Source organism: Achromobacter sp. B7, from assembly GCF_003600685.1.
Lineage (GTDB): Bacteria > Pseudomonadota > Gammaproteobacteria > Burkholderiales > Burkholderiaceae_B > Achromobacter > Achromobacter spanius_B.
In genome coordinates this window covers 4959394-5016118 of record NZ_CP032084.1, presented here as the reverse complement: position 1 = coordinate 5016118, position 56725 = coordinate 4959394, and the positions used below count along the sequence as shown (strand labels likewise).

Here is a 56725-nt window from a genome sequence, read left to right as displayed (position 1 = left end):
TACCGAAATCATCAGCGTGATCGACAGCATTGCGTTCCAGACGAACATCCTGGCGCTGAACGCGGCGGTGGAAGCGGCGCGCGCGGGCGAGCAGGGGCGCGGCTTTGCGGTGGTGGCGGGCGAAGTGCGCACGCTGGCGCAACGCAGCGCGGCGTCGGCACAGGAAATCCGCACGCTGATCCAGGCGTCGGTTGAAAACGTCAAGAGCGGCACCGAGCGTGTGCAGGCGGCGGGCTCGACCATGAGCGAAATCGTGGACGGCATTGCCCGCGTGCAGCGCCTGGTCAACGAGATCCACGGCGCGATGACCGAGCAAGCCGTCGGCATCAGCCAGATTGACCGCAGCGTGGCCGACATGGATCAAGCCACCCAGCAGAACGCGGCCCTGGTGGAAGAATCCGCCGCGGCCTCGGCGATGCTGAGCGACCAGGCGCGCGCGCTGGCCGACACGGTGGGACTGTTCAAGCTGCGCGGTGACGCGCACGGCGGCCAGCCCGGCACAATGCTGGCGCTGCCGCGCGCGGCGTAGGACGGGCGGGGCTGGGCAACGCCGGCACGCCCGCGGCGGCTGGCGCTTGGCAGGCATCCCGGCAAGCGTCCCGGCGAGCGCCCGGGCAGGGATTCCGGCGGGCAACCCGGCAGGCAACCCGGCAGGTTCGGGCCGGGTAAGCCCGGTTCGAATTGCGCTGGGGAGTTGCCCGGCGGCGCGGTTGGCAGCAGAATCCGTCATACCGTGATCGAACAAGGGATGGATGAATGATGGCCGCCGCCACCGCCGTAACGCCGCAGGATGTGATGATTCCCACCGCCCATGGCCGCATCCACGCCAGGGTTTGGTCGGGCGCCGCTGTGTCCGACCGCGCCACGCCAATCGTCCTGTTGCATGATTCCCTGGGCAGCGTCGGCCTGTGGCGCGACTTCCCCGCGAACCTTGCCGCCGCCACCGGCCGCACCGTCATCGCCTACGACCGCCTGGGCTTTGGCGAGTCGGACCCGCACCCCGGCAAGTTGAACGCCGACTTCGTTTTCGACGAAGCGCATGACGCCTTTGCCGCGCTGGCCCGGCACTTTGAACTGTCGCGCTTCATCGCGTTCGGCCATAGCGTGGGCGGGGGCATGGCGGTTGCCATCGCCGCCGCGTATCCGCAGGCCTGCGCGGGCGTCATCACCGAATCCGCCCAGCAATTCGTCGAAGACCGCACGCTGGCCGGCATCCGCGAGGCCGGCGAACAATTTCGCGACCCCGCCCAGCTGGAACGCCTCAAGCGCTACCACGGCGACAAGGCGCAATGGGTGCTGGACGCGTGGGTGCATACGTGGCAATCGGCCGAATTCGCCGATTGGAATCTGGACGACACCCTGCCGCGCGTGCAGGCGCCGTTCTTGGCCATCCACGGCGAAAACGACGAGTACGGGTCGATGCGCCATCCGGACAAATTCGTAGCCTTGGCCGGCGGACCCTCGCGGATGCTGGCGCTGGCCGGCTGCGGCCACGTGCCGCATCGTGAAAACGAAGCGGTGGTGCTGGAAGCCGTGCAGTCCTTCCTGGCCCGGCACAAGCTCTGACCGGCTGAAGCGGCGCGGGTCGCCGCGCGGATAGTTCCAGGCGTTCGGCCGGATTTGTCGCGGCCCGTTCGCCCGTCTTGCCGGACTTGCGCCGGCCTTGCGCCGCCCCTTCAGCCCCCGGCGCGGTTAATTTCTCTAGGCGCCTGCCGTTAACGCGTTAGCAGTTCCAACAAGAATTCAGACAAAAACCCGGGCAGGCACTGCCCACTGCGGACGCCCCATGACCCTAATCAGCTCGTTGGCAGGCGCGACCGGCGTCGCCCCGCTCAGTACCCCCGTTACGGTGATCCGCGCGGGGCAGACCATTGCCCCGGTCGCGACGTCGGCTGACGCCACGGCGTCCTCCCGATCGTCTGTCGTGATGCTGGGCCAGGGCGTCTCCACCGCCGCCGGTTCGGTCTACGACGAGACCGGCACCGTGCCGGACGCGCTGGCCGTTGCCATGTCCAAGTCCGTGGACGCGCGCACCCGTATCAACCCGTTCGCCGAGGTGGGCGCGGCGGTGCTGAACCGCTTGCGCACCGACGGCGCCAACCATACCCAGTGGATGCCGTCCACGCGCATCGCGGCGTCGGCCTCGGCCGCTGCCGACGCCGGCCCCTTGTCCGAAGCCGATCTGCGGGCCGACAACGCGGTGTCCTTGCGCATCGACACCGCCAGCGGCGTCAAGGTGCAGGTCACCTTGCAAAGCGGCAAGGAAGGCATGTCGGTGCAGATCGACGTGGCCGAAGGCGAATTGAACGAAGACGAACGCCGCGCCATCGCCGCGCTGTCCGGTGCGTTCCAGGATGCGCTGGACGGCCTGGCCGAGGTGCCGCCGCGCTGGTCGCTGACCAAGCTGGCCAACGGCAGCTCGCCATTGCTGTCCTCGATCAGCCTGCGCGAGACGCGCCTGGTCGACGGCGCCGAGCAGACCGTGGATTTCCAGGCGGACGCCAAGCAAAAGAGTCTGACCGTGTCCAGCGTGATGGGCGTGGTCAAGGTGGATGTGGACCTGACCCAGCCCGTTGCCCTGGGTTCGGCCCAGCAACAGTCGGCCGCCGTCGCCAAGTACTTGCAGCAGTTCGACCGCGCCCAGCGCCGGGGCTCGGGCGACGAGGCGCTGATGAGCACGTTCAAGGATGTGTTCTCGTCCATGCACGGCAGCTATGGCGCCGCGCAGGTTCCGGCGGCCGACACCACCACGCGCCGCTTGCCGGCCGTCGACGCGCATCGCAGCCTGTTGTCGGGCCTGGCGGATTTCTCGGCGTCTATCGAGCAGGTGCGCAACGCCATCAACCCGGCCAAGCCAAAGGAAATCGACGGCTTTTCGTTCCAGGCCTCGCAAAGCAGCCAGGTGTCGGGCAAGGCCGGTTGGGACCTGGCGGTGTCGCAAACGCAGCAGTCCACGTTGACCGCCAGTTATCACCGGTCGTTCTCGCCGGACGTGCAACTGGCGCTGACCGACGACGAGAAGACGCAGAACTATCTGTACTTCCAGATTCATGACACGACCAGCAGCAAGACGGACGTGGCCTACCAGGAAGGCGTGCTGGCGACCGCAACGTTGAACGAAGCGCGCACGCAAAGCACGCAGGTGTCCAAGTACATCAAGGGCAAGCTGCTGGACCAATCGTTCATGCCGTCGTCTGAGTCGAATTCGCGCAACCTGATGTCGCTGGTGCAGGCCGCGAAGCTGGACGAAACCGAGAACGATCCGATGATGCCGCGTGACCAGGCCGAAGAAATTCTGCGCCGCAAGTACCTGGACCTGGCGCATCAGGCGGCGGACCTGCGCCTGGGGTGATCGATTCCGCGTCTGGATCGGCGCGCAAGGTGTCCTTTACTATGGCTGCATGAGCCCACGAAAGACACCCGCCAAACCCCGCGCCGACGCCTGCATCCGCGTTCGCGGCGCGCGTGAACACAATCTGAAGAACGTCGATGTGGATATCCCGAGAGACGCGCTGGTCGTGTTTTCCGGGGTGTCCGGATCGGGCAAATCGTCGCTGGCCTTCGGCACGCTGTACGCCGAAGCGCAGCGGCGTTATCTGGAATCGTTGTCGCCCTATGCGCGCCGCCTGATCGATCAGGTGGGCGTGCCGGACGTGGACGCCATCGAGGGGCTGCCGCCGGCGGTGGCGCTGCAACAGCAGCGCGGCACGCCCAATGTGCGTTCCACGGTGGGCAGCGTGACAACGCTTTCCAGCATGTTGCGCATGCTGTATTCGCGCGCCGGCACCTACCCGGCCAACCAGCCCATGCTGTACGCCGAGGACTTCTCGCCGAACACGCCGCAGGGTGCCTGCCCCAATTGCCATGGCCTGGGCTACGTGTACGACGTGACCGAAGCGTCCATGGTGCCCGACCCGTCGTTGACCATCCGAGAGCGCGCCATTGCATCCTGGCCCCCGGCCTGGCACGGCCAGAACCTGCGCGACATCCTGGTCACGCTGGGTTACGACGTCGACATCCCGTGGCGCGAGTTGAAAAAGAAAGACCGCGACTGGATCCTGTACACCGATGAGCAACCCACGGTGCCGGTCTACGCGGGCTTCACGCCGGCCGAGACCCGCGCCGCCTTGCGCGCCAAGCAGGAACCCAGCTACATGGGCACCTACACCGGCGCGCGCCGCTACGTGATGCACACGTTCGCCACCACGCAAAGCGCGATGATGAAAAAACGCGTGGCCCGCTTCATGACGGGTGCGGCGTGCCCGGCCTGCGATGGCCGCCGCCTGAAGCCCGAGGCGCTGTCCGTGACGTTTGCGGGCATGGATATCGGCAGCTTGTCGCGCCTGCCGCTGGCGCGCATCGCCGAGGTGCTTACGCCCGCCGCACGCGGCCAGTTCGACGCGCCCGCCACCGCCGGCGCGCGCAGCCGCGCCACCACCCGCAAGGACAACGCGCGCCGCGTCGCGGCCGGAGGCCTGGCGCACGCGGGCAGCACCGATGTACGTCGCACGCCAGACCTGTCTCCGGAAAAGCGCATTGCCGCGCAGCGCATCGCGCATGACCTGGTCGAGCGCATCGGCACCTTGCAGGCGCTGGGCCTGGGCTACCTGGCGATGGACCGCGCCACGCCCACGCTGTCGCCGGGCGAGCTGCAACGGCTGCGCCTGGCCACGCAGATCCGCTCCAATCTGTTCGGCGTGGTGTATGTGCTGGACGAACCGTCGGCCGGCCTGCATCCCGCCGACGGCCAGGCGCTGCATCGCGCGCTGGACCAACTCAAAGACGCGGGCAATACCCTATTCGTGGTCGAGCATGACCTGGACACCCTGCGCCGCGCCGACTGGCTGGTGGACGTAGGCCCGGGCGCGGGCCAGCATGGCGGGCAGGTGCTGTACAGCGGCCCGCCGGCAGGCTTGAAGAAGGTGCCTGATTCGTTGACGGCGCGCTACCTGTTCAACGCCGCGCCGGCCGCCAGGGTCGCCGTGCGCGAGCCCGCCGGCTGGCTGTCCTTGCGCGGCGTCCATCGCAACAACCTGCACGGCATCGACGCGCGTTTTCCGCTGGGCGCGTTCACGGCGGTGACGGGGGTGTCGGGCTCGGGCAAGTCCAGCCTGGTCAGCCAGGCGCTGGTCGAATTGATCGGCGAGCACCTGGGCCAGGAACCGGTCGCTGAAGATCCCGATGGCGATCTGCCGCGGGCCGATGGCCCGCCGCGCACGACCGGCCGCATCGACGCAGGGGCCGACGCCATCAAGCGGCTGGTCAACGTGGACCAGAAGCCCATCGGCCGCACGCCCCGATCCAACCTGGCGACCTACACCGGGCTGTTCGACCACGTGCGAAAACTATTCGCGGACACCCGCGCCGCCAAGTCGCGGCGTTATGGGGCAGGCCGATTTTCGTTCAACGTGGCGCAAGGCCGCTGCGACACCTGCGAAGGCGAAGGCTTCGTGCACGTTGAACTGCTGTTCATGCCCAGCGTGTACGCGCCATGTCCCGTCTGCCACGGCAGCCGCTACAACGCCAAGACGCTGGAAATCGAATGGAACGGCCGCAACATCGCCCAGGTGTTGGCGATGACGGTGGACGAAGCGCTGGCGTTCTTCAAGGACGAACCCGCGGTCCAACGTCCGCTGTCCCTGCTGCACGAGATCGGCCTGGGCTATCTGCGCCTGGGGCAACCCGCCACCGAGCTGTCCGGCGGCGAAGCGCAACGCATCAAGCTGGCCACCGAACTGCAACGCAGCCAGCGCGGCAACACGCTCTACGTGCTGGACGAACCCACCACCGGCCTGCACGCGGCCGATGTGGACAAGCTGATGGCGCAACTGCACGGCCTGGTGGATGCCGGCAACACGGTCGTGGTGGTGGAACACGACCTGCGCGTGGTCGCCAACAGCGACTGGATGATCGACGTGGGCCCCGGCGCGGGCGACGAAGGCGGCCGCATCGTGGCCGAAGGCGCCCCGGCGCAGGTCAGCCGGGCAGGCAAGGGCGCCACGGCGCCGTTCCTGAAACGGGTGCTGGCGGGCGGTTGACTTGGGGGAACCCCGGTGAGCCTGTGCGCTACAACTCGCTTTCCAGCGTCTTCTGCATGCGTTCCATGCTTTCCTGGCTGACCTGGATCACGCCGGTGCCGGGTTGGTCGATGTCGACGATGAAGGTCAGCACCAGTGAGATCAGCGCGGCGAACAGGCCAGTGGATACCAGCCGCCTGCGGTTGTGCAGGCCGGTGCCGTAGGCAATGAAACCGACGGCGCCGATGCTGACGATGAACAGCAGGTAGAACACCGGTTCGGGCACGTGGTTTTCCAGGGCGACGCGGCGCTTTTCGTTCACCTGGGCCATCTCGTTGATGGCCTGGATGAACATGATGGTGGCGATGGCGGGCGGGTTGTCGGCGCTGGCGGCGGTGATGGCGCGGATCTCGCGTTCGATCCGGCGGGTGGTGACGTTGGCGGCGTCAAAGCGCTGCGCGTCGTTCTCGGCATCGTGCAGTTCCAGCGCGGCGCGTATGTATTCCAACAGCAGCGGTGGGACCTTTTCGCGCGCGGCCGGCGCGATCAACTGAGACCGCCAGTACGCGTTGCCGATGGCGTTGGCCTCTTCCAGCACCAGGTTCTTGCGCGCCTCGAAGCGCGTCACCGACATCGCGAACGTAAAGCCCAGCAGCAGGGCCAGCAAGCCCAGCAGGGCGGTTTGCAGTGCGCTGATGTGCGTCTTGTGCGCCTCGTCCGCCGGCTTGCGTTGCTTGCGGCCCAGCCGGAAGCAAAGTTCGATCACGCCCAGGAATACGATGACGCCGATGAAGAAGAGATAGGACTCGTTGAAATTCCGCAGCATGGCGCTCCCCGTCGGACAGTCGCCAGCGTATGCGGATTGCCTGGCCGCGGCAAGATCTGACATGCCCGGGTGCCTGTCAGCGAAACGCCAACATCTTGGGGTAAGGTGTCGACTTTCCCCTATCAAGACCCGCACGGAGCAGAACTTGAAAACCCGCAAACTCGGCCGTACCGACCTGGATGTCAGCCTGATTGGATTGGGCACCATGACCTGGGGCGAACAAAATTCCGAGGCCGACGCCCATCAACAACTGGACTACGCGCTGTCGCGCGGCGTGAACCTGGTGGACGTGGCCGAAATGTACCCGGTGCCGCCCAAGCCCGAAACGCAAGGCCTGACCGAAACCTATATCGGCACCTGGCTGGCGCGCACCAAGCGCCGGCAGGACATCGTGCTGGCCAGCAAGGTGGCGGGCCCGGTGCGTGACCCCAAGCGCCCCGGTCACATCCGCGACGGCAAGACCTTTCTGGACCGCAAGAACTTGACCGAAGCGCTGGACGCCAGCCTGAAGCGCTTGCAGACGGACTACCTGGATCTGTACCAGCTGCATTGGCCCGACCGCACGACGGCCACCTTCGGCCAGCTGAACTACCCGTGGGTTCAGGACGAGCACACCGTGCCGATCGAGGAAACCCTGTCCGTGCTTCAGGACTTCGTGCGCGCCGGCAAGGTGCGCCACGTGGGCGTGTCCAATGAAACGCCCTGGGGCCTGTCGCAGTTCCTGCGTCATGCGGACACGCAGAACCTGCCGCGTGTCGTGTCGATCCAGAACGCGTACAGCCTCTTGAACCGCGTGTTTGAAATCGGCCTGTCGGAATTCACGCACCACGAAGGCGTGGGCCTGCTGGCGTACTCGCCCTTGGCGATGGGCATGCTTTGCGGGAAGTACCTGAATGGCGCCCGGCCCGAAGGCGCGCGCCTGACGCGCTACACGCGTTTCACGCGCTACAGCAATCCGCAGGCCGAAGCGGCCACCGCCGAATACGTGGCGTTGGCGCGCGAGCACGGCGTGTCGCCCACGCACCTGGCCCTGGCCTGGGTGAACCAGCGCCCGTTCGTCACCAGCAACCTGATCGGCGCGACCTCGCTTGAACAGCTCAAGGAAAACATCGACAGCGCGGATGTGACGCTGTCGCCGGAACTGTTGAAGGCGATCGACGCCATCCACGTGCGCTACCCGAACCCGGCGCCTTGATTGTGACGGCCGCCGCCACCCCGCGTGACCGCGAGCAGGCGCTGGCCATGCACTTTGGCACCACCAAAGACGGGCTGGTCTATTTCACGCATCACCAGAAGGGCAAGCGCTACGTGGCGCGGCCGGGCACCCCTGGCGTGGCGCAGGCCGGCGCGGCCACTTCCACTGCACTGGACCAGACCTATCGCGTGACCGTGCAGGATTCGCAAGCCAGCGCCGACGCAATGCGGCTGCTGTCACCCGTTGCGTTCGTGGCGGGCACGGGCTTCGTATTGGCGAACCCGGCCGTGGTGTTGTTCGCGTTGCCGGTGGCAGGGCTGGAGCCATAGGGGGCGACGGCTGATGGGGGACGAACTGCCCCCACGTTGCGCCGACTTACGGGTTCACAGGCTGCCCGCCGGCTCAGGCATCCACCTGGCGACATCTGCATCGAACAGGACCCGTAGTTGCCGCCAGCTTCAAGTTCCAGCGGGCACTTGCCACAGGCGATCGGGCTGGAAGTCGGCTTGTTCGCCTTTCTTGGCGTAGCCCAGCGGGTTGGCCACGACGCGGCAGCCGTCTTTGATGTAGTCGTGCGCGCAGTGCAGGTGGCCGTGCATCCAGCAATCGGCCAGTGGCAGCAGCGCGTCCAGCGCGTTGCAGAACCCGGCGGTGCCGGGCGTGACGCCATAGCGCGGGTCGGCGCTGGCCAGCGTGGGGGCGAAGTGCGTGATGGCCAGGGTGGGGCCGTCGAACGGCGTGCGCAGCGCGTCGGTCAGCCATTGCTGGCAGGCCAGGCCCTGTTCACGCATTTGCTCGGCCATGAAGGGGGCGCCGTTGCGGCGCATTTGCGCCTTTTCCAGATAGAAGTCGGCGGCGCGAAATGCCTTGGCGCGCTTGGCCAGGGCCACGCCCAGCGTGTCGGTGTCGGCGGCCAGCGCGTCAAAGTCCGTCCATAACGTAGTGCCCACCAGGCGCACGCCGTCAATCACGCAGGTTTCGCGTTCCAGCCACTGGATGTCCAGCGCGTGGCAGAGCTCGCGCAGCCGTTCATGGGCCTCGTCGAAATCCAGGTTGTCGTATTCATGGTTGCCGGGCACGAATACCACGGGCGTGGGCCAGCCGTTGCGCGGGGCGTAGCTGCCCAGGCCGAAATCGTTGCTGGCCAGCTTGGACCCCTGGCGGTACGAACCGATGTCGCCGGCCAGAACCAGCAGGTCGGCCCCGGGTATGGGACTTGCCACGAAAGTCGGGTCGGTTTCCAGGTGCAGGTCGGAGAGCAATTGAATTTTCATGAGCAATATCTTAGGCCACCTGGCCGGGGGCTGACATGCGCGCAAGGGCCCATCCATGCGACACTTTCCCATTGACTCGCCACAGACAAACAGGAGAACGCCCATGCGTATCGCGATCGCCACGGCCGCCGCGCTGCTGCTGGCCGCCAGCGCCCACGCGCAGCCGCAGCCGCAACCCATGCCGCTCAAATGCGGCAAAGGCTCCACGCAGACCGACATGAACTTGTGTGCCGACCAGGCCTATCGCCAGTCCGACAAAGATCTGAACGCGGCCTACCGCAGCGTCATCGACCGCCTGAAAGACGACAGCACCAAGACGACCCAATTGCAGGCCGCGCAAAAGGCATGGCTGTTTTTTCGCGATGCGGAATGCGCGTTCTCGTCGGGTGGCGCCACCGGTGGCAGCATCTACCCCATGGTCTTGAGCCAGTGCCTGGACAAGCTGACGCAGGCACGCACCAAAGAACTGCGCGCCTACCTCAAGTGCAAGGAAGGCGACACCAGTTGCCCGGTGCCCGGCGCACAATGACGGCTACCGCCGCCCAACGGAGTGCCGCCCAGCGGGATGCCGCCCAACGGGATGCCGCCCAGCGTAGCGCCGCCGAGCAAGATGCCGCCGGCCTGATTGTGGACGCCCATGGCGCACCGCGCTGTTTCTGGCAGCCGTCCATGCCTGACTACCACGACCACGAATGGGGCCGCCCCGTGGGCAGCGACCGCCGGCTGTACGAAAAGATCTGCCTGGAAGGCTTTCAAGCGGGCATGGCCTGGATCACGATCTTGCGCAAGCGCGAGGCCTTTCGCGAGGCGTTCGACGATTTCGACTTCGAACGCGTGGCGCGCTACACCGACCAGGACGTAGACCGGCTGATGGCCAACCCGGGCATCGTGCGCAACCGCGCCAAGATCGTATCCACCATCAACAACGCCCGCCGCGCCGTGGACCTGGCGCTTGAAACCGGGTCCCTGGCGGGCTGGCTGTGGCGGCATGAGCCGGCAGCCACCGAGCGGCCGAAGACGGTGGACCTGGCGTACTGGAACGGCAACCCGACCTCGGCCGCATCGGTCACGCTATCGAAGGCGCTGAAAAAGCGTGGCTGGACGTTCGTGGGGCCGACCACGATGTACGCCTTCATGCAAGCCGTGGGCATGGTCAACGACCACATGAGCGGCTGCGTATGCCACGCCGCCGTCCAGGCCGCGCGCGCACAATTCCAAAGGCCGTAGCCTGGGCCTGGCGTGGGCCTGGCCAGGGGGCCGGTTTTTCCTTTGCGGACATCATCCCAATCGGTCGTCTTGATGGTTTAATCGGGCCTCAACGGATCCCAACGAGGCGGCGCCATGGTGACCCTTACGTCGACGGCCGCGGATGCCCAGCCGGCGCCGCGCACCATTGCTCCGCTTGCCCCGGGCAGCCGCATCGCCGTCATCGGCGGCGGCGTGGCGGGCCTGAGCGCGGCATGGTTGCTGTCCGAGAAATTCTCGGTGACCTTGTTCGAAGCGCAGGAACGCGTCGGCGGCCACACCAATACCGTCAACGCCCGGGTGGGCGACATCACCCATCCGGTGGACACCGGATTTCTGGTGCACAACGATCTGACATACCCGCACCTGATCCGATTGTTCAAGCACCTGTCCATTCCGGTGCATGCCAGCGACATGACGTTCAGTGTGTCGCTGTCGCAGCCCGACGTGGAATGGGCCGGCACCAATCTCAACACCGTCTTCGCACAGCGCCGCAACCTGCTGCGTCCGGCCTTTCTGGGCATGCTGCGAGACATTCTGCGTTTCAACCGCCACGCCGCCGCTTACCTGGCGCGCAGCGGGCCGCATGCGCTCTTGGGCGACCTGCTGGATGCCGAGGGCTATGGCCAGGCGATGCGCGACTGGTATCTGCTGCCCATGGCGGGCGCCATCTGGTCCACGCCGCCCAGCATGGTGCTGGCGCAGCCGGCCCGCACGTTCCTGTCGTTCTGCCTGAACCACCGCTTGTTGCAGGTGGCGGGGCGGCCGCAATGGAAAACGGTTGACGGCGGCGCGCAGCGTTACGTGCAAGCGATGCTGCCACGCATCGAGCAGGTGCGCGTGGCCAGCCCGGTGCACACCGTCAAGCGCGTGGGAGGCGGCGTGCAGGTGCGCACGGCGGGCCACGTTGACGACTTTGATGCCGTGGTGCTGGCGTGCCACGCGCCCACGTCCTTGGCGATGCTGGATGCCACCGAGGCCGAGCGCGATGTGCTGTCGCGCGTGCGCTATCAGCCCAATCTGGCGGTGCTGCACACCGACACCGCGCTGCTGCCGCGCCGCCGGGCGGTGTGGTCGGCCTGGAATTATCTGGCCGGCCCGTCGCCGGATGCGCCCATGTCGGTCAGCTATCTGCTTAACCATTTGCAGCCGCTGCCGTTCAAGCAACCCGTCATCGTCACGCTGAACCCGCAGCAGGAACCGGCGCCCGACACGGTGCTGGGTCGCTACGATTACGAACATCCCATTCTGGACGCCGACGCGGTGCTGGCGCAGGCGCGCCTGCCCGAGATCCAGGGCCGTGCGCGCGTGTGGTTCTGCGGCGCCTGGACGGGCTACGGCTTTCACGAAGACGGGCTGGCGTCCGCCATCCGCGTGGCGGCGGACTTTGGCGTGACGCCGCCGTGGGGCGCCGCGCCATGAACGCGGACGGCCTGATCGAACTGATGCGCGCGCGCGTGTTGCACGCGCGCACGCGGCCGGTGGCGCACCGCTTCACGTACCCGGTGTTCTGCCTGCGCCTGCGCATCGATCAGGCGCCGCGTGTTGACGGCCGCGCGTCGTGGTTGTTCGGCGTGAACCGTCGGCGCCCGGTGGCATTTCACTTTGCCGACCATGGCGCGCGCGACGGCGGCGACCCGATGGCATGGTTGCAATCGCGGCTGACCATTGCAGGCGCGGATATTGATGTAGGCGCGGTGTGGTTGCAGTGTTTTCCGCGCCTGTTCGGTCACGTCTTCAACCCCGTCAGCTTCTGGCACGTGCACGACACACGGGGGAATTTGCGGGTGCTGGTGGCCGAGGTCAACAACACCTTTGGCGAGCGCCACCAGTACGTGCTGCGCGCGCCCGACGGCGGCGTCATCCAGGATGGCCAAGTGCTGCAAAGCGACAAGGCGTTTCACGTGTCGCCGTTCTGCGAAGTAAGCGGCATCTACCGGTTTCGGGTTGAACGTCGCAATGGCGTGCACGCTGCCATCATTGACTACCACGACGACCCCGCCCAGCCGCAGCCGCTGCTGCACACCGCCATTCGGGGCCAGAGCGTGCCATTGACCACGGCGGCGTTGCTGCAAGCGGTGGCGGCGATGCCGTTCATGACGCTGGGCGTGGTGTGGCGGATCCATTGGCAGGCGTTGCGGCTGTTCCTGTTGAAGGTGCCGTTTCATCGCAAGCCGCCCGCGCCGGCCGGCGAGGTGACGGCGCCGCCGCCGCGCAAGCACCCCTGAAATTCCCCATTGATTTGGTTGCGATCCGCAATTATATTGGTTGCGAACCGCAACTTTTAAGTGGGCACGCCATGGATCTGATCGACTTTCCCCATCAATCCCGCGAGCAGACCATCCGCGACCTGCGCGAGTTTTCCCGCAAGCTGGTGCGCGAACTCGGCTTCATGCGCACGTCGCTGGCGGGCAGCGAGCTGGCCCCGTCCGCCGTGCACGCCATCATCGAAATCGGCTTGCAGCCGGGTATTCAGGCGCGCGATCTTGCGGTCATCCTGCGGCTGGACAAGTCCAACACCAGCCGGCAACTGGCCAAGCTGGAATCCGCCGGGCTGGTGGCCCGCGAGGTCGATAGCGCCGATGCGCGTTCATCGAAGCTCACACTGACGGATGCCGGGCTGGCGCTACGCGCGCGCATTGACCAATTCGCCACCGATCAGGTGTCGCACGCGCTGCGCCGGATGACGCCTGACGACCAGCAGTCCCTGATTCGTTTCATGTCGCTGTATGCGGATGCGTTGTCGCGCGAAAACCCGAACGTGGCGCCGGCCACCTTTGCCATCGACGAGCAGATCGTCGACGGCTACGGCCCGGGTTGCATCGGCGACATCGCCAGCCTGCACGCGCGCTACTACGCGCAGGCCTCGGGCTTTGGCGTCTACTTTGAACGCAAGGTAGCGACGGAGCTGGCGGCGTTTGCCGAAACCTTGCCCGATCGCGGCAAGGGTATGTGGCGGTACGCGGAAGCCGAGCCGGGCGGGCGCACGCTGGCGTCCATCGTCATCGACGGCGACATGGCGGCGGGCCAGGCGCATCTGCGTTGGTTCATCGTGGACGATGCGCTGCGCGGCATGGGCGTGGGGCGGGCGCTGTTGGCGCGTGCGCTGGCGTTTGCCGACGCGCACTACCGCGAGACGTATTTGTGGACCTTCAAGGGGCTGGACGCCGCGCGCCACCTGTACGACGCGGCGGGCTTTGTGCTGACGCACGAACAGGAAGGCCGGCAGTGGGGCAGCGTGGTGGTGGAACAGCGCTTTGCGCGCCGCCGGCCGTGATGCGGGTGTTGCGGGGGGCGGGGCGGGTGTTGCGGGGGGGGGGGCCGCCGGTTTAGCTTGCCCGCTGGATCACGGCGTAGATCGCCCCTTAGATCACGCCTCAGATCGCGCCTCAGATCACGCTGATGCGCAATTCCGCCAGCAACGCCGCCGCCTGCGTCTTGGAAATAGTGGCGCCTGCCAGCCGCGCGGCGGCGGTCAGGTCGATGCCGTTCAGATCCACTTCGCGCAGGTCCGCGCCTTCGAAGCGCACGTTTTTCAGGTTGGCGTTGCGCAAGCTGCCGCCATGAAAGACGGTGTCGCGAAAATCACTGCCGGCCAGATCCGCGTCGGAAAAGTCCAGCTGCATGATGTTCGATTTGCGAAACGACACGCCCCGCAGCAGCGCGCCAACCAGCAGGCATTCTTCCAGGCTCCAGCCCAGGCACGCGATGCCGTCGAAGTCCGACCCGGTCAGTTTGCAACCCTGGAAGCGGGCGGCGGCCAGGCGTGCGCGTCGCCAGTTGGCGTTGTTCAGGTCGCAATGTTGAAAGACCGCATCGCTGGCGTCCGCCGACGCAAAGTTGGCCTGGCCGCCCCGGCAGCGCAGCCACGTGGTGTCGGCCAGCGTGGCGCCCTGGAACGACGCACCGGCGATGGCGCAGCCCGTGAAGCGCGCCCCGCGCAAGTCCAGGCGGGAAAAATCAGCGTGTTGAAAATCGCAGTCTTCGAATGACAGCGGCTGGCCCGCCGCGTGATCGATCAGTGCCAGCAGGGTGTTGCGGTCCACGTCCTGGCCGGTCGTGGTGTGAAGCAGGTCTTGCGTCATGCGTGTTGTCTCGGGTTTGCCTACTGGAAGATTTCGCTTTCCACGCAGAACGCAACCAGTTCCTGGTCGGTCTGCACGTTCAGCTTGCGCATGGCGGATATTTTCTGGCCGCTGACGGTCTTGACGCTGCGCTTGAGCGTTTCGGCCACCTGCATCATGGATTCCCCACGGATGAAATGGCGCAGCACCTCGAACTCTTTGGGCGACAGGCTGTTGATGCGTTCGCCGATGAATTTGCTGCGCGAATCCACCGTGCCATCGCGCTGGAATCCAGGAGGATAGTACTTGCGCCCCGCTTGCAGCGTGCGTAGCGCGGTGACAATTTCAGCCAGGTTGTCGCGCTTGAGCACCACGGCGGCAACGCCCGCGTCGTACATGGCCGAGATGATCATGGGGTTGGACACCATGGTCAGCACCACCACCTGCGTCTTGGGAAACCGCCGCGTCAGGAACTTGACCAGGCGTATGCCGTCGCCATAGGTTTCGTCGCCCGGCATGGAATAGTCGGTGATGACAACATGGGGAAGGTCGTGGGTCAGGTGGTCGACCAGCGCCGTCGGGTTGTCGAGCAGCCCGGTGACTTCAACGCTAAGATCCTTTTCCAGCAGATCCCGCATGCCTGCGAGCACCAGCGGGTGATCGTCGGCCAGGACAATTCGGAGTCGTTCCATTCTGGGGCGCCGTGGGGTGAACGTGGGGGTAATCGGGCTCATTCTGTACCAAGACTCAGACTTGAGCCAGCAGGATCCTGAGCGCTTGTGTCAGCTTGACCGTTTCCTGGAACACGGCGTCGTCACCGCCGTCGCGCCTGAGCTTGACTTCGATGGCTTGAAAATCCGATGACAGTGTTGTCATTTTGACCATCACCAACGCGCCACGCATCCGGTGCATGGTCTGCAACGCGGCGGGCACGTCGCGGCGGGCAATGGCCTGGTCCAGATTGTTCAGGTCGCTGTCCATGGTGTCCAGGAACAGGCGGCGGTACTTGGCGGGCACCAGCGGTTCGGGGGGCAAGGCGTCGGCGGGGGCAGGGGCTTCGGGGGCGTCGACGGGCGAGGGCGGGGGCGGGGGCGCGGGGGCGTCGGTGTCCGGTTGCACCGGCGTGATGCCGCCCAGATGGCGGCGCAGCGCGCTCAGTTCAATGGGTTTGACCAGCCACGAATTCATGCCCGCGGCCATGCAACGCGCTTCTTCATCGCGCATCGCGTTGGCGGTGACGCCGATGATGGGCTGCGCAAAGCCGCGCGTGCGCAGTTCGCCCGTCAGCTCGTAGCCGTTCATTTTGGGCATGTTGACGTCGGTCAGCAGCACGTCGTAATACGCCATGTTCCACATCGACAGCGCTTCGGCGCCGTTGCCCGCCACGGTCACGGTGCAACCCAGCTGCTCCAGCTGATGGCGCAAGGTGGCTTGGTTGATAGGGTTGTCCTCTGCGACCAGCACGCGCAGGTTCAGGGGCTCCAGCGGCGCGTTGGCGGGGGATTCGGCCGGCACCGGCGGGTCGCCGCGCAACAAGCGCGAAATGCCGAAGCCGATGCTGTCCAGGTCGTGCCCGTCAACCTGCACCGGCATGCCCGTCGCGGATTCGCGCGGGTCGCCGGCCGACAGGAAATGGCCGATCCAGTTGGCGGGGGGCGCTTCCGAGTCGCCCAGGATGTCGAGCAGCACGTCGTCGGCCTCGCCGGGGCCCAAAGGCGTCGGCGCGGGCTGGGCGGCCGCGCCCCAGCGGGTCAGCCATTGGCAGACGTTGTCGCTTAGTTCGCGATGCGGGCTGCGCACCACGACGCGGATGCCGTGCAGGTCGGGTTCGTCGATGGGTGGGCCGTCGGCCGGCTGTAGGGCCAGGTCCAGCGAGAAGCTGCTGCCCAGGCCCAGTTCGCTGGTCAGGCGGATATCGCTGTCCATCAGCTTGGCCAGGCGCGCACAGATTGACAGCCCGATGCCCGCGCCGCGCACGGTGTGGCTGGCGCTGTCGATCTGGTAGAAGGGGCTGAAAAGCTGGGCCTGGTCTTCCTTGTCGATGCCGATGCCGGTGTCCACCACTTGCAGCGTCAGCACTTGTGCGCCGTCGGCACGCTCGGCGCCGCGCAAGCGCACGATGACATGGCCTGATTCGGTGAATTTGATGGCGTTGCTGAGCAGGTTGCTGAGGATCTGCCGGATGCGCACCGGGTCGCCGGTGACCCAGGGCGCCACCGAATCGTCCACGCTGGCAAACAGCAGCAGCCCTTTCTGGCGGGCCAGTGCCGCAAATGACCGAGTGCAGCTTTCCACCAGTTCACGCGGGCGGAACAGGGTGGATTCCAGCGCCAACTGGCCGGATTCGATCTTGGTGATGTCCAGGATGTCGCTGATCAGCTGCAACAGGATCACCGACGAATTCTGGATGCGCTCAAGGTGCTGGCGCTGCTCGGCGTTCAGCTCGGTCATGCCCATCAGTTCCAACGTGCCCAGCACGCCATACAGCGGCGTGCGGATCTCGTGGCTCATGGTGGCAAGAAAGGTGGATTTGGCTTCGCTGGCCTTGTCGGCGTCGCGTTTGGCCTGCGCCAGCGCGCGTTCGATTTCCGCTCGCGCGCTGATGTCCGCAAAGGCGCACAGCACCACGTCCTGCTTTTTGTAGCGCGTGGGCGAATAGGCCACGTACAGCGGCCGGCCGTCGTCGGCGTGAAAGGTTTCGATATTGCCGGGCTGGGACGCGTTGAGCACCTGGTCCAGCAAGGGGCGGGCGGCGGGCGAATCGCGCAGGCCCTGGCCAGTGGCCGCGCCCAGCCATTCCAGCGCCAGGCTGTTGGCGAACAGCACGTCGCCATTGGCGCGCGCCAGCACGCATAGGGCGATGGGCGCCGTCTGGATCAGCGTGCGGTTGAATTCCTCGCTTTCGGCGATGTCGCGGTGGGCGCTTTGCGCAGGCTCGATCACGCGCCGCGTGTACCAGCGCTGATAACCGATGCCGCCCGCCAGGCTCAACAGCAACATCAGCGCGGCGCTGACGGGCAGCCACAGGTTGTCTTCGAAGAAATTGCGGTAGGTGACGCGGTAGCGCGCCGTCCAGATGCCGGTCGGGTCCGACACTTGCAGGATCAGCCCGCCCGCCGTGGCGCGCAGGCCGCTGTGCTCGACGTTGGGCACCGGGCCGTCGCCGATCATCAGGCCGATGTCCCGATGCGACAGCCAGAAACCGTCGTATTGGATAGACGGCAGCGCGCGATCGTAGATGTTGATGCGGCGGCGGCTGAACAGGGTGGCCACATACAGGTCGGGCTCCCCGCCCGCGCGGTTGGCCCAGGCCGAACCGGTCAGCCCCGCCGGCATGATGCCCACCATGCGATCAGGCAGCCCGGCCGGCGGAAACCAGCGAATTTCGGCGTGTGCCGTGCCCACGCCGGAGGCCGGCGCGTTCAAGGTTGCGGATGCCTGGTCGTCCCCGCCCTTGGCAAGCTGCGTGCGGACGGCGTCGTTGACCAGCAGCAGGGTGTCTTCGACCAGCGGTTCGCCGTAGCCCGGCTTGACGTTGATGGCGGGCACGGCGACGCCCACGCTGTCGGTGCGGTTGACGAGAAACGCCGCGGCGGCCGGAAAGTACGAGTTGGCCCAGAACGTGCTGTAGAAGTCCGCGAAGTAGCCCGCCGCCGCGGGCACGGGGCTGTCGGCCACCGGGCATTCGGCGGGATAGGCGCAAAACAGCGAAAAGGGCATGGCGACCAGCGCGTGCTGGCCGCGATAGACGCGCATGCCCGGTCGGGTGGAATCCAGGGGCGTGGACAACTCGGTGTTGTCGACCGGCGGCCGGCCATCCAGCCGTTGGCTTTCTTTGCTGAACTGCTTCAGGAACAGCTCTTGTTCGTGGATGTAGCCCACCAGCACGGCGAAATCCATCAAGAGGCGGTCTTCTTCCTGCTTGATGATGCGCTGGGCGCCCCACAGCAGGGCGCCGATCAAGATAAGGGCAATGGGCAGGATGCCGAACAGCGCGATATTCAGCCGTCGTGAAGTGCGTGCAATCCTGCTAAACGGCGTTTCCTGCATACGCGGGTAAGAGTCCTAAAGCGGGTGAGTGGCATACGGCCTGGGCTCGTCCGCCAGCAGATCGGTGAAGTCATGGGCGTTGACGGCGGCGGATATCAGGAAGCCTTGGGCGAAATCACAGCCGATTTCGCGTAAAAACTCCAGGTCTTTCGTGCTTTCGACGCCTTCGGCGGTGACTTGCAGGCCTAATTGGCGGCCCAATTGCACCGAAGAGAGCAAGGCGGCGGCCCGCACATGGTCTTGTGCGGCGCCGTTGACAAAGGCGCGGTCGATCTTCAGTTCGGTGAACGGCGTGGAAATCAAGGTGTACATCGAGTTGTAGCCTTTGCCGAAGTCATCCTGCGCCAGACCGAAACCTTTCAGGCGCAACCGGCTGGCGCCCATATAGTAGTGGCCCGGGATCGAGGTGGTTTCGTCTTCCAGCAGTTCGAACGTCACGTCTTCGAACGGCACACCCCGATCCGCGACCAGATTGTAAAGCTGGTCGGGCAAGTCCGGTTCGTCCAGCAGCCGGGTAGGCAAATTGACGGAAACCGGCATTCGGAAGCCCTGGTCTCGCCATCCGATATAGGCCGTCAAGGCGTCGTCCAGCATCCGGATAAGCAGGGCGTGGTCCAGGCCGTGATGCCGCACCGCGCCCAGGAATGACGCGGGCAGCATGAAGCCGAATTCCTGGTGATGCCATCGGGCCAGCGCCTCGGCGCCGACGATGTTGCCGGTGGCCAGCGCTTTCTTGGGCTGGAACCACGCCTGGATCTGGCCGGCAGCCAAGGCCTTTTCCAGCGTGCGCCGGTCGAATAGCGGGGCGGGTGGCGCGCACAGCGTGGGCGACGCTACGCCGCCCTGTTGCGGGTTGCGCAGCCGCTTGGCCAAGGCCAGCGCGTGTTCGCGCGTGACGGGCTTGGTATAGGCGGCAATCACCGACAGGCCCTTTTCCTTGGCCATCAGGCTGACGCTGTTCATGATGCGGCGCGAGCAGGCGGTGGTGATGGCCAGCATCGGGTTGCATTGCAGGCGAGCCAGCTCATGGATGAACTGCACGCCATCCATGCCGGGCATGTTCAGGTCCATCAACACCAGCTGGTAAGAATGCGTCCGAAATTTCTCCAGGGCCTCTTGCGCCGAATTCGCCATGTCCACATGGTCGAAGCCGGCCTCAAGGAACAGGCCACGCATTTGCGCGCATTGGAAAGCATGGTCGTCCAGGACCAAGACCTTGTACACGGATAACATCGTCAACTCCGGAGTTCTTTAACCGATTGCAGCGTTTGGCGCAGGACCGTCAGCGGCAGCGGCTTGACCAGCAGGCTGGTCATGCCGGCATTGATGCCGCGACGCTGCTCGTCGGGAAACGCGTTGGCCGTGACCCCAAGCACGGGCTTGTCAAAGCCGCGCTTGCGCAGAATGCGGGTTAGCTCGTAGCCGTCGACCAGCGGCATGTTCAAGTCAGTCAGGACGGCGTCAAACGTCATCAGGTCGGGCAGGTTCAGCGCTTCCTGGCCGTTGCCGGCCAGCACCACCGTGCAACCCATGTGCTCAAGTTGTTCGCGCAGGATCAATTGGCTGATGGGGTTGTCTTCCGTGACCAGTATCCGCAGGCCCAGGACTTCAAGCGGCGCCTTGGGATCGAAAGCGGTGCTGCGCGCCGCGCCGCCTTGCGCCAGACGCACCGCATGGTTGAAGCTGCCCAGGCTGTAGGCGCTGGCGAACCAGTTGCGGTGGCTGTCTTCCACGCGGGGGCGCAGGCCGGGCGGGTGCAAAATGACCTGCGGCCCGATCCAGTTACCGATCTTTTGCGCGTGCGGCCACGCTTGCACCAGCACTGCTGGCTCGCCCGACGTGACGCCGCCGGCGGGGTAGGGCAGGCCGACCGCGCCCCAGCGGCGCAGCCAGTCGCAGAGGTTATGAACGATTTCGGGTACGGCGCCCTGGACGTAGACCAGCGTGCCCGCGAGCTCGAGCGACGGGGCGTCCAGCGCCTCGGGGGCAAGCGGCAGCCGGATTTCAAAGGTAATGCTGGTGCCCAGGCCGGGTTCGCTGACGGCGTTAAGGCGGCCGTTCATCATGTCCGACAGGCTGCGGCAGATGGACAGGCCCAGCCCCGTGCCCGGCAACGTGACGCAGTTGTCGGCGTCCACCTGGTAGTAGGGTTCGAACAGCCGCGCCTGGTGTTCGGGGGCGATGCCCGCGCCGGTGTCGGCGATCTGAAAGCACAGGTCGACGCTGTCGCGGGTGCGGCTGTTGACCTTCAGGCGCAGGACGATTTGCCCGGAATCCGTGAACTTGATCGCATTATTGGCAAGATTGTCGAGAATCTGGCGAATGCGCGTGGCATCGCCGATGACGGCGGCGGGGGTGTCCGGGTCGGCCACGGCATAGCTGCGCACGCCCTTGGCATGCGCGCGCGCCGCGAAGCTGGCCACGACGTTGTTCAAGAGTTCAACGGGGGAAAAAGGCGCGCGTTCCAGCACAGTGTGGCCAGCCTCGATGCGGGAAAGGTCCAGCGTGTCGTTGATGGTACGCAGCAGCGTGGCCGACGATTGCTGGATGGTTTCCAGGTACTGCGCCTGCTGGCCACTGACGCGAGTCAATGAAAACAGTTCCAGCGTGCCAAGAATGCCGTAGAGCGGGGTGCGGATTTCGTGGCTCATCGTGGTCAGGAAGACCGTCTTGGCCTGGTTGGCGGCTTCGGCGTCGCGCTTGGCTTGCAGCAAGGAATGTTCAATGCGCTTTAACGCAGAAATGTCGCTGATGCCGCACAGCACCACCGCTTCGCCCCGGTACGTGGTGGGCGCAAAGCTGAGATAGGCGGTGCGGCCATCGTTCAGCCGATGTTCGCGGCCGGCTTCATCGCCCTGCGCGGACAGGATTTCGGTGCGCCAGCCCGGTGTGCCCTGGAACCAGCGGCGCGCCATGTCGTTGGACAACACCACCGCGCGATCCGAACGCCGCAGCAGGCATAGCCCCACCGGCGCCACTTCGATCAGCTTGCGGTTAAGCGACACGCTATCGGCCAGGGCTTCGTATTGGCGCAACGCGGGCAGCACCAGGCGCCGGCGGATATAGCGCACGCGCAGGATCACGGTAATGATCAGCAGCAGCGAGGCAATGGCCGCCGTCTGAAAGGCTATCGCGTTGTCGCGCAGCACGTGGCGCATGGGGGCGTAATAAACCAGGCGCCACCCGTCATCGCCCACGGATTTGCTCAGCACCAGGTATTCGGGCAGCCAGCCCTGGCCTTGCAGGCCGAAGGCATCTTCGCGGGTGGTATGCGGCAAGGCCTGGCTGGTGGCGCCCGCGCCAGCACTGCGCAGCACCGGCCGGCTCAGTTCGTCGAACAGCACGTAGTCGCCCGCGCCGATGCGCGGCGCGTTCACGGCCGAATCCACGCCATGGACTTCCAGGCCGATCCAGGCGGCCTCGGGGTGTACCGCATCAAGCGGCGTGAACAGGAACAGGCGCTTGACCGTGTCCTGCGGCGGATGCAGCCAGACGATGGGCGGCAGGCCGTTGGTGGGCGCACGGGTCTGCACGTCGGCCAGCGTCAGCGCCAGCCACTGCTGGATGGACGCGGGAATGGCCGGCGTGCCCGGCTGGTCGTGCGAGGCGATGGGCACCGTGCTGGCGTGGCGCACCGCGCTGTAGACGATGCGCGTGTTGGCCTGTGCCACGCGGCGCAGGTCGCGCGGGGTCAGGACCAGCGCCCAATCGTAGGCGTCCGGGCCTTCTTGAAGCGGCAGCACTTCGATCTGCCCCGTCTTGCCGAAATGCGACGGGGTCTTGCTGATGGGTTCTTGGTTGGTGTTGCGCACCGCCGACGCGGATATCGAGCGCAGCAGGGATTCGCGCTGGTCGAAAAAATGCTGGGCTTCGTAGGCGGCGGCGTTCATGTGGCGCCGGTAGTTGGACACCACGTTGCTGAACGCCCAGTACAGGTACAGGGTAGCGCCCGCCGCGATACAGACGAGCAGCGCCACTGCAAGAAAGTGCAGTAACAGCGAGGCGGCGCGCGGCGCGGCAAGGGGTTCTAGGGCGGGAGCGCCATGGTCTTCTACCAGCATTTGACGCATGGTAGAAACACCTGCTTACCCAGTGAATAAGAAGAATCTCAAAGTGGGGGCGCAAAAAAAAGGGAAGAAAGGGGGAAGAAAAGGGCCCAAGCAAAAGGCCCTTTGGTATGCGCCGCGCAATCCCGGAATTTGAGAAATTTCTTGTTCTTTTACCCGGCAGCGTTGGGCACTATCTGTGGGATTCCGACTTCGCCAAGAAGCTGCCTACCGGCGCATTTTCACACCGGCGGCATGCCTCAGCACGGCGCTTAGACGTTAATCGAGAACAGCATGATATTGACCCGGCTCTGCCCCCCCGCGCACCCCATCGTTCGGGTCTTGCCATGAAAGACGACGCCCGTTCCTGGGCTCTGTCCGAAGAGTCCGTCGTGCTGCGCTTCCAGCCTGTGTTCACGGCACAGGGGCAAGTCCACGAATACGCAGTGATGGGCCGTTGCCGGCCGTCACCCTGGAGCAGCCTGAACCCCGTGGGCCTGGGCGCCAGCCTGATGGCCGGCGTGGCGTTCTTCAAGAAATTCAAAACCCCAATCGAATTGTCATTCGAACACGCGCTTGATGTGCGTGGCCATGGCGATCTGGCCGAGCGCCTGTGCTCCGAGTTGGGCATTGGCGTGCTGGAAAACGCCATCTGGGTCAACAAGTACGCGCGCTACGACGATGCCGCGCCCCTCTTGATGCCGGCAAAGCGCATCACCTTCACCCTGCCATTGACGGACCGCCTGTCGGACCACGCCGATGTGCTGTCGCGGTATCCGGAATTCCAGGCGCGGTTGCGCGCGCGATTGCTTCCCGCCGTCTTGCGCGGCAAGGACACCGGCCATGGCGCCTTGCGCGCCGACGGCCTGCATGTGCAGGTGCCGCTGGGCCTGTCCGAAAACCGCACCTTGCAGGGCCGCTTCTTCACCCTGATGGAGCGCGCCTGGTGCGCCAACCTGCAAGTGGTGGCCGGTGGCGTGGAAGACATTCGCGACTTTGCGTGGATGCGCCTGCACAGCGATCTTCTGTTTCGCGGGGCGGCCTTATCCGCCCCGCTCAGCGCCGAATGCCTGGGCATCTGGCTAGACGCCGACAGCAACGCGTGGCGCTCATTCAATGCATCCACCACGCGCTTCGCCGGCGTGGCGGAAAGCTAACGTAGTTGTCAGCTGAGTTGCTAGCTCAGTTGCTAGCTGAGTCGCTAGCTTAGTTGCCGGTTTCGGATTGCAGGCGGCCCAGGATAAACCCATCCACCGAACTCGTCCGGCCGCGCCACAGCGTGGGCTGCCCTGCAATGGGCGTGCCGTCGGCCGTGAAGAACAGCGCGTCGGTCAGGTGGATGTAGTTGGGCAGCGGGTCGGCCGGCTGCGGCACGCGGAACACATCCCCCAGTTCAGCCAGCGACCGGTGCACCGCATCACGGGCGTCGGCATCCAGCATGTCGAGCGAACCCGTGAAGCTGGCGGCGAACCGGTCGAAATATTCCGCGCCCGACACAATGGACCCCGACACCAGCATGCCGCCCATTTGCAGCGTCACACCAATGCTTTCAAGCTGGCCGCCGTTGTTGACCAGGTTGACCAAAAATTGCAGGAAGGCGTCGGCGTGGGGGGCCGTGTTGGCGCTGGTGGTGGGCTCGTTGGACATAACGGGGTCTCGGAAAGGTCGTAGAAGACGCACAAGATACTCGAATCGCGCAAAAAAAGCCTACCAGCCCCAGCACGTGCCGGCCGCCGGTTTGCCGCAATTGCGGTAATTCACCGCAAACCACAGCTTGCCGGCGTTGCGCGGCGAGCCGTCGGTCTTGACGTCTACGCGCGGCAGTTCTTCCAGCGTGTCGCGTTGGCTCTTGATGGAGACGCCCGCGGCCACGTTGGCGGCCAAGGGGATGCGCCCCAGCGTCTGCGCTTGCCGGTCGTCGAACACAATATCGGTGTCGGCCAGCGCGCCCATTTTCAACGAGGCGTCGCGAACGGCGGCGGCATAGCTGTCGTTGGCGCCGCCGGGAACCAGCGTCGAACTCAGCGTGCTGACCGCCAGGATCTGCGCGGGCGTGGCGGGCGCGGCCATCTTGTATTGCTCCAAGGCTGGCAGTTGCCCGGCCGCTACCTGGCGACGCAGCCAGTCGCCCCACAGAAATTCCGCGAACTCGGGCAGGTTGCCGTTCTGGTAGGCGATGTCGCGGGTGAAGTACACCAGCGAGCGATAGCGGTCTTCCTGCATGCCGCCGGCTTCGTCGGCGCTGGCCAGACCCAGGCGGCTGGGTAATTGGTCGACGGTGATGGGCTGGTTCTGGCCATCGCGCAGCCACGCCCGGCGTTCGTCGACCATGCGTTGCCAGAATGCGGCGGCGGTCGGCAGGCTGCTGTAGTTGGCATCCACCTTGACCCAGACCGGCAGCTTCGGGCCGCCATCGAATATCTCGCGCAATGACGAGAACGTGTGATGGCCGTCGGTCAGGTACAGGTTGCCGTCCCAGCCCACCACCACGGTTTTCAGGTTTTCCGGATGCGTGCCCGGCGCGTCCTGGCACGCGAAAGTGGCGGGCTGATCCAGCCGCGCGGCGCGGGCCGCAGCCAGGTCGGCAAATTTTTCGGCGCGTTCCACACCGCCCATGTCCTCGCAGTAGTCGTCGAACTTTTTGCCGACGGTGCGATCCAGGTAGTCCAGCTGGCGGGCGTCGTCGCCGGCCCACGAGCGGTTGAAGTCGCCTTGCCAACGGCCCAGCTTGTAGTAGATCTGGTCGTAGCCGATGGCAGCCTGCGTAGGGCGCAGGGCGTCGATGGTGACCTGGATGACGTCGCCGGCCTTGGCGTTCAGGTAGGCGGTGTTGCGCGCGGGGACGTCGGGGTCCGGGGTGGGGTCGACGACGGGCGCCGGGTCGACAGCGGGCGGCGCGCTGACGATGGGCGAGGCGGGCGCGTCGTCGTTGTCGTCGCTGCCGTTGCAGGCGGCCAGGGCCAGCGGCAGCAATGCCACGGCCAGCAGGCGCGCAAGAGGTTTCAGGGGCAGGCGGGAAGCGAAGTCGAGGGTCATGGGCGGGCCGTATTGCGGCGATCTAAAGGTATCCAATCATGACGGCGGCGTGTTTCCCCCGTATTGCACCGGCCATGACACGCCATCGATTTCCCATTCGCCAGGGGCTTGTCCATAATCGGTCCTCGATTCAGACGGGAGGATACCGGCAATGGCAACGATCAAACACTGGCGGGCCTGTTTCGTATTGGCGCTAAGCACGTTGGGCGCCGTTGGGGCAATCGGCGCGGCCAGCGGCGAGGCGCGCGCCGCAGTGGACCCGACGGCGCAATTGCGCGAGGCCGCCGCCTTGGGCCAGGCAGCGCGCGTGCGGGAATTGCTGGACCAAGGCGTGCCGCCGGACGGGCGCGACGCGCAAGGCAACACGGCGTTGCTGCGCGCCACGCAGGGCAACCACGTGGAGGCGGCGCGCGTGCTGATCGAAGCCGGCGCGGACGTGAACGCGCAAAACGGCATGCAGGACAGCGCCTACCTGCTGGCGGGCGCGCAAGGCTATCGGGAAATTCTTGAACTGACTTTGCGCCACGGCGCGGACTTGCAAAGCACCAACCGCTACGGCGGCACCGCGTTGATTCCCGCCTGCGAACGCGGCCATGTGGAAGTGGTCAGGACGCTGCTACAAGCGGGCGCCAAGCCCGATCACGTCAATCGGCTGGGATGGACGGGCCTGCTGGAAGCCATCATTCTGGGTGACGGCGGCCCCCGGCATCAGGCGATCGTGGCCATGCTGATCGGGGCGGGCGCCGACGTGAACCTGGCGGATCGGGAGGGCGTGACGCCGTTGCGGCACGCGCGTCAGAAAGGGCAGGCTGAAATCATTGCCCAGTTGGAACGCGCGGGGGCGCGATAGGCGGATGAAGCGCCGGGGGGCGCGGCAGGCGAAACGCAGGCAGCGCCTGCCAGGCCAAAGCAAAAAGCGGGGCGCGTCCCATCGGACGCGCCCCGCTTTTTATCGGGCTGGCGAACTGGCGTGTTATCGCGCTATCGCGCTATCGCCTGTCGCCCGGCCGCGCCATGCGTGCCTTAGAACTGATGGCGCACGCCCACGCCGGCGGCCGTGCTCTTCAGGCCGTCGATGAACGCGTAGTCCGTGCCGTACGAACCATAGGCATACAGGTTGGTGCGCTTGGACAGGTCGTAGGTGTAGCCCACGCTGTACACGTTCATGTTGGCGTCGCCGCCGGTCAGCTTGTCGTTGGACGGGGCCACGTGCTGCCACGAGGCAAACACGCTGCTGGCGCCGCCCACCGGCACGGTCGCGCCCAGCATGTAGGCGTTGGCCTTGAAGCCGTTGACGAAGCGGTTGGTGCCGAATTCATCGCTGAACGGGGTGTCGGCCGGCAGGTCCTGGCCGACGAACCAGCCGTCGGTGGTGCGGCCATAGGCGGCGGCCAGCTTCACCACTTCCAGGTCGTACGACACGCCCAACGCGTATTGGCGCGGCGTGGCGTTGCTGTCGATGTTGCCACGGTTCGAGCCGTTCAACTGGTCGTACGTCAGCGCCACGTTCAGCGGGCCCTGCACGTAGCGCAGGCCGGCCGTGATGCCGCGCGTGTTGTCGGCGGTGCGGAAACCGGTCTGGTCGGCGGTGGTGTCGTCAGCGTTGAACGAATAGCCGATGCCGAATTCAAAGCCGTTCACCGACGGGGTGCGGTACATGACCATGTTGTCCCAGCGCATGGTGTTGGCCGCGCTGAAACCCAGGCCCAGGTTCGACTGGGTGTAGCTGGTGTAGAAGGGGTCGATGTCGGCCAGGTAGTTCGAGCCGATCGTGGCTTGGCGGCCGAAGTCCAGCTGGCCCCAGGCGTCGTTGGCCAGGCCGATGGTGGCTTGGCGGCCGAACAGGCGGCCGGACTGACCGCGTTGGCCATTGGCGGAATCAAAGCCGCTTTCCAGCTTGAACACGGCGCGCAGGCCGTCGCCCAGATCTTCGGATCCGCGCACGCCCCAACGGGAGCCGGCCTGGATGCCGTTGATCATGCCAAGCTTGCTACCGCTGTAGCCGTCGCCCTTGATCTTGTTGTAGCCAATGCCGGTGTCGATGACACCATAGAGGGTGACTGACGGTTCTGCCTGTGCAATGCCTGTGAAAGCGGTCAGCATCGCAGCGGCGAGCAGCGTCTTTTTCATCCGGGAATCTCCTGGGATTTTTGAGGGGAAAAAACAAAGGGAACACCACGCCAGGCATCAAACCCAGCGGTGTTCCCGGGCGCAAGTGTAGAACATTTACGCTATTTACCTTTGATTGCCTGGGATGTTCCGGCTATTTCGTCTAATCGGGCGGCCCTGCTGGCGGCTCATACTGCGGCCTGATGCTGGCGCCTATGTCGCCCGCCGATTGACCGCGCGCCGTCATAGTGGCATCTTGCCCCGAAGCCTTGATCTGGAAACTGCCCCGTGGACTATCCACAGCCCCTTGTGACCGTTGACGCCGTCCTGCTGACCTTGCGGGCCGGCGGCCTTGAAATTGCCCTGCACCAGCGCGACCGCGCGCCCTTCAAGGGCGCCATGGCGCTGCCGGGCGGCGTGGTGCATGCGGACGAAGACGACAGCACCGAAGCGAGCATCCGCCGGGTCCTGCGCGAAAAAACCGGCTTTGAACCGCGTTACCTGGAACAGCTACAGGTGTTCTCAGGCCCCCAGCGTGACCCCCGCCAGTGGTCCTTGTCCGTGTCATACGTGGCCTTGGTGCCGGTGGCCGAACTGGAAGCGGCGGCGGGGCAGGGCCTGCGCTTTGTCAGCGTGGACGCGTTGCCCTCGCTGGCGTTCGACCACGCCGCCATCGTGGCCGCCGCCGTGGCCCGCCTGCGCGGCAAATCCAGCTACTCGACCTTGCCGTTCTTCCTGCTGCCGGAACGCTTCACCCTGACCGAACTCCAGCACACCTACGAAGCCATCTTGCAGACCCGGCTGGAAAAATCGAACTTCCGCAGGAAGATGGACGCCTGGGGTGTACTGGAACCCACGGGCGATTTCGTCACCGGGGCGCAGCGCCCCGCGCGCCTGTACCGCCTGAAAGACTTCGCCCTGTTCGACCGCACAGTCGGATGACCCTGCACGCCAACACCCGCCACACAACGCGGACTTTCAACGACATAGTTGCAAGATAACAATAAGCGCGCATATACTTGCCTCACTTAGTTTTGAAACGCCACTAAGGGCCGATCATGTTCACCATCACTGCCGTAGTAGAAGGACAACGCCAAACCGAAACGCCGACCGCGTTCGTGTTTCCCGGCGGCGAAAGCCAGGTCACGGTGCCCGCCGGCTTGCGCGCGGCGGCCGAGGCCGCCACCGAGTTCCGTATCCACGCGCTGCTCAAGTCCGCCAATGACGTCATGCAGCTGCTGATGCTGACCGACGCCTTGCGCCGCCTGAATCCCGCCGTGCCGGTGCATCTGGACATGCCTTACGTGCCCTATGCCCGGCAAGACCGGGTGTGCAATCCGGGCGAGGCCCTGGGCGCGGCCGTCTTCTGCAAGCTGATCAACGACCAGCAATACGCCACCGTCACCATCACCGAACCGCACAGCGACGTTACCCCCGCGCTGTTGCAGCGGGTGCGCGTGGTGGACGCCGCCGCGTTTGTCGGCCGGACGCTGGCGGCACCGGCCTTTGCCAAGGGCGTGACGTTGATGGCGCCCGACGCCGGCGCCCGCAAGCGGGTGCAGGCCCTGGCCAAGAAGCTGGGCGTGGCCGACGTGCGCTACGCCGAAAAGGTGCGCGACCCGCAAACGGGCCGCATCACCGAAACCCGCGTGCCCGACGACGTTCCCGACCAGCCCATCCTGGTGGTGGACGACATCTGCGACGGCGGCCGCACCTTTCTGGAACTGGCGTTGGCGCTTGCCGACAAGACGCGCCAGCCGCTTTACCTGTACGTCACGCATGGCATCTTCAGCCATGGCTTGACGGCTTTGAATGAACGCTATGCCGGCGTGTTCACCGCCTACGACTGGACGTTGACCGATGGCGACGGCGCCCCGGTCTGCGTAGGCCCGGACCGCCCAACGCCTGCATCGCCGTCTTTGGCGCCCAACCCCCAGGCGTGCGCCATCCCCGCGCTTGTGAACTAAGTAGGAAACTGCCATGAATGCTCCCGACACCCTGATCGCCAAGAACGGCATCAACCCCTTCCTGCAAGCGGATTTCTACAAGACTGGCCACCCCTTCCAGTACCCCAAGGGCACCAACAAGATCCTGGCCAACTTCACGCCACGCTCGGCGCGGCTGGCGCCGGTGCTGCCCGAATTGTTCGACGACAAGATCGTCTGGTTCGGCCTGCAAGGCTTTATCAAGGAAATCTTGATCGACCTGTTCAACCGCGAATTCTTCGGCAAGCCGGCCGGCAGCGCGGTGCGCCAATACCAACGCCGCGTGGACAATGCGCTGGGCAAGGGCGCCGTCACCGTCGACCACCTGCAAGCGCTGTATGAACTGGGCTACCTGCCGCTGGAGATCCGCTCGGTGCCCGAAGGCGCCCGCGTCGACATCCGCGTGCCGCCCGTTACCTTCATCAACACGCACCCCGACTTTGCGTGGCTGGTCACCTACATCGAAACCCTGTTCAGCTGCGAATCGTGGAAGCCGTCCACGGTGGCCACCATTGCCTTTGAATACCGCAAGCTGCTGACCTATTTCGCGCGCACCACGGGCAGCCCCATGGACTTCGTGAACTGGCAGGGGCACGACTTTTCCATGCGCGGCATGTCCGGCTTGTACGACGCACGCAAGAGCGGCGCGGGCCACTTGCTGTCGTTCACCGGCACGGACACGATTCCCGCCATCGACTACCTGGAAGACATCTACGGCGCGGATTCCGATCGGGAACTGGTCGGTGGGTCGGTGCCGGCGACGGAACACTCGGTGATGTGCCTGGGCAGCAAGGAAGGCGAGATCGAAACCATCCGCCGCCTGGTCACCCAGGTGTATCCCGGCGGCATCGTGTCGGTGGTGTCCGACACCTGGGACTTCTGGCAGGTGGTGACCGATTTCGCCGCTGCGCTCAAGTCGGAAATCCTGGCGCGCACGCCCGACCCGTACGGCAATGCCAAGGTGGTGTTCCGCCCGGATTCCGGCGACCCGGTGAAGATCCTGACGGGCTATTTCTGCACCGACGTGCCGGCCGTCCAGGATGCGACGGCGCTGGCCGCCGCGCGGCGCGAAGGCTTCGAGGCGGTGCGCGACGCCGCCACCGGCAAGTACTGGCTGCTGGACGATGACGCCCGCGCCGTCCAGCCGCTGCGCGAAGCCGAGGTCAAGGGCGCGGTGCAGTGCCTGTGGGACATTTTCGGTGGTGTGGTGACGGACCGTGGCTACAAGCTGCTGGACCCACACGTTGGCCTGATCTACGGCGACTCGATCACGCTGGCACGCGGCCGCGACATTCTTGTGCGCCTGGAAAAGAAGGGCTACGCCTCCGGCAACGTGGTGCTGGGCATCGGCTCGTACACGTACCAGTACCTGACGCGCGACACCTTCGGCTGGGCACTGAAAGCCACGTACGCCGAAGTGAACGGCGAACCCGAGGAACTGGTCAAGGACCCGGTCACGGATTCCGGCGTGAAGCGTTCGGCCAAGGGCCTGCTGCGCGTGGACGAGACCGCCACGGGTTATGAACTGCACGACCAGCAGACGCCTGAACAAGCGGCGGGCGGTGCGCTGGTGCCGGTGTTTCGCGACGGCCAGCTGCTGGTGGAACAGGACCTGGCCCAGATCCGGCAGCGGCTGCAAACGTCGTGGGTATGCCCGGAAGCCGGCAGCATTGCGTGGGCCTCGCGCTGATCCGATAGCGTCGCCCATGAAAAAAGCCGCACGCCCGATTCGGGCAGTGCGGCTTTTTTATTGCCTGAAGAGTCGTTCGTCAGGCCTTGGCCCGCGCGCGCTTGTCTTCACGCACGAAAATCACCACGCCCACGATGATCATCAGCGCCAGCGCGTACCAGGTAATGGCATAGACGAGATGGTTGTTCGGAAATTCCAGCACGGTCAGCCCGCCGACGGGGGCCTTGGCCGGATCGCGCCCCGGGCTGGACGCTGCGTCGGCATCGATGAAGTAGGGCGCCACATCCGTCAGGCCGCGCGCGGCGGCAATGGCGGGCAGGTCACGCGAATACCAGAGGTTGGCGGCCGGATCGTTGTTGCGCAAAAAGCCGCTGCCGGGTTCGCCCATGCGCAGCAGGCCCGTCACGCGGCCTTCGGCGGGCGGCGGCGGGTTGGCGCCTTCTGTCTTGCGCCATTGCGGCAGCACAAACCCGCGATTGACCAGCACCGTGCCGCCATCGGCCATTTGCAAGGGCGTCATGACCCAGTAGCCGCTGCCCAGTTCGGTGGCGGCCTGCACCAGCGTCTGGCGGTCGTACTGATACGTGCCGGTGGCGGTGACGTGGCGGTATTCGGCATTGCTTGACGTCAGGCCGCGCCATTCCTGCTTGCCCGGCGCGGGGGCGGTGGGCGCGTGCGCGCGCTGCTTCACCTGCGAGATCAGCGCTTGTTTCCAGGCCAGCCGGTGCACCTGCCAGGTGCCCAGCGCGCAAAGGCCGGCGAACAGGCCGGCAGCAACCACGCCCAGGATGACCAGGGTGGTTTTGCTGCGCGGTTTACGGGGGGTGTCGCGGATAGTGGTGTCTTTTACTGCTGCCATCAGGGCATATTCCGCATGTCGTGTGTGGACATGGGCATCATATTGGAGTTCAAGTGATACATGATCCAGATTGATCCGCTGAGCGTGATTACGACCAGCACCAGCGTGAATATTAACGCCAACATGTTCCAGCCGCTTTCGGACTTGGTGTCCATGTGCAGGAAGTAGATGATGTGGACCACGATCTGCACCACGGCAAACGCCAGGATCACCAGCGCCGTCGTGCGCGAACTGGGAAACACGCGGTTCATGACCAGCCAGAACGGAATGGCGGTCAGGATGGCCGCCAGGATGAAGCCGGTGACATAGCTTTTCAGCGTGCCATGGCCGGCGCCGTCATCGTCGTCGTGGTGGTCATGGCCGCCGCCGTGGCCATGCAGCCCACGATCAGCCAGGTTGTCCATGTGCGACGTCGTCATGGCAGCACTCCCATCAGGTACACGAAGGTGAACACGCCCACCCAGATCAGGTCCAGGAAGTGCCAGAACATCGACAGGCACATCAGGCGGCGGCGGTTCTCGGGGATCAGGCCATGCATCCGCACCTGGATCATCATCGTCACCAGCCACACGATGCCGAACGTGACGTGCAGCCCGTGCGTGCCCACCAGCGTGAAGAACGCCGACAGGAAGGCGCTGCGCTGCGGCCCCGCGCCCTGGTGGATCAGGTGCGCGAATTCGTAGATTTCCAGCGACAGAAAGCCCAGCCCAAGCAGGCCCGTCACCGCCAGCCACAGCTGCGTGGCGCCGATGCGGTTGCGCCGCATCTCCAGCATGGCAAAGCCGTAGGTAATGGACGACAACAGCAGCAGCGAGGTGTTCACCGCCACCAGCGGCAGGTCGAACAGGTCGGCGCCGGATGGCCCCGCCGCGTAGCTGCGCCCCAGCACGCCGTACGTGGCGAACAGGCACGCGAAGATGAGGCAATCGCTCATCAGGTAGACCCAGAACCCAAGCAGCGTGCCGTTCTTGGGATGATGTTCGCCCGGCACGTAGAACACGGGCTCTTGCGGCGGCGCGGCGCCGCCTGGCAGGGTGGGGGCCAAGGTATCAGACATGATTCGCTAACAACCTCGTGCGGGCGGCCTCTTCGCGCACGACCTCATCGGCCGGCACGTAGTAGTCGCGCTTGTAGTTGAAGGTATGAATGATGGACACCAGGATCAGCGCCACGAAAGACAGCACGGCCAGCGGCCACATGTGCCAGATCAGCGCAAAGCCCATCACCACGCTGATGCCCGCCAGCACGATGCCGGCCCAGGTGTTCTTGGGCATGTGGATGGGGATGAAGCCTTGCTGCGGCCGTTCGTAGCCGTGCTGTTTCATCTGCCACCAGGCGTCCAGGTCATGCACGCGCGGTGTGAAGGCAAAGTTGTATTGCGGCGGCGGCGACGACGTGGACCATTCCAGCGTGCGGCCGTCCCAGGGGTCGCCGGTGAAGTCGCGCAGCTGGTCGCGGCGGCGATAGCTGACGATCAGCTGGATGATGAAGCTGGCGATGCCGCAGGCAATCAGCAAGGCGCCGACCGCCGCGATCTGAAACCAGATTTGCAGCGACATGTCTTCAAAGTGATTCACGCGGCGCGTCACCCCCATCAGGCCCAGCACATACAGCGGCATGAAGGCTACGTAGAAGCCCACCAGCCAGAACCAGAACGAGCACTTGCCCCAGAACGGGTCCAGCTTGTAGCCGAAGGCTTTCGGGAACCAGTAGGTGATGCCGGCCATCAAGCCGAACAGCACGCCGCCGATGATCACGTTATGAAAGTGCGCGATCAGGAACAGGCTGTTGTGCAGGGCGAAGTCGGCGGGCGGCACCGCCAGCAGCACGCCCGTCATGCCGCCGATCACGAAGGTGACCATGAAGCCCAGCGTCCACAGCATGGGGACTTCGAAGCGGATGCGGCCGCGATACATGGTGAACAGCCAGTTGAAGATCTTGGCCCCGGTCGGGATCGAGATGATCATGGTGGTGATCCCGAAGAACGAATTCACGCTGGCCCCGGACCCCATGGTGAAGAAGTGGTGCAGCCAAACCAGGTACGACAGCACCGTGATCACGACGGTGGCGTACACCATGGACGCATAGCCGAACAGGCGCTTGCGGCAGAACGTGGCCACCACTTCAGAGAAGATGCCGAAGGCCGGCAGGATCAGGATGTAGACCTCGGGGTGGCCCCAGATCCAGATCAGGTTCACGTACATCATGGCGTTGCCGCCGAAGTCCGCCGTGAAAAAGTTGGTGCCCACGTAGCGGTCCATGGACAGCAGCGCCAGCACCGCCGTCAGCACGGGGAAGGCCGCCACGATCAGCACGTTGGTGCACAGCGCGGTCCACGTGAAGATGGGCATGCGCATCATCTTCATGCCGGGCGCGCGCATTTTCACGATGGTGACCAGCAGGTTCACGCCGGATAGCAGGGTTCCCACCCCGGCAATCTGCAACGCCCATATGTAGTAATCGACCCCGACATCCGGACTGTGCAGGATGCCGGACAGCGGGGGATACGCCAGCCAGCCGGTGCGCGCGAATTCCCCCACGAACAGCGACATCATCACCAGGATCACGCCGCCCGTCGTCATCCAGAAACTAAAGTTGTTCAAGAACGGAAAAGCCACGTCGCGCGCGCCGATCTGTAGCGGCACGATGTAGTTCATCAGGCCCGTGACCAGCGGCATGGCCACGAAGAAAATCATGATCACGCCGTGCGCGGTAAAGATCTGGTCGTAGTGGTGCGGCGGCAGATAACCGGTGGAATCGCCGAACGCCACAGCCTGCTGCAAGCGCATCATGATGGCGTCGGCAAAGCCGCGCAGCAGCATGACGATGCCCAGGATCACATACATGATCCCGATTTTCTTGTGGTCGATGCTGGTGAACCATTCATGCCACAGGTAGCCCCACTTCTTGTAGTAGGTGATGGACCCAAGCACCACGATGCCCACGATGGCCACCATGAAGAACGTGGCGATCAGGATGGGCTCGTGGTAGGGGATGGCGTCCCAGGTCAGGCGACCGAAGATCAGCTTGGTGAGGTCTGGTTGATCAGGCATCTTGATTCCAGCGTAAAAACCACGATTTCATGAAACCCTGCGTCATCCGATGTGCGGTGCGGACGGCGCGGACCGCGCGCATGCCGCTACAACACCAGCCCTTCGGTGGACGTGCACATGGCGCCCACATACTTGCGCGGCTTGGTGTCGGTCAGGCCCAGCCGTTCGCGCGTTTGCGCGTCCAGCGTGGTGACGTTGAGCGCGCCCGGTATGCCCATGCCGCCTTGCGCGTCGATGGCCATGGCGTCTTTCATGCACATGCGGTTGCCTTCGACGCAGCGGTTCACAATGGCGTCGAACAGGCCGGGTGCGACCGAGGCGTAGTGTTGGATGGGGTTGCGTTCGCTGGGCTGCTCAAGCTTCAGGTAGGCATCGCGCGTCAGCCGCTGGGTAGAGGCGCGCGTGTCGGCCACCCACTTGTCAAAGCCCTGCTGGTCCAGCCCATGGAACTTGAAGCGCATGCCCGAGAAGCCCGAGCCGCTGTAGTTGGCCGACAGCCCTTCGTATTCGCCGGGGTGGTTGATGACCGCGTGCAAGGTCGTCTGCATGCCGGGCATGGCGTAGATCTGGCCGGCCAGCGCGGGCACGAAGAATGAATTCATCACCGACGACGAGGTGATCTTGAACTGGATGGGGCGGTCAACGGGCGCCGCCATTTCGTTGACGGCGGCGATGCCTTGTTCGGGGTACAGGAACAGCCACTTCCAGTCCAGCGCCACCACTTCGACCACCAGCGGCTTGGTGCCCGTGGGCACCTCGCGGCCTTCGGACAGGCGGGCAAGCGGGCGGTAGGGATCCAGCTGGTGGGTACTGACCCAGGTCAACGCGCCCAGCGCGATGATGATGAGCAGCGGCGCCGCCCAGATCAGAAGCTCCAGCATGGTGGAGTGGTTCCATTCCGGATCGTAGTGAGCCTCTTTGTTGCTGGCCCGATAGCGCCACGCAAACAGAAAGGTCAGGAAGATCACCGGCACGATGATCAGCAGCATCAAGCCGGTTGAAATGATGATCAGATTACGCTGTTGAAGCGCGACATCGCCCGAGGGCGACAGCAGCACTGCATTGCATCCAGCGAGCAATGGCAGGGCGGTAATCAGGATCAATCCGCGGAGCCTGGTGATGGACAACATAGCCATACCTCGAAACGTAACCGTGGGAGGTAAACGCAACACTACGCTGGAAGCCGCGAAAAATCTAGGGTAAAAAGAACAAAAGTGTGCGCGGCAAGGCGTGCGCGGCAGGGCGCTATCCCAATGCGGGCGCGGCTTGGCGGGCAGCAACGTTGCGTTGCACTGGCATGTTGCAAGATCGTAGACAAGGCGGTTTCGAACTTCCTACAGTGAGCACATCCATGTCGACCTCCACGCAGTATCCCGGTCATGCCCCTTCCGTTCCCGGCCCGGGGGCACCGTCCGGCGGGGCCAGCCATGCCAAGGTGGCTCCTGGCGAAATCGCCGTCGGCGTGGTGGTGGGGCGCGCATCCGAATACTTCGATTTTTTCGTGTTCGGCATCGCTTGCGTGCTGGTCTTTCCCCGAGTCTTCTTCCCGTTTGAAGCACCGCTTGAAGGCACGCTGTGGTCCTTCGTGATCTTCTCGTTTGCGTTCATCATGCGGCCCATCGGCACGGCGCTGTCGATGGCGGTGCAGCGGCGTTGGGGCCGCGCCACAAAATTGACGGTTGCGCTGTTTGTGTTGGGCACGGCCACGGTAGGCATGGCGTTTCTGCCCAGCTACGAAACCATCGGCGCGCACGCCATCACCTTGCTTGCCGTATTTCGCTGCCTGCAAGGGTTGGCCTTCGGTGGCTCGTGGGATGGGTTGCCGTCGTTGCTGGCGTTGAACGCGCCGCCCAATCGGCGTGGCTGGTATTCGATGATGGGGCAGTTGGGCGCACCGGTCGGCTTCCTGGTCGCCAGCGCGTTGTTCCTGTATTTGCACGTCACGCTGACGCAGGCCGACTTCATCGAATGGGGCTGGCGCTATCCGTTCTTCGTGGCGTTCGCCATCAACGTGGTGGCGCTGTTCGCGCGGCTGCGCCTGGTCGTCACCGAGGAATACACGCAGCTGCTTGAAGAAGGCGAACTGGAACCCATCAGCATTACCGAGATGCTGCGTTCACAAGGCTACAACCTGTTCATCGGCGCGTTCGCGGCGCTGGCCAGCTATGCGCTGTTCCACCTTGTCACCGTGTTCCCGCTGTCGTGGATTGCGATCAGTGCCACGCAACAGATTACCGACGTGCTGATTGTCCAGATCTTTGGCGCGGTGCTGGGCATCCTGGGCACGGTGGCTTCCGGCTGGTTGGCCGACCGCATCGGCCGGCGCACCACGCTGGGCATGCTGGCGGTGGCGATCGGCATCTTTGCGCTGTTCGCACCGTGGCTGCTGGGCGGCGGGCCGGTGGGGCAGGACGCCTTCATCCTGATCGGCTTCGCGTTGCTGGGCTTGTCGTATGGACAGGCGTCCGGCACCGTCACGGCCAACTTCACGCGCCGCTTCCGCTACACGGGCGCCGCGCTTACGTCGGACATGGCGTGGCTGGTCGGCGCGGCATTCGCGCCGGTGGTTGCGCTGGGCTTGTCGGCCCGCTTCGGCCTGGTGGCCGTCAGCGTCTACCTGTTGTCGGGCGCGGCATGCACCTTGCTGGCATTGCGCATCAACAAGGTGCTGGAAACGCGGGATTGATCCTTCGGCCGGGGGCTTTTTTCAGCCCCCGAATCCTTCCAGCACGTTCGCCACGTTGATGCCTACGTCGGCCACGGCATAGCCGCCTTCCATCGTGAAAACGGTTGGCAGGCCCAGGCTGGCCAGCGCCTGGCCGACGGCCAGATAGTCCGCGCTTTTCAGCTTGAATGTCGAGATCGGATCACCTTCGTAGGTGTCCACGCCTAGCGCGACCACGACCGCGTCGGCCTTGAACGCTTGCACGGCGGCCAGCCCTTGTTGCAGCGCTTGCATCCAGGTGGCGAAGTCGGTGCCGGCGGGCAGCGGCAAATTCAGGTTGGCCCCAAAGCCCGTGCCTTCGCCTGCTTCGTCGGCATAGCCCAGAAAGAAGGGGTATTCGGTGGTTGGGTCGCCATGGATCGACACCGTCAACACGTCGCCGCGTTCGTAGAAGATGCTTTGCGTGCCGTTGCCGTGGTGGTAGTCCACATCCAGAATCGCCACGCGGGCGGCGCCGGCTTCGCGCAGGGCTTGCGCGGCCAGTGCGGCGTTGTTCAGGAAGCAGTAACCGCCGAAGAAATCAGCGCCGGCATGGTGGCCGGGCGGGCGCGTCAAGGCCATGGCGGCACGCGGGCCGCCAGCGGGGGTGACGGCGCGCGCGGCGTCGATGGCGCAAGCCGCGCCGGCGGTGGCCGCCACCCAGGTGCCGGCCGTCAACGGACAGCCGCTGTCAAACGAAAACAGCCCGACGCGGGCGGCGAAATTGGTCGGTTCGATGTCGTGGCGAAAGCCGCGCACCGGCCAGACGGAAGGCAGGATGTCGATGTCCGCGTTGGCCGGATCCAGCGCCACCCAGTCTTGCCAGGCTCGGGCTAGAAAATCCACGTAGCGCGGCGTGTGCACGCGCTTGATCAGGTCCATGTCGGGCGCGGACGGCGCACGCAGTTCGCCGATGCCACGCTGGCGCAGCGCGTCCAGCACAAAGGTCAGCCGGGCCGGCGTTTCGTGGCAGGGCACCAGCTTGCCCCGGAACATTTCGTGGCGACCGGCGTGTTGGTCATGGACGGGGTTGTGGAAAATCAGCACGGGGTCGGTCCTTGAATGGCGGGCAATGACAGGTGGCGGTTGTCACTATAGCGGGCGCAGCGCATACCACGCCACGGCCGGCAGTTCTCGAAATAGGGAATAAATATCGCGCCATTCGAAGAAGCGCGGATAGCCGCCGCTGACGTCCGCCACGCCATGGCGGCGCAAGGCCAGCATGGTGCGGGGGACGTGGAAATACTGCGTCACGACCAGCGCGCGGGTATAGCCGTGTTCGCGCATATAGGCGCCGGCATGGCGCGCGGTGGCCCAGGAATTGTCGCCCGCGCTGTCCGTCACGATGCGGTCGCTGGGCACGCCGCGTGCCAACAGGTAGCCGCGCATCACGGCGGCCTCGTCGGCCCCGGCCGGGTCTATGCCGCCGCTGACGAACAGGGTGTGGCATTGCTCGGCCGCGTAGCAGTCATAAGCGCGATCCAGTCGGGCCGCAAGCCGTGGCGAGGGCTGGCCGTTGGGCAGCACGGTGTTGCCCAGCACGATGGCGACGTCGGCGGGGCGGGCTTGGGTGGACAGGCCAGTAAGCAGGCCAGTAAGCAGGCCGGTTGCGGCCAGGGCGGCGGCCAGCAGAACGGTGGCAAGCAGAACGACGGCAAGCAATAAGGCGGCCACGCGGCCGGCGCGGCGGCGCATTGCCGGCTTCGAAGCCCGGTCCGAAGCCGCGGCCGGCTTATCGCCCGAATGGCCGCGATCAGCGCGAGGAAAGGTCACGAGTCGGGACGCTGTGTGGTGGATGATGAACGCGCGGCTACCGCGCGGCGGGCGGCCGTTTCGGCAGGGGGTAATCAAAGCGGACGTCGTTGGACACGATGGGCGCGGCAAGATTGCCCGGGTCGGTCAGGACGGCGGCGGCGCGGTACTTGCCGGGCGCAAGCGCGGGCAGGAACGGCACGCTGCTATAGCCGTTGTCGTTCAGCAGGTAAGCCGGTTTTCCATCTTCACCAGCGGCCCACACAACCGGGTCGCGCGCCAAGCCCAGCGGGTTGGCGGGGTGCAGCGTGTCGCCCTCACGCTGGTACAGCGGGTGCACGATGCGCTCGCCCTGCGCGTTGGTCAACAGCAGCCACACGCGCGGCGCGTTCAGGGCCACAGGCCCGTCGCCATGGTTGGCCACGCTGACCATGAACTGCCCGCCGTCTTCGCCATTCCAATCGGCCAGCGTGTCGGCAAGCTCAAGCGTCAGCCTGTCTTTCGGCGACGGCGTTGCCAGCCGATGCTTGTCGACGCGCAGATCGCCGTAGCGCACCCATTTCAGCACCGTGCCCGCCGTCTTGTCGGCGTAGCGCACTTGCAGCCAGTTGGGCGGGCGCAGCGCGACGACGTCCAGGTGCTCGCCTTCAGCGGCGGTCGTGCCGGGCCGGGCGTTGACGTCCGGCGCGTCGTACAGGTCCAGCCGGCTGACCGGCACCGTGCCGCCCTCCAGCGGCGATCCTTCGCCCTCGATGTCGATGCGGTCGATGGCGCCGTCTTCGCGAAAACGGTAGGTCAGTTCGGCAGCCTCGCTCTCCAGCGCGAACAGCGCCTGGGTGCCCCACGATGTGGCGCGCACGGTGCCGTCGGGGCGCAGCACGTAGTCTTCAAAGCCATTGCTGGCGGCGCCGTAGCGGCAGGCCACGTGAATCACAGGCTGCTTGTCGTCAATGACCGGGTTGACGAAGCCTTTGCAGGGGCTGGCGTTGTCGGGGTGGGCAATTTCCTGGTAGCCGCGGCGATCCGGCTGGTACAGGAACAGGCGGGCGAAAAGCTGCGTGCTGCCGCCGCTTTGCCCCAGGATCAGGTCGCGGTAGCCGTCGTGGTTGATGTCCACGGCCTGCACCTGGTCCACGGTGTCGTCATCGAAGGTGGCCAGCGGCTGGAGGGGGCCGTCGCCCACGCGTACGCTCGCTTGCTGCGTATCGCCATTGCCCAGGGTGATCACGGCCGCCAGCCCGGGCTGGATGACAATGGGATAGTTTTGCCGGGCGGCCGGGGAAGCAGTCCCGGACGCGGCCTGGGCAAGAATCTGCAGCTGGGTACGCGTTTGGTCCTGAACCTGGGTCTGTGCCCAAGCCCCGGCCTGCGGCTGTACCGCCATCGTGGCCAGTGAGGCCGCCAGCAAAATCCGTTTCACGCGCCTCTCCCCACCTGGAACAAGGGGGGGAATATACCGCAGCGCCGTGCGGGAAAACGATCACCGCGCGGCGCAAGCCGGCTTGCCATCTTGAGTAGAATTGACCGTCTGGAGTTGCTGCCGGTCTTATCGGCCCACGCGTGCCTGTCCGCCATGAACGTTGCCTTTCCCATCCGCCAAGAATGTCCGCCGGGCGCCTGTATGTGCGACCGCGACGCGCTGTTGGCGGATCCGGCGGCCGATATCCGCATCCTGCGGCTGACCAAGGAAGAAGAAAAACGCCTGGTCGCGCGCCTGGAAAACATCACCAGCCTGGAAGACCTGCGTGCCATGCAGGGACGTATCCAGGCGCAGCTGGGCATCGTGATCGTCATCACGCCCAGCGATAACGAGGTGCGTACGTCACGCGGGATCTCTATCCAGCTGCAAGAGGCGCCCGGGCTGTGCCGCAAGACGCGCACCGCGCTGCCCGCCGCCATCCGACGCGGCTTCGACAACAAACCTGAAATTGTCTACGCGTTGCTGAACGAGCGCGACCTGCTCAGCGGCACCTGATCAAGACGCCTGATCACCACGCCTGATCACGACGCCTTGCACGGCGCCAGCGGTACCACCGCCGACGGAGAGCGGCCCGCTTCGGGGCGCGTGGCCGGCTTGCCGCTTTGCCTGACCGGATAGCCCAGGATCACCGCGCTGCCGGCTTCCAGCCGCGCCGAGGCGGGCGACCCATATGCCACCGTCCAACCGCGCACGGCCAGTGGCGCCAAGGTGTATTGCAGGGCCGAGCCCGGCGATACGTGGGCCACCTTGCCCGCGAACAGCTCATGCTGCGGCTTGGGTTTGCCGTCGACCAGGGTGTAGGTGACGATGCGGTCCAGCGCGGCCGATTCGTCGTGCCGCGCCAGGATGGCGGTTTTGTATTTGCCGGGCGCGATGTCGGCCAGGCTGAGATTGAGCGGCTCGGTCGCGTGGCCCGCCGCGTCCAGGCGCACGCCGGAGACATCCACGCGCACCAGCGGCGCATCGCCCACATTGCGCACGCGCACGCTGTATTGGCCCGAGGTGCCGGTGGTGATGCAGACGTCCACGCCCAGCGGGTTCGGCTTGGGCGGCGCGGCAGCGTCGGCCAGCGCCACGGCTGGCAGCAGGCAAACCACGGCCAACCAGGCGGACAAGCCAGGCAGGCCTGGCTTGTTCGAGGGTGAGACGGGTGGGACCGATCGGGTGGGCACGGCACGCTCCTCATGAAAGGCAGCGTGCCGGGCGGCGCGTCGCCGCGCTTATTACACCACTTGACGGCTTTGGGCCGCATTGGCTTGCTGACGCTTGCCCGCGAGCCAGTGCAGGATCAACGCCAACACCAGCAGGCCGGCGATGATGAAGCCCCAGAAGATCCAGCCGACCACCGCGATCAGCGTGCCCAGGCTGCCCGCCACGGGCAAGACCTGGTTCAGGCCCTGCGCGGCCCACACCAGACCGCCTTGCAGCGTCTGCAACCAGGCCGGGTCCAGCCAGCCCGCCGCCCACGCCGGTGCGACCCATTGGGACGTGTCCAGCGCCGTGCCCGGCACCTGGGCGGTGGCGATGGTGGCCAACACCCAGTCGGTCAGTTGCAGGGTCAGCGCCACCAGCCCCGTCCAAAGCGCGGCCAGGACGGCGAAGGTGAGCCAGATGATTTTCTTCATTGCAGTGGTACTCCGATTCAAAAGAGGGTCCACGATAAAGCGGATTCTATTTCTAAAAAACCAGAGTGCGTGTGACAAACATTACGAAAAAACCGAAGTCTTGGCGTGCGCCAGCACCGCCTGGACCAGCGGATGATGCTGGCCGCGCCGATTGCGGATGGCGTGGATTTCTTCATGGACATCGTCGCAGCGGGCCAGCGGACGCAGTCCGCGCAGCAGGCCGATGTCATCGCCGCCCAGGCGGCTTAGCGGGAACACGCCCAGGCCGCGCGCGGCAAACACCGACATCAGCGCGCTGTCTTCGAATTCGCCGACGACGTTGGGCAGCACGCCCTGTTCGCTGAACCAGCGGTCCAGCGTCTGGCGCAGCACGGAATGGCCGGTGGGCAGCAGCACGGGCAGCCGCGCCAGGCAGCGCGGAAAGTCCAGCGTGTCGGCCTTGCGCACCAGGCGGGCCGGGCCGTACCAGTCCACGGGCGAAGACACCAGCCGGTCGCTGGTCAGGCGCAGGTTGGGGTTGGCGGGTGCGCCCTGGCCGGCCAGCACCAGGTCCAGATGGTGTTGGGCCAGTTCGCCCAGCAGCTCTTGAACTTCGCCTTCGTGGCAGGTCAGCCGCAGGTCGGGCGTTTCCAGCACGGGGCCCAGCAGCGCGTGCGCGGCAAGCTTGGAAATGCCATCCGACAGGCCGACCGACAGCCGGATGACCGGCTTGGTGGCGGCCGCGCGCACTTCCTGCGGCAAGGTATGGCCGATCTGGAAGATTTCTTCGGCGCGCGCGAAGGCGGCCTTGCCGGCGTCCGTCAGCGCCACCCCCCGGCCGGCCGGTTTGAGCAGTTGGTGGCCCAGGTTTTTTTCCAGTTCGCGCACCTGCGCGCTGATGGTCTGGATGGCCATGTCGAGCCGTTCGGCGGCGCGCGAAAAGCCGCCTTCCTTGGCGACCATCCAGAAGTAATACAGGTGACGGTAATTCAGCATGCGCTTGGACTCTTCGGTTTTTTCGAACCTTAACTCACTTTCAGGCTGATTTCTCGGTTGGTCTCATATCCGGATGATGGGCACCTTCGAACACAGCGGGGCAATCATGGACACTTTGATCACATTCTTCACCAACGATTTTTTAGGGACACCGACCTGGAGCTGGTTGCTGTTCGTGGGCATCGTCGTCAGCCTGCTGGCCTTTGACCTGGGCGTGCTGCACAAGGAAGACCGCGAGATCGGTGTGCGTGAAAGCCTGCTGTTGTCGGCCGGCTACATCACCGCGGCGCTGCTCTTCGGCGGCTGGGTGTGGTGGCAAATGGGCGCGACCAGCGGCATGGCCTATTACACGGGCTTCATGATCGAAAAATCGTTGTCCATGGATAACGTGTTCGTGATTGCGCTGATCTTCAGCTTCTTCGCGATTCCGCGCCAGTACCAGCATCGCGTGTTGTTCTGGGGCATCCTGGGCGTGATCGTGTTGCGCGCCATCATGATTGGCCTGGGCGCCGCGCTGGTCAGTAATTTTGGTTGGCTGCTGTATTTGTTCGGCGCGTTCCTGGTGTTCACGGGCATCAAGATGTGGATGATTGCCGACCAGACGCCGGACATCGCCACCAACCCGATCCTGAAGTTCCTGAAGCGCCACATGCGTGTCACGGAAGGCCTGCGCGGCAATGCGTTCATGGTGACCGAGACGGATCCGGCCACGTCCAAGAAGGTGCGTTATGCCACGCCGCTGCTCTTGGCCCTGGTCCTGATCGAGTTCGTTGACCTGGTGTTCGCGGTGGATTCGGTGCCTGCCATCTTCGCCATCACGACCGACCCGTTCATTGTCTACACCAGCAACATTTTCGCCATCCTGGGCTTGCGTGCGCTGTACTTTGCCCTGGCCGCCATGATCCATCGCTTCCACTACCTGAAGTACGCGTTGGCCCTGGTTCTGGTGTTTATCGGCACGAAGATTTTCCTGGTCGGCTTCATCGGCAAGGTGCCTGCGGCAGTATCGCTGGGCGTGACGTTCAGCCTGATCCTGGGCGGCGTGCTGTTCTCCTTGTGGAAAACCCGCTCGGACACGATGTCGACGCAGTAATCGAACCGTCCAGCAACAACCCGCCGGTTACCCCGGCGGGTTTTTTTCGTCGTTGCGATACGTCGTCGATATGAAAAACTGCAAATTTCCCTATTTGTAATATGGCGTTCCCGGGCGTAGAGTCGGCCGTATGTGAACGTTATGGACGCGTTATGCGCCGTTATGCCGCAACCAGGAGCCGCCATGAGCAACAACAGTTGGTCCGCCAAGCAATATTCCGCGTTTGAAAACGAACGCACCCGCCCCGTGCGCGATCTGGTCGCCGCCCTGCCTGACCAGGCGGTGCAACGGGCGGTGGACCTGGGCTGCGGCCCTGGCAATTCCACCGAGGTGCTGGCCCAGCGCTACCCCGACGCCGTGGTCACCGGCATGGACAGCTCGCAAGACATGGTGGATGCCGCGCGCAAGCGCTTGCCCGCCCTGCAATTCGACCTGGCTGACATCGCCACCTGGAATCCGCCCGAGCAATACGACGTCATCCTGGCGAACGCCGCGCTGCAGTGGGTGCCCGACCACGCCACGCTGTATCCGCGTCTGGTGGGCAAGCTGGCGCCGGGCGGCCTGCTGGCCGTGCAAACGCCTGACAACATGGAAGAACCCGCACATCGCCTCGCGCGCCAGGTGGCGGGCGAAGCGCCGTGGGCGGCGAAGACGGGCAACGTGAAGCACCCGCCGCGCCACAGCGCCGCCTGGTACTACGAATTGCTGAAACCGCATTGCGGCGTGCTGGATGTGTGGCGCACCACTTATCACCATCCGCTGGCAGGCGCGGCGGCGGTGGTGGAATGGTTCAAGGGCACCGCGCTGCGTCCGTACCTGGACAAGCTGGACGCTGCGGAACAGGCCAGCTTCCTGGCGCGCTATCAGGCCTTGATTGCCGAGGCTTACCCCGCGCTGGCCGATGGCACCGTGCTGCTGCCGTTTCCGCGCCTGTTCATCGTGGCAGGTCCCAAGCCGAGGTAACAGCGGCGCATCGTCACCCCGCCGCCGGACCCGCCGACTTGTCCGCGAAGTAGCGCGCGGGCGTCTTGCCCAGCGTTTTCTTGAACATCGTGATGAAGGCGCTGACCGATTCGTAGCCCAGGTCATCGGCGGTGCGCTGCACCGACACGCCCGCCGACAGGCGTTGCAGCGCCAGGATGATGTGCAGCTGCCGGCGCCAGCGCCCAAAACTCATGCCGACTTCCTGCTGCACCAGCCGCGCCAGCGTGCGTTCGCTCATGGCGACGCGCTTGCCCCACTGCGCGACGGTGCTGCGGTCGGACGGGTCGGCGTTCAGCGCGCTGGCGATGTCGCGCAGGCGAGGGTGGTCGGATAGCGGCAAGTGCAGATGCTCGGCCGGCATGCGCCGCAACTGCTCGATCAGCACGTCCGACAGCTGGCGGTTGACGGGCGCGTCCAGATCGGCGGCGGGTTGCGCGGACAGGTGCACGATCAGCTCGCGCAGCAGCGGCGTGATCGTCAGGGTGCAGCAGTTGGTCGGCAGGCCGGCAACATCGGCCGGCACAAACAGAAAGTACACAAGCCCGTTGGCCGTGACGCGATTGCTATGCGACATGCCGCCCGGTATCCACACGGCGCACTGTGGAGGCACCATCCACAGCCCTTGCGGCACGGAACACGTGACGCCGCCTCGCAGCGCCAGCACCAACTGGCCCATGGGGTGGCGATGGGTGGGGGATTCGTCGTCCCGGTCCGCCGGGTCCACCGGCATGGCGAAGGTGCACTGGGTGGGCGAGTCGAGGTCGAAGGGGGCTGGCAGGTTCAGTCGCATGGCAGGCCGCGCGGTCGGGGTGACAGGGGTCGATAAACCTGGCTTGGCCGGACCACACCGCCCGGACCACACCGCCCGGATCGCTTTGGCAGGAATGAAGGATAGCTTGTCATTGTCTCGAAATTCGGCAGGCTTGCGTGTGGATAAGCTGTCGGCATGATGAAAATTCCCTCTGCATTTCCCCACGCCGGCCGCCGCGCGGCCTGGCTCATCCTGGGCATCCTCTGCATTGCCATGGCGCTGCGCGCGCCCATTACCGGTGTTCCGCCGCTGATTGGCATGATCCGCGAACAGTTGGGCCTGTCGTCCACGGCTGCCGGCATGTTGATCACCTTGCCGCTGCTGGCGTTCGCCGTGGTGTCGCTGTTCTCGGCGGCGCTGGCCCGCCGCTTCGGACTGGAGCGCACGCTGTTCGGCGCGCTGTTGCTGATTTGCGCCGGCATCCTGGTGCGTCCGTATGGCGCGGCCTGGGGCCTGTATGCGGGCACGGCCATCATCGGCGCGGGCATCGCCATTGGCAATGTACTGCTGCCCAGCCTGGTCAAGCGCGACTTCCCGCAACGCGTGGCGGGCCTGACGTCGGCCTATGTGTTGACGATGAGCATCGCGGCGGGCGCGGCGTCGGCCGTCGCCATTCCCCTGGCCAATCTGTCGGCCGATGGCTGGCGCTTTTCAACGCTGTGCCTGTTGGTGGTGCCGCTGCTGGGCTTGCTGTTGTGGTTGCCGCAATTGGGCGGGCATACCGCGCCCGCGTCCACCACCGCGCACGCCCCGCACGGTGGGCGGCTGTGGCATTCGCCGCTGGCGTGGCAGGTCACGCTGTATCTGGGCATCAATTCTTTCGTGTTCTATGTGGGCGTAAGCTGGCTGCCCGCCATCTTGCGCGACGCGGGCTATTCCGCCGAACGCGCGGGGTCATTGCATGGGCTGCTGCAACTGATGTCGGCGGGTCCGGCCCTGTTCCTGGCGCCCGTCGTGCGGCGCATGAAGGATCAGCGCGCGGCCGCGTTCTGCTCGGCTGCCGCATCGTTCGTGGCGTTCGCCGGGCTGATCGCCGCGCCGCACTGGGCCACGTTGTGGATCGTGTTGCTGGGCCTGGGTACGGGCGGCGGCATCATTCTGGGCCTGGCCTTCGTGGGCCTGCGCGCCAGTCATGCGCAGCAGGCGGCTGCCTTGTCGGGCATGGCGCAATGCGTCGGCTATCTGTTCGCGGCCACCGGCCCCGCGCTGGTGGGCGCCACGCACGACCGCCTGGGCGGCTGGGGCGTGGCGTTGGGCGTTTGCGCGGCGCTGTGCGTGGCCATGGCCATCATCGGCACGTACGCGGGCCGCGCCATTCAGATCGGCGGCTACCGCGCCGGCATGCCCCGGTCCCAGCCGGCGCCGTGATGCGTGATGGCGCTGGCGCGTCAGTCAAGCGGCTGGGCGTGCGTCTTCCATAGTTGCACTAGCGTGTCGGGCGCCTGGGCTTCCGGCACATCGAACGTCACCGCCGAGTCTTCGTCGCGGTCCAGCACGATTTCGATATGAAAGTAGCGCTGGTCGCCGCCAGCCTGCCCGTATTCGGGCACGGCCAGCGGCGCCGCGCGTTGCAAGGTGTCGCACACTTCCTGGCGCACGCCGGGCGGGCAGGTGGCCAGGTTGATACTGCGCGGCTGCGTCAGCGCGGGCAGGTAGGCCACGCCGCCTTCACGCGTCAGCCGCACCAGCAGCGCCAGGTCCAAGGAAGGCAGTTCGATCATGTCAGGACTCCTACGGTCGCCCAGGCTTGCGCCACGGCGCGCTGCACGGCGGCGTCAAAGCGTTCGGCAGCGACCGTCACCGTCAACGCGGCAAAGGTTTTGAAGTCGGCGTCGTGGCGCAGCCGCTTGTCGCACAAGGTGTCGTACCAGACGCCGCCCGCGCCTTTCCACGCGGGGCCATCCAGCGCGGTGGCCGCCAGGAAGAACGCGCGGTTGGGTATGCCGGAATTGATGTGGACGCCGCCGTTGTCGCGCGGCGTATCGACGTAGTCGCGCATGTGCGCGGGTTGCGGGTCGCGGCCCAGCGCCGGGTCGTCGTACGCGCTGCCCGGTTCCGACATTGAACGCAGCGCGCGGGCGTTGATCTTTTCGGTGAAGAGCCCGGCGCCCACCAGCCAATCGGCCTGCCGCGCCGTTTGCCCCAGCGCGTATTGCTTGACCAGCGCGCCAAAGACGTCGCACAACGATTCGTTCAGCGCGCCGGACTGGCCTTGATAGAGCAGGGCGGCCTCGGAATCGATGACGCCGTGCGCCAGCTCGTGCCCGATGATGTCGACGGCGACGGTGAAGCGGTTGAAGACTTCGCCGTCGCCATCGCCAAACACCATCTGCGCGCCGTTCCAGAAGGCGTTGTCGTAGTCTTCGCCGTAATGCACGGTGCCCACCAGCGGCAGGCCGTGGCCGTCGATGGAGTGGCGTTTGTAGACGTCCCAGAACAGTTTGTAGGTGGCGCCCAGATGCGCATAGGCTTCGTCCACCGCCACGTCGCCGCTGGCGGGCCGGCCTTCGGTGCGCACCAGCGTGCCCGGTAGCGTGGTGTCGTTGTGCGCATCGTGAATGGCGCGCTGCGGCGCGCCTGGGCGAGAGGGCGGCGCGTTTGGCGCAAGCGTGGCGCGGGGCGGTTGCGTAGCCATGTCGCGCAGGCTGCGCTGCTGCTGGTCGATGATCAACGTCTTGACGGCGGGCATGCTGACGCGGGCGTCGGTATGCTGCGCCAGGCGGTCCAGCACATACGGGGGGATCACGCCGATCAAGGGGGTGGACTCGGAAGGACGTGGCATTCGGGTCTCCGTCTTTCAGCGCCGGGCGCAATGCCGGCGGGGCGAAATGCCACGGTAGCAGATGCCCGATGACCGATGGCGTAACAATCTGCCGCCTGATGCGACGGGAAAGCGCGTGCCTCGACAGCGCCACGGCGTTCCAGTAATTTGCCTGTCGTTTTCCCCCGCCACATGCCGCCATGCCGACTTCTGATTTGCCGACGCCCGATTCGCCAGTGCCCGATTCGCCAATGCCCGATTCGCCAATGCCCGATTCGCCAATGCCCGACTACCGCATCGCGGCCCTTGCCTTCACGCCCACACATCTGCAATTGACGCTGGCTAATGGCCAGACGCTGTCTGAACCCATCAAGCGCTACATCCGTCTTGAGAAGGCGACGCCAGACGAACGCCTGCAATGGCAATTGGTCGACGACGGCCACGGCCTGGTGTGGCCGCGGCTGTGGGAACCCGCGCCGCGAGGCATGCTGAATGTGTACGACATCCTGTGGGACCAGCGCTATGAAAAAGCGCTGGCCGCGTTGCAGGCGGCCGACTGGACGCTTGAGCGCTTGCCGCTGATCGAACAGGAACTGGTGGCGCTGTGGCGCATGGAGGCCGACATCAACAATGGCGGCTTCATGCAATTTCTGTGCAACTGGGGCGACCCCACGTGCCAGCTGGCGTTGCAGGCGTTAAAGAAGCTGGGCGCCACGCACATGCTGGCCGTGCTGTCGCGCATGCGCGGCCTGATCGACCGCTTTGAGGCGTCGCCCGACGTCATCGAATTGAACGACATCTACGGCGCGATGACCGAGGCCGAGCAGCAGGAAATGGACAGCCTGGACCACGCGTTCTGGGACTATCCCGATGCCTTGTCGCGGCTGGGTTTACGGCATTACGGCGTCTGAAAACCGCCCCATTTGCATGCCTGGCAACGTTCGGAAATGTCTGGCAACAATGGTGGTCTTTTGAATGCGGATTCGGTTCCGATCACGGGATAGAATCCGGTGCTTCTTTCCCGGGGGGGGCTCGCGATGCGTTATTTCCTGATCTTGGTGGGGGCGGCCGTGGTCGCCTATTTGCTCGCTCGTGGCATCGCGGCCGTGTTCTCGGACCGTAAACGTACAAAATCAGACAGGGACTCAAAGTGAAGCCGACGGATATCCAGATGGTCAAGACGATCGGCGCGGTCAAACCGCGCAACATTAAGGTCGCCGCAGGGGCCGTGATTCTGTTTTTCCTGATCCTGTTCCTGGCGTTCGGTTCGTGGTTTCAGGTGGACCAGGGCGAGCGCGGCGTGGTGCTGCGTAACGGCAAGCTGGTGCGCGTGTCGGAACCGGGCCTGGACTTCAAGACGCCGTTCATCGACAACGTGATGACCGTGTCGGTGCGCGACCACACGTTCGTGTTTGAAAAGCTGGAAGCGTATTCGTACGACCAACAGCCCGCGCACTTGCGCGTGTCGGTCACGTACCGCGTGCCGCCCGAGCACGTGGCCGAGCTGTATTCGGAATACGGCACCATCAACAATTTGCAGATGCGCGTGCTGGAACGCAAGACGCCCGACGCCGTGAAGAACGTGTTCGGCCAGTACACCGCCGTGCGCGCCATTCAGGAACGCCAGAAGCTGGGCCTGGATGTGAACAACGCGGTGCTCAAGACGATGGAAGGCGCGCCGGTGCAAGTGGTGGGCGTGCAGATCGAAGAAGTGGGTTTCTCGCAAGCCTACGAGCATTCGATTGAACAGCGCATGTTGGCGCAGGTGCAGATTGAAACGACGCGCCAGCAAAAGGAAACGGCGATGATCAACGCCGAGATCCAGGTGGTGAAGGCCAAGGCAGAAGCCGATGCACGCCGCCAGCAGTTCACCGCTGAAGCCGACGGCATCCGCATGCGCGGCGACGCCGAAGCCGCGTCCATCCGCGCCAAGGCCGAAGCGCTGGCCGCCAACACCAACCTGGTCAGCCTGAACGCTGTTGAAAAGTGGGACGGCGTGCTGCCGGCCACGCAGGTACCCGGTGCCGCGCTGCCGTTCATCGGCATCAAGTAACGCGCAGCGCCTTCGGCATCCTAGGGATTCCCCTCTGTCAAGAATTGCAAAGCGGGCGCAAGGTAGGCGCACCGGCGTACAACGCCCGTTTTACGATCAGGCAAGCGAAGGCCGCACGCGGGCGGCGCGCTTGCCCAAGAGGCTTGCACAAGGAGACATGGATGTCGCAGTTGGATTGGACGTCCGGCGACACTGCGCCGGATCGGCAGGGCTATTACGAAACGCGCCTGGACACGGGCGATACCGCCATTTCGCTATACAGCGTGCTGGGTTGGATGCCCGTGAAAACGCCGGGCAACATGGTGGGTTGGCGGCCCTTGCCGCCGGCGGCTGAACGGCAAGAGGCCGAACGCCACATCCAGGAACTGCGCGCGGCGCAGGCGCATATCCCCATGGATTACTAGCGGCAAAAAGCGCCGCATCTGGCCGGGCGCTAAAAACAGCAGTTGCGATAATGAGAATTATTTGTAAAATTCGCCACCCTGTTTCGCTGCGTAATCCGTTCGGCCCATGTCCCGCTCACCTCCGACCCGCACCGGCTGGCTCGCGTATTACGACGAGCTGGTGGGCGTATGGAGCCGCCGCACGGGCAACCGGCACGACGCCGAAGACGCGGCGCATGACGCCGTCGAACGCTTGCTGAAGGCGGACGCCAGCGTGGCGCTGAAGGCGCGCGGGTATCTGTTCCAGGCGGCAAGCCATCGCTTGATCGATCGGTGGCGGCGGCAGGACCGCGCCGAACACGTGCCGCTGGACGAATTGAACGACGCCGATCAGTTGATCGTGCAAGACCCCGATGCGCCGTTGCGGGCCGCGCGCCTGGCCGACGATCTGGCCAAAGTGCTGGCGGAATTGCCGCCCAAGTGCCGCCAGGCATTCGTGCTGAACCGCATCGAAGGCTGGACCCAGGCGGAAGTCGCCCAGCACATGGGTCTGTCCAAGAACATGATCGAACGCTATGTCATGCGCGCCATCGAGCATGCCCGCGACCGCCTGCGCGAATACACTCCATGACGATGTCTCCTACCCCTGATCACGATGATCCGCGCGATGATCCGCGCGACGCCGCCACCGCGGCGTGGTGGTTCGCGCGCTGGCATTCGGGTGACCTCACGCGGCGTGACCGGCGCGCGTTTGCGCGCTGGCGGCGCGACCACCCCGAGCGCGCCCGGCAGTTCGACCGCATGCAGCAGCTGGGCGCGGCGGCGGCGGGCTTGCCGCGCGATCAGGTGCATGCCCTGTTGGGCGGCCCGGTGCCGGCGCGGCCCCGCCTCCCACGGCCTGACCGCTTCTTGACCCTGCGAGTCGCGCTGGCCTGTGCGGCCGCGGTGGTTGTCGCGCTGGGCGTGTGGTGGAACCTGCCGGTGCCCGCGCCGTCCTTCACCACCACGGTCAGCACCGAACGCGGCGAACGCCGCCAACTGAGCCTGCCCGACGGTTCCGTGCTTGAGATCAACGGCGGCACGCGCGCCACGGTCAAGCTGTATGCCGAACGCCGTGACGTGGCGTTGGACAGCGGCGAAATCACCTTTACCGTGGCGGCGGATGCCACACGCCCGTTCACCGTGGACGCCGGCAGCGGCGTGGTGCGCGTAACGGGCACGGTGTTCGACGTACGCCGCGACGCCGACCAGGTGACCGTGCTGGTGGAGTCCGGCACGGTGCAGGTGTCGGGCGGGCATTGGTGGAACCTGGGCCGCGCCGTGCTGCGCGCGGGCCATGGCATCCGCGTGCCCGGCAGCGGCGCCATCGGCGTGCCCGCGCCCGCCGACGTGTCGGGGGCGACCGCCTGGCGGGAAGGGCGCGTGGTGTTCAAGAACGCGCCGCTGGCAGACGTCGTGCGCGACATGAACCGCTATCTGGCCACGCCGCTGCGCCTGGCCGACGACAAGGTGGGGCGCTTGCGCGTGTCCGCGTCGTTCCCGCTTGACCGCCCCGAAGCCTTGATCGATGCCTTGCCTGCCATTGCGCCGGTGCGCCTTGCGCCACGCCCCGGCGGCCCCATCGACATCTACACGCGGGCGGACGCGGCGGGCGCCGTTACAAAATAAATGGGAATGAGATTCAGGTTTATCTGCGTTTGAAACGTTCTACGAAGGAAGGCGTTGGGCCGAGCTTCATAGCCCGGCCCTTGCCACCCCCCTCGTCGAACCGAAATAGCAGGTAGTCGTGACCTTCTTCGCACACCGAAATTCATTGCCGGCATCGCGCCGCGCCCGCGCCACCCCGCGCTTCACGCCTTCTTCCTTGACGCTGGCCGTGGGCCTGGCCCTGGGTGTGGCCTTGAGTCTGGCCGCCGCGCCCGGCGCGGCGCGCGCCCAGAACGCCGGCGTGTCCATCAACATCGGCGCCCAGCCGCTGGGCGATGCGCTGCTGCAATGGGCGGCGCAGACCAAGGTGCGCGTGTTCTACGCGCCCGACGTGGTGGCCGGCCTGTCCACCCGTGGTTTCTCCGGCAGCATGACACCCGAAGAAGCGCTGCGCGGTTTGCTGCAAGGTACGGGCGTGGTGTACCGCTGGCAGGGCGACAGCATCATCCTGACGCGTGATGGCGGCGTGGCCAGCCTGGCGCCCGTGACCGTGCTGGGCAATTCGGACCCGGCCGTAACCGAAGGCACGGGCTCCTACACCACGCCCGCATCCGCGGCGGCAACCGGGCTGACGCTGTCGCTGCGCGAAACGCCGCAGTCCGTCAGCGTGGTGACGCGCCAGCGCATCGACGACCAGAACCTGCGGTCGCTGGACGAAGTGATGGGCAACGTGGTGGGTGTGCAGGTGGTCAGCGAGGATTCGGACCGCACCGATTTCTGGTCGCGCGGCTTCTACATCGACAGCCTGCAGTACGACGGCGTGCCCACCACCATCGGCCTGTCCATGTATGGCGAATCCGATAACGATTCCTTCATCTATGACCGCATTGAGGTTGTGCGCGGCGCCACCGGCCTGATGACGGGCGCGGGCAACCCCGGCGCATCGATCAACCTGGTGCGCAAGCACGCCAACAGCAAGACCTTTACCGGTTCTGTCAGCGCGGGCTTTGGCTCGTGGAACCAGTATCGCGGCACGCTGGATATGTCCACGCCGCTAAACGAAGCCGGCACGGTGCGCGCCCGCATGGTCGCCGTGTACCAGGGCCGCGATTCCTATATCGACCTGTACCACGCCAACAAGAAGGTGTTCTACGGCGTGATCGACGCCGACCTCACGCCCAACACCACCTTGAGTATCGGCGCCGACTATCAGGACAAGCGTCCGCGCGGCTCCACCTGGGGCAGCCTGCCCGTGGTGTTCAGCGACGGCACGGACACGAACTGGCGGCGCTCCAAGACCACGGCGGCCGACTGGACGTATTGGCACACCACCAACGAAACCATGTTCGCCACGCTGTCGCACCGGTTCCAGAATGACTGGGAAGTGCGCGCCGACTGGTCCCATCGCAAGAGCAAGTACGACGCCAAGCTGCTGTACCTGTATGGCGACCTGGACCGCGAAACCGGCACGGGCCTGCGCGCGCTGCCGGGCTACTGGAATTCGTACGCCGACCAGACCTCGCTGGATGTGCAGGCCAAGGGGCCGTTCACCTTGCTGGGCCGCAAGCACGAAGTGGTGGTGGGCGCCATGCGCAGCCGTTATGGCGAAGACTTCTATCGCTACGGATTTGAAAGCGCGTCGCTGGCCAGCACCGGCAACTTCTATCAATGGGACGGTTCATTCGCGCAGCCGACCTGGACGGACGCCACGTTGCGCGACACGGTCACGCATCAGCAGGGCGCGTACGCCGCGGCGCGCTGGTCGCTGACCGATCGCCTGACCGCCATCACGGGCGGCCGCTACGCCACGTGGGAATCCAAGTCCGACACGCGCGACCAGAAGGACTCGCAGTTCATTCCCTACGCGGGCGTGGTCTACGACATCAACGACACGTATTCCACCTACGTCAGCTACACCGACATCTTTCAGCCGCAGGATAACCGCGACCGCAACGGCAATTACCTGGACCCGGTGCAAGGCAAGAACTACGAAGTGGGCGTCAAGGGCGAATACCTGGACGGCCGCTTGAACACGTCGATTGCGCTGTTCAAGGTCAAGCAAAGCAAGTTGGCGGTGCTGGATGGCGACGCGCTGGTGCCGGGCTCGATGGACCAGGCCTACACCACGGCCGACGGCGTCACGACCAAGGGCGTGGAACTGGAAGTCAGTGGCCAGTTGGCGCCGGGCTGGAACGCCTACGCGGGCGGCACGTACTACACCAGCCGCGATGCCGAAGGGGTGTCCGTCAACACCGAACGGCCACGCGCCATGGCCAAGCTGTTCACCACGTACCGCTTGCCGGGCGACTGGAGCCGCCTGACCGTGGGCGGCGGCGTCAACTGGCAGATCTCGACCTATAGCCAGGTCAGCGCGGGCGACGATACCGTGACGGCCAAGCAGAAGGCCTACGCCATCTACAACCTGATGGCGCGCTACGACTTCAGCTCGGCCTTGTCGGCGCAGTTGAACGTGAACAACCTGTTCGACAAAAAATACTATATGGGCGGCGTCGCCAGCCAGGTGTATTACGGCGAACCCCGCAGCGTGTTCGTCAACCTGACCGCCAAGTTCTGATCGGGGGCCCCGGCAAATCCCGTCTTGAAAACGATTCAAAGATATTTATAATTGCGAATCATTTTCATTTTGTTTAGGATCTGGCGGCGACGCCGGGGCGCTCCGCCATGCCATCCTCTTCCTTCGCGGCCCACGCCGAAGTGCAATCGGTCTACCAGGCTCACCACCAGTGGTTGCGCAATGTGCTCCAGCGCAAGCTGGGCAATGCGTGCGACGCGGCGGATGTGGCGCACGATACGTTTGAACGCCTGATCCGCGCCAATGTGCGCGAACCCTTGTCCGAGCCGCGCGCCTATCTGCGCACCATCGCCACGCGCCTGGTCATCGGGCGTGCGCGCCGCGCCGCACTCGAAGCCGCCTATGCCGAATCCCTGGCGCTGCAACCCGTGGCGGTCGAACCGTCGGTGGAGCATCGCGCGCTGATCCTGGAAGC

Annotated in this window: 52 protein-coding genes (2 of these 52 running past the window's edge); 28 read left to right on the top strand and 24 right to left on the bottom strand. The window is 65.4% G+C overall.

Going from position 1 to position 56725, the window contains the following annotated elements:
• The 4 genes from DVB37_RS22765 to DVB37_RS22750 form a co-directional block, all read left to right on the top strand.
• A protein-coding gene (locus DVB37_RS22765) for a methyl-accepting chemotaxis protein (RefSeq protein WP_104142203.1) crosses the window boundary here: on the top strand, nt 1-529 show its 3' end. The gene continues 1325 nt to the left of window position 1, outside the view; only the last 529 of its 1854 coding nucleotides appear in the window; its start codon lies off the left edge, out of view; it ends in the stop codon at nt 527-529.
• 227 nt (nt 530-756) lie between these two features.
• The gene (locus DVB37_RS22760) at nt 757-1566 is read left to right on the top strand and encodes an alpha/beta fold hydrolase (RefSeq protein ID WP_240433970.1); all 810 of its coding nucleotides are present in this window, start codon (nt 757-759) and stop codon (nt 1564-1566) included.
• 220 nt (nt 1567-1786) lie between these two features.
• The gene (locus DVB37_RS22755; protein ID WP_162941270.1) at nt 1787-3352 is read left to right on the top strand and encodes a hypothetical protein; all 1566 of its coding nucleotides are present in this window, start codon (nt 1787-1789) and stop codon (nt 3350-3352) included.
• A 49-nt stretch (nt 3353-3401) separates the two neighbouring features.
• Complete coding sequence (locus DVB37_RS22750; protein WP_120156836.1) at nt 3402-6038, top strand: excinuclease ABC subunit UvrA; 2637 nt, start codon at nt 3402-3404, stop codon at nt 6036-6038.
• A gap of 28 nt (nt 6039-6066) precedes the next feature.
• Here DVB37_RS22750 and DVB37_RS22745 read toward each other — a convergent pair whose 3' ends face one another.
• The gene (locus tag DVB37_RS22745) at nt 6067-6843 is read right to left on the bottom strand and encodes a DUF4239 domain-containing protein (RefSeq protein WP_104142208.1); all 777 of its coding nucleotides are present in this window, start codon (nt 6841-6843) and stop codon (nt 6067-6069) included.
• Between the two features lie 145 nt (nt 6844-6988).
• On the opposite strand from DVB37_RS22745, the gene DVB37_RS22740 reads away from it, so the two are divergent.
• Together DVB37_RS22740 and DVB37_RS22735 are read left to right on the top strand one after the other, a co-directional pair.
• Nucleotides 6989-8038, top strand: coding sequence for an NADP(H)-dependent aldo-keto reductase (locus tag DVB37_RS22740; protein WP_120156835.1), 1050 nt, complete (start codon nt 6989-6991; stop codon nt 8036-8038).
• Between the two features lie 2 nt (nt 8039-8040).
• On the top strand, nt 8041-8367 hold the full coding sequence (locus DVB37_RS22735) for a hypothetical protein (RefSeq protein WP_240433969.1): 327 nt from the start codon (nt 8041-8043) through the stop codon (nt 8365-8367).
• A gap of 129 nt (nt 8368-8496) precedes the next feature.
• Here the strand turns inward: DVB37_RS22735 and DVB37_RS22730 are convergent, their stop codons facing one another.
• The gene (locus tag DVB37_RS22730; RefSeq protein ID WP_120156834.1) at nt 8497-9312 is read right to left on the bottom strand and encodes a metallophosphoesterase; all 816 of its coding nucleotides are present in this window, start codon (nt 9310-9312) and stop codon (nt 8497-8499) included.
• 103 nt (nt 9313-9415) lie between these two features.
• Here DVB37_RS22730 and DVB37_RS22725 point away from each other — a divergent pair, with 103 nt between their 5' ends.
• The 5 genes from DVB37_RS22725 to DVB37_RS22705 all read left to right on the top strand — a co-directional run bounded on the left by DVB37_RS22725 (nt 9416) and on the right by DVB37_RS22705 (nt 13834).
• Nucleotides 9416-9841, top strand: coding sequence for a lysozyme inhibitor LprI family protein (locus DVB37_RS22725; protein ID WP_046807107.1), 426 nt, complete (start codon nt 9416-9418; stop codon nt 9839-9841).
• On the top strand, nt 9838-10539 hold the full coding sequence (locus DVB37_RS22720) for a DNA-3-methyladenine glycosylase I (protein ID WP_371683088.1): 702 nt from the start codon (nt 9838-9840) through the stop codon (nt 10537-10539). The genes DVB37_RS22725 and DVB37_RS22720 overlap by 4 nt, the downstream gene beginning before the upstream one ends.
• A gap of 114 nt (nt 10540-10653) precedes the next feature.
• A complete protein-coding gene (locus DVB37_RS22715; RefSeq protein WP_120156833.1) occupies nt 10654-11979 on the top strand; it encodes an NAD(P)/FAD-dependent oxidoreductase in 1326 nt (441 codons plus the stop codon).
• A complete protein-coding gene (locus tag DVB37_RS22710; RefSeq protein WP_240433968.1) occupies nt 11976-12785 on the top strand; it encodes a DUF1365 domain-containing protein in 810 nt (269 codons plus the stop codon). The genes DVB37_RS22715 and DVB37_RS22710 overlap by 4 nt, the downstream gene beginning before the upstream one ends.
• 71 nt (nt 12786-12856) lie before the next feature.
• The gene (locus DVB37_RS22705; protein ID WP_120156832.1) at nt 12857-13834 is read left to right on the top strand and encodes a MarR family winged helix-turn-helix transcriptional regulator; all 978 of its coding nucleotides are present in this window, start codon (nt 12857-12859) and stop codon (nt 13832-13834) included.
• Between the two features lie 112 nt (nt 13835-13946).
• Here DVB37_RS22705 and DVB37_RS22700 read toward each other — a convergent pair whose 3' ends face one another.
• Genes DVB37_RS22700 through DVB37_RS22680 form a run of 5 tightly spaced genes read right to left on the bottom strand, consistent with a single transcriptional unit; the run spans nt 13947 to nt 22741 of the window.
• Nucleotides 13947-14642, bottom strand: a complete 696-nt coding sequence (locus tag DVB37_RS22700; RefSeq protein WP_046807965.1) for a pentapeptide repeat-containing protein — start codon at nt 14640-14642, stop codon at nt 13947-13949.
• 20 nt (nt 14643-14662) lie between these two features.
• Entirely contained in the window at nt 14663-15313 is a 651-nt protein-coding gene (locus tag DVB37_RS22695) for a response regulator (RefSeq protein ID WP_046807966.1), read from the bottom strand.
• A gap of 55 nt (nt 15314-15368) precedes the next feature.
• Complete coding sequence (locus tag DVB37_RS22690; protein ID WP_120156831.1) at nt 15369-18671, bottom strand: hybrid sensor histidine kinase/response regulator; 3303 nt, start codon at nt 18669-18671, stop codon at nt 15369-15371.
• A gap of 15 nt (nt 18672-18686) precedes the next feature.
• Nucleotides 18687-19904 (bottom strand): EAL domain-containing protein, encoded by a 1218-nt coding sequence (locus tag DVB37_RS22685; protein ID WP_104142221.1) that lies wholly within the window; start codon nt 19902-19904, stop codon nt 18687-18689.
• Nucleotides 19905-19906: 2 nt separating this feature from the next.
• Nucleotides 19907-22741 carry an ATP-binding protein gene (locus DVB37_RS22680; RefSeq protein WP_370638731.1) on the bottom strand — a complete coding sequence of 945 codons (2835 nt, stop codon included), beginning with the start codon at nt 22739-22741 and terminating at the stop codon, nt 19907-19909.
• 323 nt (nt 22742-23064) lie between these two features.
• On the opposite strand from DVB37_RS22680, the gene DVB37_RS22675 reads away from it, so the two are divergent.
• A complete protein-coding gene (locus DVB37_RS22675) occupies nt 23065-23874 on the top strand; it encodes a hypothetical protein (protein WP_046807908.1) in 810 nt (269 codons plus the stop codon).
• Nucleotides 23875-23923: 49 nt separating this feature from the next.
• Here the strand turns inward: DVB37_RS22675 and gvpU are convergent, their stop codons facing one another.
• The gene (gene gvpU, locus DVB37_RS28565) at nt 23924-24364 is read right to left on the bottom strand and encodes a gas vesicle accessory protein GvpU (protein ID WP_185975435.1); all 441 of its coding nucleotides are present in this window, start codon (nt 24362-24364) and stop codon (nt 23924-23926) included.
• A gap of 60 nt (nt 24365-24424) precedes the next feature.
• Entirely contained in the window at nt 24425-25753 is a 1329-nt protein-coding gene (locus tag DVB37_RS22665; protein WP_120156829.1) for a ParB/Srx family N-terminal domain-containing protein, read from the bottom strand.
• A gap of 151 nt (nt 25754-25904) precedes the next feature.
• On the opposite strand from DVB37_RS22665, the gene DVB37_RS22660 reads away from it, so the two are divergent.
• Nucleotides 25905-26603, top strand: coding sequence for an ankyrin repeat domain-containing protein (locus tag DVB37_RS22660; RefSeq protein WP_120156828.1), 699 nt, complete (start codon nt 25905-25907; stop codon nt 26601-26603).
• A gap of 173 nt (nt 26604-26776) precedes the next feature.
• On the opposite strand, the gene DVB37_RS22655 is transcribed toward DVB37_RS22660, so the two are convergent.
• Nucleotides 26777-27883: a porin gene (locus DVB37_RS22655; protein WP_046806798.1), complete on the bottom strand. Its 1107-nt coding sequence runs from the start codon at nt 27881-27883 to the stop codon at nt 26777-26779.
• A 267-nt stretch (nt 27884-28150) separates the two neighbouring features.
• Here DVB37_RS22655 and DVB37_RS22650 point away from each other — a divergent pair, with 267 nt between their 5' ends.
• The 3 genes from DVB37_RS22650 to DVB37_RS22640 all read left to right on the top strand — a co-directional run bounded on the left by DVB37_RS22650 (nt 28151) and on the right by DVB37_RS22640 (nt 31537).
• Nucleotides 28151-28804, top strand: coding sequence for an NUDIX domain-containing protein (locus DVB37_RS22650; protein WP_120156827.1), 654 nt, complete (start codon nt 28151-28153; stop codon nt 28802-28804).
• 116 nt (nt 28805-28920) lie between these two features.
• Nucleotides 28921-29829 (top strand): phosphoribosyltransferase family protein, encoded by a 909-nt coding sequence (locus DVB37_RS22645; protein WP_120156826.1) that lies wholly within the window; start codon nt 28921-28923, stop codon nt 29827-29829.
• A 13-nt stretch (nt 29830-29842) separates the two neighbouring features.
• Nucleotides 29843-31537 (top strand): nicotinate phosphoribosyltransferase, encoded by a 1695-nt coding sequence (locus tag DVB37_RS22640; RefSeq protein WP_104142231.1) that lies wholly within the window; start codon nt 29843-29845, stop codon nt 31535-31537.
• A gap of 79 nt (nt 31538-31616) precedes the next feature.
• Here DVB37_RS22640 and DVB37_RS22635 read toward each other — a convergent pair whose 3' ends face one another.
• From DVB37_RS22635 to cyoA, 5 genes are all read right to left on the bottom strand, one after another.
• A complete protein-coding gene (locus tag DVB37_RS22635) occupies nt 31617-32396 on the bottom strand; it encodes an SURF1 family protein (RefSeq protein WP_120156825.1) in 780 nt (259 codons plus the stop codon).
• Complete coding sequence (cyoD, locus tag DVB37_RS22630; protein ID WP_223264717.1) at nt 32396-32815, bottom strand: cytochrome o ubiquinol oxidase subunit IV; 420 nt, start codon at nt 32813-32815, stop codon at nt 32396-32398. The genes DVB37_RS22635 and cyoD overlap by 1 nt, the downstream gene beginning before the upstream one ends.
• Nucleotides 32812-33453, bottom strand: a complete 642-nt coding sequence (gene cyoC / locus DVB37_RS22625; protein WP_120156824.1) for a cytochrome o ubiquinol oxidase subunit III — start codon at nt 33451-33453, stop codon at nt 32812-32814. Before cyoC ends, cyoD begins: the two co-directional genes overlap by 4 nt.
• Nucleotides 33446-35449 carry a cytochrome o ubiquinol oxidase subunit I gene (cyoB, locus tag DVB37_RS22620; protein ID WP_046806792.1) on the bottom strand — a complete coding sequence of 668 codons (2004 nt, stop codon included), beginning with the start codon at nt 35447-35449 and terminating at the stop codon, nt 33446-33448. Before cyoB ends, cyoC begins: the two co-directional genes overlap by 8 nt.
• 86 nt (nt 35450-35535) lie before the next feature.
• Nucleotides 35536-36579 carry a ubiquinol oxidase subunit II gene (gene cyoA, locus DVB37_RS22615; protein WP_046806791.1) on the bottom strand — a complete coding sequence of 348 codons (1044 nt, stop codon included), beginning with the start codon at nt 36577-36579 and terminating at the stop codon, nt 35536-35538.
• A gap of 221 nt (nt 36580-36800) precedes the next feature.
• Between cyoA and DVB37_RS22610 the strand changes: the two genes are divergently transcribed.
• Nucleotides 36801-38135, top strand: a complete 1335-nt coding sequence (locus DVB37_RS22610) for an MFS transporter (RefSeq protein ID WP_046806790.1) — start codon at nt 36801-36803, stop codon at nt 38133-38135.
• A 21-nt stretch (nt 38136-38156) separates the two neighbouring features.
• Here DVB37_RS22610 and DVB37_RS22605 read toward each other — a convergent pair whose 3' ends face one another.
• The 3 genes from DVB37_RS22605 to DVB37_RS22595 all read right to left on the bottom strand — a co-directional run bounded on the left by DVB37_RS22605 (nt 38157) and on the right by DVB37_RS22595 (nt 41325).
• Entirely contained in the window at nt 38157-39200 is a 1044-nt protein-coding gene (locus DVB37_RS22605; protein WP_120156823.1) for a histone deacetylase family protein, read from the bottom strand.
• A gap of 45 nt (nt 39201-39245) precedes the next feature.
• On the bottom strand, nt 39246-39848 hold the full coding sequence (locus DVB37_RS22600) for a YdcF family protein (protein WP_120156822.1): 603 nt from the start codon (nt 39846-39848) through the stop codon (nt 39246-39248).
• Nucleotides 39849-39963: 115 nt separating this feature from the next.
• The gene (locus tag DVB37_RS22595) at nt 39964-41325 is read right to left on the bottom strand and encodes an SH3 domain-containing protein (RefSeq protein WP_240433967.1); all 1362 of its coding nucleotides are present in this window, start codon (nt 41323-41325) and stop codon (nt 39964-39966) included.
• A gap of 153 nt (nt 41326-41478) precedes the next feature.
• Between DVB37_RS22595 and DVB37_RS22590 the strand changes: the two genes are divergently transcribed.
• Complete coding sequence (locus DVB37_RS22590; RefSeq protein WP_104142344.1) at nt 41479-41880, top strand: hypothetical protein; 402 nt, start codon at nt 41479-41481, stop codon at nt 41878-41880.
• Between the two features lie 26 nt (nt 41881-41906).
• Here the strand turns inward: DVB37_RS22590 and DVB37_RS22585 are convergent, their stop codons facing one another.
• The 3 genes from DVB37_RS22585 to DVB37_RS22575 all read right to left on the bottom strand — a co-directional run bounded on the left by DVB37_RS22585 (nt 41907) and on the right by DVB37_RS22575 (nt 43985).
• Entirely contained in the window at nt 41907-42557 is a 651-nt protein-coding gene (locus tag DVB37_RS22585; RefSeq protein ID WP_371683087.1) for a hypothetical protein, read from the bottom strand.
• Between the two features lie 51 nt (nt 42558-42608).
• Nucleotides 42609-43010, bottom strand: a complete 402-nt coding sequence (locus DVB37_RS22580) for a hypothetical protein (protein WP_046806786.1) — start codon at nt 43008-43010, stop codon at nt 42609-42611.
• 81 nt (nt 43011-43091) lie between these two features.
• Nucleotides 43092-43985: a LysR substrate-binding domain-containing protein gene (locus tag DVB37_RS22575; protein ID WP_046806785.1), complete on the bottom strand. Its 894-nt coding sequence runs from the start codon at nt 43983-43985 to the stop codon at nt 43092-43094.
• 106 nt (nt 43986-44091) lie between these two features.
• Here DVB37_RS22575 and DVB37_RS22570 point away from each other — a divergent pair, with 106 nt between their 5' ends.
• The gene (locus DVB37_RS22570) at nt 44092-45078 is read left to right on the top strand and encodes a TerC family protein (RefSeq protein WP_046806807.1); all 987 of its coding nucleotides are present in this window, start codon (nt 44092-44094) and stop codon (nt 45076-45078) included.
• 183 nt (nt 45079-45261) lie between these two features.
• Nucleotides 45262-46041, top strand: a complete 780-nt coding sequence (tam, locus tag DVB37_RS22565) for a trans-aconitate 2-methyltransferase (protein ID WP_046806784.1) — start codon at nt 45262-45264, stop codon at nt 46039-46041.
• 13 nt (nt 46042-46054) lie between these two features.
• Here the strand turns inward: tam and DVB37_RS22560 are convergent, their stop codons facing one another.
• The gene (locus DVB37_RS22560; protein ID WP_046806783.1) at nt 46055-46852 is read right to left on the bottom strand and encodes a helix-turn-helix domain-containing protein; all 798 of its coding nucleotides are present in this window, start codon (nt 46850-46852) and stop codon (nt 46055-46057) included.
• A gap of 159 nt (nt 46853-47011) precedes the next feature.
• Here DVB37_RS22560 and DVB37_RS22555 point away from each other — a divergent pair, with 159 nt between their 5' ends.
• On the top strand, nt 47012-48241 hold the full coding sequence (locus tag DVB37_RS22555; RefSeq protein ID WP_162941351.1) for an MFS transporter: 1230 nt from the start codon (nt 47012-47014) through the stop codon (nt 48239-48241).
• 20 nt (nt 48242-48261) lie between these two features.
• Here the strand turns inward: DVB37_RS22555 and DVB37_RS22550 are convergent, their stop codons facing one another.
• Together DVB37_RS22550 and DVB37_RS22545 are read right to left on the bottom strand one after the other, a co-directional pair.
• Nucleotides 48262-48594, bottom strand: coding sequence for a protealysin inhibitor emfourin (locus tag DVB37_RS22550; protein ID WP_046806781.1), 333 nt, complete (start codon nt 48592-48594; stop codon nt 48262-48264).
• The gene (locus DVB37_RS22545) at nt 48591-49655 is read right to left on the bottom strand and encodes a M4 family metallopeptidase (RefSeq protein WP_120156821.1); all 1065 of its coding nucleotides are present in this window, start codon (nt 49653-49655) and stop codon (nt 48591-48593) included. The genes DVB37_RS22550 and DVB37_RS22545 overlap by 4 nt, the downstream gene beginning before the upstream one ends.
• A 245-nt stretch (nt 49656-49900) precedes the next feature.
• Between DVB37_RS22545 and DVB37_RS22540 the strand changes: the two genes are divergently transcribed.
• The 7 genes from DVB37_RS22540 to DVB37_RS22510 form a co-directional block, all read left to right on the top strand.
• Nucleotides 49901-50545: a DUF4375 domain-containing protein gene (locus DVB37_RS22540; RefSeq protein WP_240433966.1), complete on the top strand. Its 645-nt coding sequence runs from the start codon at nt 49901-49903 to the stop codon at nt 50543-50545.
• A 260-nt stretch (nt 50546-50805) separates the two neighbouring features.
• Nucleotides 50806-51687, top strand: a complete 882-nt coding sequence (locus tag DVB37_RS22535; protein WP_046806778.1) for a prohibitin family protein — start codon at nt 50806-50808, stop codon at nt 51685-51687.
• A 161-nt stretch (nt 51688-51848) separates the two neighbouring features.
• On the top strand, nt 51849-52091 hold the full coding sequence (locus tag DVB37_RS22530) for a hypothetical protein (RefSeq protein ID WP_046806777.1): 243 nt from the start codon (nt 51849-51851) through the stop codon (nt 52089-52091).
• A 106-nt stretch (nt 52092-52197) separates the two neighbouring features.
• On the top strand, nt 52198-52701 hold the full coding sequence (locus tag DVB37_RS22525) for an RNA polymerase sigma factor (RefSeq protein ID WP_046806776.1): 504 nt from the start codon (nt 52198-52200) through the stop codon (nt 52699-52701).
• Nucleotides 52698-53738 (top strand): FecR domain-containing protein, encoded by a 1041-nt coding sequence (locus DVB37_RS22520; protein ID WP_120156820.1) that lies wholly within the window; start codon nt 52698-52700, stop codon nt 53736-53738. Before DVB37_RS22525 ends, DVB37_RS22520 begins: the two co-directional genes overlap by 4 nt.
• Before the next feature lie 409 nt (nt 53739-54147).
• On the top strand, nt 54148-56292 hold the full coding sequence (fhuE, locus tag DVB37_RS22515; RefSeq protein WP_371683146.1) for a ferric-rhodotorulic acid/ferric-coprogen receptor FhuE: 2145 nt from the start codon (nt 54148-54150) through the stop codon (nt 56290-56292).
• A 107-nt stretch (nt 56293-56399) separates the two neighbouring features.
• A protein-coding gene (locus tag DVB37_RS22510) for a sigma-70 family RNA polymerase sigma factor (protein ID WP_046806773.1) crosses the window boundary here: on the top strand, nt 56400-56725 show its 5' portion. Its footprint extends 184 nt past the window's final position; the window shows 326 of its 510 coding nt (coding positions 1-326); it begins with the start codon at nt 56400-56402; its stop codon lies off the right edge, out of view.

Coding starts and splice junctions, on each gene's coding strand:
- DVB37_RS22720 (WP_371683088.1), top strand. CDS start 9,838: ATGACGGCTACCGCCGCCCAACGGAGTGCCGCCCAGCGGGATGCCGCC.
- DVB37_RS22530 (WP_046806777.1), top strand. CDS start 51,849: ATGTCGCAGTTGGATTGGACGTCCGGCGACACTGCGCCGGATCGGCAG.
- DVB37_RS22660 (WP_120156828.1), top strand. CDS start 25,905: ATGGCAACGATCAAACACTGGCGGGCCTGTTTCGTATTGGCGCTAAGC.
- DVB37_RS22655 (WP_046806798.1), bottom strand. CDS start 27,883: ATGAAAAAGACGCTGCTCGCCGCTGCGATGCTGACCGCTTTCACAGGC.
- DVB37_RS22680 (WP_370638731.1), bottom strand. CDS start 22,741: ATGCGTCAAATGCTGGTAGAAGACCATGGCGCTCCCGCCCTAGAACCC.
- DVB37_RS22760 (WP_240433970.1), top strand. CDS start 757: ATGATGGCCGCCGCCACCGCCGTAACGCCGCAGGATGTGATGATTCCC.
- DVB37_RS22645 (WP_120156826.1), top strand. CDS start 28,921: ATGTTCACCATCACTGCCGTAGTAGAAGGACAACGCCAAACCGAAACG.
- DVB37_RS22540 (WP_240433966.1), top strand. CDS start 49,901: ATGCCCGATTCGCCAATGCCCGACTACCGCATCGCGGCCCTTGCCTTC.
- DVB37_RS22715 (WP_120156833.1), top strand. CDS start 10,654: ATGGTGACCCTTACGTCGACGGCCGCGGATGCCCAGCCGGCGCCGCGC.
- DVB37_RS22570 (WP_046806807.1), top strand. CDS start 44,092: ATGGACACTTTGATCACATTCTTCACCAACGATTTTTTAGGGACACCG.
- DVB37_RS22695 (WP_046807966.1), bottom strand. CDS start 15,313: ATGGAACGACTCCGAATTGTCCTGGCCGACGATCACCCGCTGGTGCTC.
- DVB37_RS22610 (WP_046806790.1), top strand. CDS start 36,801: ATGTCGACCTCCACGCAGTATCCCGGTCATGCCCCTTCCGTTCCCGGC.
- DVB37_RS22590 (WP_104142344.1), top strand. CDS start 41,479: ATGAACGTTGCCTTTCCCATCCGCCAAGAATGTCCGCCGGGCGCCTGT.
- DVB37_RS22710 (WP_240433968.1), top strand. CDS start 11,976: ATGAACGCGGACGGCCTGATCGAACTGATGCGCGCGCGCGTGTTGCAC.
- DVB37_RS22705 (WP_120156832.1), top strand. CDS start 12,857: ATGGATCTGATCGACTTTCCCCATCAATCCCGCGAGCAGACCATCCGC.
- DVB37_RS22665 (WP_120156829.1), bottom strand. CDS start 25,753: ATGACCCTCGACTTCGCTTCCCGCCTGCCCCTGAAACCTCTTGCGCGC.
- DVB37_RS22600 (WP_120156822.1), bottom strand. CDS start 39,848: ATGCGCCGCCGCGCCGGCCGCGTGGCCGCCTTATTGCTTGCCGTCGTT.
- DVB37_RS22730 (WP_120156834.1), bottom strand. CDS start 9,312: ATGAAAATTCAATTGCTCTCCGACCTGCACCTGGAAACCGACCCGACT.
- DVB37_RS22580 (WP_046806786.1), bottom strand. CDS start 43,010: ATGAAGAAAATCATCTGGCTCACCTTCGCCGTCCTGGCCGCGCTTTGG.
- DVB37_RS22745 (WP_104142208.1), bottom strand. CDS start 6,843: ATGCTGCGGAATTTCAACGAGTCCTATCTCTTCTTCATCGGCGTCATC.
- cyoA (WP_046806791.1), bottom strand. CDS start 36,579: ATGTTGTCCATCACCAGGCTCCGCGGATTGATCCTGATTACCGCCCTG.
- DVB37_RS22755 (WP_162941270.1), top strand. CDS start 1,787: ATGACCCTAATCAGCTCGTTGGCAGGCGCGACCGGCGTCGCCCCGCTC.
- DVB37_RS22675 (WP_046807908.1), top strand. CDS start 23,065: ATGAAAGACGACGCCCGTTCCTGGGCTCTGTCCGAAGAGTCCGTCGTG.
- DVB37_RS22690 (WP_120156831.1), bottom strand. CDS start 18,671: ATGCAGGAAACGCCGTTTAGCAGGATTGCACGCACTTCACGACGGCTG.
- DVB37_RS22555 (WP_162941351.1), top strand. CDS start 47,012: ATGAAAATTCCCTCTGCATTTCCCCACGCCGGCCGCCGCGCGGCCTGG.
- DVB37_RS22635 (WP_120156825.1), bottom strand. CDS start 32,396: ATGGCAGCAGTAAAAGACACCACTATCCGCGACACCCCCCGTAAACCG.
- gvpU (WP_185975435.1), bottom strand. CDS start 24,364: ATGTCCAACGAGCCCACCACCAGCGCCAACACGGCCCCCCACGCCGAC.
- fhuE (WP_371683146.1), top strand. CDS start 54,148: ATGACACCCGAAGAAGCGCTGCGCGGTTTGCTGCAAGGTACGGGCGTG.
- cyoC (WP_120156824.1), bottom strand. CDS start 33,453: ATGTCTGATACCTTGGCCCCCACCCTGCCAGGCGGCGCCGCGCCGCCG.
- DVB37_RS22725 (WP_046807107.1), top strand. CDS start 9,416: ATGCGTATCGCGATCGCCACGGCCGCCGCGCTGCTGCTGGCCGCCAGC.
- DVB37_RS22550 (WP_046806781.1), bottom strand. CDS start 48,594: ATGATCGAACTGCCTTCCTTGGACCTGGCGCTGCTGGTGCGGCTGACG.
- tam (WP_046806784.1), top strand. CDS start 45,262: ATGAGCAACAACAGTTGGTCCGCCAAGCAATATTCCGCGTTTGAAAAC.
- DVB37_RS22640 (WP_104142231.1), top strand. CDS start 29,843: ATGAATGCTCCCGACACCCTGATCGCCAAGAACGGCATCAACCCCTTC.
- DVB37_RS22545 (WP_120156821.1), bottom strand. CDS start 49,655: ATGCCACGTCCTTCCGAGTCCACCCCCTTGATCGGCGTGATCCCCCCG.
- DVB37_RS22685 (WP_104142221.1), bottom strand. CDS start 19,904: ATGTTATCCGTGTACAAGGTCTTGGTCCTGGACGACCATGCTTTCCAA.
- cyoB (WP_046806792.1), bottom strand. CDS start 35,449: ATGCCTGATCAACCAGACCTCACCAAGCTGATCTTCGGTCGCCTGACC.
- DVB37_RS22525 (WP_046806776.1), top strand. CDS start 52,198: ATGTCCCGCTCACCTCCGACCCGCACCGGCTGGCTCGCGTATTACGAC.
- cyoD (WP_223264717.1), bottom strand. CDS start 32,815: ATGACGACGTCGCACATGGACAACCTGGCTGATCGTGGGCTGCATGGC.
- DVB37_RS22520 (WP_120156820.1), top strand. CDS start 52,698: ATGACGATGTCTCCTACCCCTGATCACGATGATCCGCGCGATGATCCG.
- DVB37_RS22535 (WP_046806778.1), top strand. CDS start 50,806: ATGGTCAAGACGATCGGCGCGGTCAAACCGCGCAACATTAAGGTCGCC.
- DVB37_RS22560 (WP_046806783.1), bottom strand. CDS start 46,852: ATGCGACTGAACCTGCCAGCCCCCTTCGACCTCGACTCGCCCACCCAG.
- DVB37_RS22750 (WP_120156836.1), top strand. CDS start 3,402: ATGAGCCCACGAAAGACACCCGCCAAACCCCGCGCCGACGCCTGCATC.
- DVB37_RS22575 (WP_046806785.1), bottom strand. CDS start 43,985: ATGCTGAATTACCGTCACCTGTATTACTTCTGGATGGTCGCCAAGGAA.
- DVB37_RS22700 (WP_046807965.1), bottom strand. CDS start 14,642: ATGACGCAAGACCTGCTTCACACCACGACCGGCCAGGACGTGGACCGC.